The organism is Synechococcus sp. J7-Johnson, assembly GCF_024345795.1.
Lineage (GTDB): Bacteria > Cyanobacteriota > Cyanobacteriia > PCC-6307 > Cyanobiaceae > Regnicoccus_A.
Map to the genome: position 1 here is coordinate 1 of NZ_JAGQBU010000002.1, position 55,634 is coordinate 55,634.

The 55,634-nt window shown below is 65.2% G+C and carries 55 protein-coding genes, 1 tRNA gene and 1 pseudogene (1 of these 57 running past the window's edge); 31 read left to right on the forward strand and 26 right to left on the reverse strand.

The features are described 5' to 3' along the window. Positions 1-117: pseudogene (locus KBY93_RS01275) on the forward strand (photosystem II q(b) protein); the annotation flags it as partial. Positions 118-585: 468 nt separating this feature from the next. Here the strand turns inward: KBY93_RS01275 and KBY93_RS01280 are convergent. Further along, positions 586-657: transfer RNA gene (locus tag KBY93_RS01280), tRNA-Thr, on the reverse strand. Between the two features lie 45 nt (positions 658-702). Between KBY93_RS01280 and KBY93_RS16250 the strand changes: the two genes are divergently transcribed. Beyond that, complete coding sequence (locus tag KBY93_RS16250) at positions 703-951, forward strand: DUF3493 domain-containing protein (protein ID WP_399222304.1); 249 nt, start codon at positions 703-705, stop codon at positions 949-951. Here KBY93_RS16250 and KBY93_RS01285 read toward each other — a convergent pair. The 6 genes from KBY93_RS01285 to KBY93_RS01310 all read right to left on the reverse strand — a co-directional run bounded on the left by KBY93_RS01285 (position 883) and on the right by KBY93_RS01310 (position 7,697). Further along, positions 883-1,575, reverse strand: a complete 693-nt coding sequence (locus KBY93_RS01285; protein ID WP_255092429.1) for a low-complexity tail membrane protein — start codon at positions 1,573-1,575, stop codon at positions 883-885. The genes KBY93_RS16250 and KBY93_RS01285 overlap by 69 nt on opposite strands. Position 1,576: 1 nt before the next feature. Continuing rightward, positions 1,577-4,945, reverse strand: a complete 3,369-nt coding sequence (gene infB / locus KBY93_RS01290) for a translation initiation factor IF-2 (protein ID WP_255092430.1) — start codon at positions 4,943-4,945, stop codon at positions 1,577-1,579. 63 nt (positions 4,946-5,008) lie between these two features. Further along, a complete protein-coding gene (locus KBY93_RS01295) occupies positions 5,009-5,299 on the reverse strand; it encodes a YlxR family protein (RefSeq protein WP_255092431.1) in 291 nt (96 codons plus the stop codon). Next, positions 5,296-6,741: a transcription termination factor NusA gene (nusA, locus tag KBY93_RS01300; RefSeq protein WP_255092432.1), complete on the reverse strand. Its 1,446-nt coding sequence runs from the start codon at positions 6,739-6,741 to the stop codon at positions 5,296-5,298. Before nusA ends, KBY93_RS01295 begins: the two co-directional genes overlap by 4 nt. A 43-nt stretch (positions 6,742-6,784) precedes the next feature. Further along, positions 6,785-7,255 carry a ribosome assembly cofactor RimP gene (locus KBY93_RS01305; RefSeq protein WP_255092433.1) on the reverse strand — a complete coding sequence of 157 codons (471 nt, stop codon included), beginning with the start codon at positions 7,253-7,255 and terminating at the stop codon, positions 6,785-6,787. A 163-nt stretch (positions 7,256-7,418) separates the two neighbouring features. Beyond that, the gene (locus tag KBY93_RS01310) at positions 7,419-7,697 is read right to left on the reverse strand and encodes a hypothetical protein (RefSeq protein ID WP_094554800.1); all 279 of its coding nucleotides are present in this window, start codon (positions 7,695-7,697) and stop codon (positions 7,419-7,421) included. Between the two features lie 137 nt (positions 7,698-7,834). On the opposite strand from KBY93_RS01310, the gene KBY93_RS01315 reads away from it, so the two are divergent. The 3 genes from KBY93_RS01315 to rpiA all read left to right on the forward strand — a co-directional run bounded on the left by KBY93_RS01315 (position 7,835) and on the right by rpiA (position 10,631). Then, positions 7,835-8,617, forward strand: coding sequence for a metallophosphoesterase (locus KBY93_RS01315; protein ID WP_399222372.1), 783 nt, complete (start codon positions 7,835-7,837; stop codon positions 8,615-8,617). Between the two features lie 94 nt (positions 8,618-8,711). Further along, positions 8,712-9,839, forward strand: coding sequence for a trypsin-like peptidase domain-containing protein (locus KBY93_RS01320; protein ID WP_399222374.1), 1,128 nt, complete (start codon positions 8,712-8,714; stop codon positions 9,837-9,839). A 78-nt stretch (positions 9,840-9,917) separates the two neighbouring features. Then, positions 9,918-10,631, forward strand: a complete 714-nt coding sequence (gene rpiA, locus KBY93_RS01325) for a ribose-5-phosphate isomerase RpiA (protein WP_255092438.1) — start codon at positions 9,918-9,920, stop codon at positions 10,629-10,631. A 17-nt stretch (positions 10,632-10,648) separates the two neighbouring features. Here the strand turns inward: rpiA and hisD are convergent, their stop codons facing one another. Next, positions 10,649-11,971, reverse strand: a complete 1,323-nt coding sequence (gene hisD / locus KBY93_RS01330; RefSeq protein WP_255092439.1) for a histidinol dehydrogenase — start codon at positions 11,969-11,971, stop codon at positions 10,649-10,651. A gap of 122 nt (positions 11,972-12,093) precedes the next feature. On the opposite strand from hisD, the gene rpsT reads away from it, so the two are divergent. The 7 genes from rpsT (at position 12,094) to rlmN (ending at position 24,093) form a co-directional block, all read left to right on the forward strand. Then, positions 12,094-12,399: a 30S ribosomal protein S20 gene (rpsT, locus tag KBY93_RS01335; protein ID WP_255092440.1), complete on the forward strand. Its 306-nt coding sequence runs from the start codon at positions 12,094-12,096 to the stop codon at positions 12,397-12,399. Between the two features lie 16 nt (positions 12,400-12,415). Further along, positions 12,416-13,255: a TatD family hydrolase gene (locus KBY93_RS01340; protein ID WP_255092620.1), complete on the forward strand. Its 840-nt coding sequence runs from the start codon at positions 12,416-12,418 to the stop codon at positions 13,253-13,255. 210 nt (positions 13,256-13,465) lie between these two features. After that, the gene (gene rpoB / locus KBY93_RS01345) at positions 13,466-16,756 is read left to right on the forward strand and encodes a DNA-directed RNA polymerase subunit beta (RefSeq protein WP_255092441.1); all 3,291 of its coding nucleotides are present in this window, start codon (positions 13,466-13,468) and stop codon (positions 16,754-16,756) included. Positions 16,757-16,808: 52 nt separating this feature from the next. Beyond that, positions 16,809-18,713 (forward strand): DNA-directed RNA polymerase subunit gamma, encoded by a 1,905-nt coding sequence (locus KBY93_RS01350; RefSeq protein WP_255092442.1) that lies wholly within the window; start codon positions 16,809-16,811, stop codon positions 18,711-18,713. A 75-nt stretch (positions 18,714-18,788) separates the two neighbouring features. Beyond that, positions 18,789-22,850 (forward strand): DNA-directed RNA polymerase subunit beta', encoded by a 4,062-nt coding sequence (locus KBY93_RS01355; RefSeq protein ID WP_255092444.1) that lies wholly within the window; start codon positions 18,789-18,791, stop codon positions 22,848-22,850. Between the two features lie 5 nt (positions 22,851-22,855). Beyond that, positions 22,856-23,011: a high light inducible protein gene (locus KBY93_RS01360; protein WP_255092445.1), complete on the forward strand. Its 156-nt coding sequence runs from the start codon at positions 22,856-22,858 to the stop codon at positions 23,009-23,011. 41 nt (positions 23,012-23,052) lie between these two features. Further along, positions 23,053-24,093: a 23S rRNA (adenine(2503)-C(2))-methyltransferase RlmN gene (rlmN, locus tag KBY93_RS01365; protein ID WP_255092621.1), complete on the forward strand. Its 1,041-nt coding sequence runs from the start codon at positions 23,053-23,055 to the stop codon at positions 24,091-24,093. Positions 24,094-24,109: 16 nt separating this feature from the next. On the opposite strand, the gene KBY93_RS01370 is transcribed toward rlmN, so the two are convergent. Next, a complete protein-coding gene (locus KBY93_RS01370; protein ID WP_255092446.1) occupies positions 24,110-25,408 on the reverse strand; it encodes an AmpG family muropeptide MFS transporter in 1,299 nt (432 codons plus the stop codon). Between the two features lie 76 nt (positions 25,409-25,484). Here KBY93_RS01370 and KBY93_RS01375 point away from each other — a divergent pair, with 76 nt between their 5' ends. Genes KBY93_RS01375 through KBY93_RS01400 form a run of 6 tightly spaced genes read left to right on the forward strand, consistent with a single transcriptional unit; the run spans position 25,485 to position 28,789 of the window. After that, the gene (locus KBY93_RS01375) at positions 25,485-25,634 is read left to right on the forward strand and encodes a hypothetical protein (protein WP_255092639.1); all 150 of its coding nucleotides are present in this window, start codon (positions 25,485-25,487) and stop codon (positions 25,632-25,634) included. Between the two features lie 5 nt (positions 25,635-25,639). Then, on the forward strand, positions 25,640-26,464 hold the full coding sequence (locus KBY93_RS01380; protein ID WP_255092447.1) for a HEAT repeat domain-containing protein: 825 nt from the start codon (positions 25,640-25,642) through the stop codon (positions 26,462-26,464). A 60-nt stretch (positions 26,465-26,524) separates the two neighbouring features. Beyond that, entirely contained in the window at positions 26,525-26,737 is a 213-nt protein-coding gene (locus tag KBY93_RS01385) for a DUF2997 domain-containing protein (RefSeq protein WP_255092448.1), read from the forward strand. Positions 26,738-26,764: 27 nt separating this feature from the next. Continuing rightward, complete coding sequence (locus KBY93_RS01390) at positions 26,765-27,157, forward strand: DUF1257 domain-containing protein (RefSeq protein WP_255092449.1); 393 nt, start codon at positions 26,765-26,767, stop codon at positions 27,155-27,157. Between the two features lie 16 nt (positions 27,158-27,173). Then, positions 27,174-27,584 (forward strand): ferredoxin, encoded by a 411-nt coding sequence (locus tag KBY93_RS01395; protein ID WP_255092450.1) that lies wholly within the window; start codon positions 27,174-27,176, stop codon positions 27,582-27,584. After that, complete coding sequence (locus KBY93_RS01400; RefSeq protein ID WP_255092451.1) at positions 27,581-28,789, forward strand: aldo/keto reductase; 1,209 nt, start codon at positions 27,581-27,583, stop codon at positions 28,787-28,789. Before KBY93_RS01395 ends, KBY93_RS01400 begins: the two co-directional genes overlap by 4 nt. 14 nt (positions 28,790-28,803) lie before the next feature. Here the strand turns inward: KBY93_RS01400 and rsmG are convergent, their stop codons facing one another. After that, complete coding sequence (gene rsmG / locus KBY93_RS01405; protein ID WP_255092452.1) at positions 28,804-29,538, reverse strand: 16S rRNA (guanine(527)-N(7))-methyltransferase RsmG; 735 nt, start codon at positions 29,536-29,538, stop codon at positions 28,804-28,806. A gap of 56 nt (positions 29,539-29,594) precedes the next feature. Here rsmG and KBY93_RS01410 point away from each other — a divergent pair, with 56 nt between their 5' ends. Together KBY93_RS01410 and KBY93_RS01415 are read left to right on the forward strand one after the other, a co-directional pair. After that, positions 29,595-30,194 (forward strand): J domain-containing protein, encoded by a 600-nt coding sequence (locus tag KBY93_RS01410; protein WP_255092622.1) that lies wholly within the window; start codon positions 29,595-29,597, stop codon positions 30,192-30,194. Beyond that, positions 30,136-30,402, forward strand: a complete 267-nt coding sequence (locus tag KBY93_RS01415) for a DUF3143 domain-containing protein (RefSeq protein WP_255092453.1) — start codon at positions 30,136-30,138, stop codon at positions 30,400-30,402. Before KBY93_RS01410 ends, KBY93_RS01415 begins: the two co-directional genes overlap by 59 nt. 4 nt (positions 30,403-30,406) lie before the next feature. On the opposite strand, the gene bioA is transcribed toward KBY93_RS01415, so the two are convergent. Genes bioA through KBY93_RS01445 form a run of 6 tightly spaced genes read right to left on the reverse strand, consistent with a single transcriptional unit; the run spans position 30,407 to position 35,191 of the window. Next, a complete protein-coding gene (gene bioA, locus KBY93_RS01420) occupies positions 30,407-31,675 on the reverse strand; it encodes an adenosylmethionine--8-amino-7-oxononanoate transaminase (RefSeq protein WP_255092454.1) in 1,269 nt (422 codons plus the stop codon). Between the two features lie 19 nt (positions 31,676-31,694). Further along, complete coding sequence (locus tag KBY93_RS01425; RefSeq protein ID WP_255092456.1) at positions 31,695-31,850, reverse strand: hypothetical protein; 156 nt, start codon at positions 31,848-31,850, stop codon at positions 31,695-31,697. Then, positions 31,847-32,485, reverse strand: a complete 639-nt coding sequence (gene bioD, locus KBY93_RS01430) for a dethiobiotin synthase (protein WP_255092457.1) — start codon at positions 32,483-32,485, stop codon at positions 31,847-31,849. Before bioD ends, KBY93_RS01425 begins: the two co-directional genes overlap by 4 nt. Then, positions 32,482-33,306 (reverse strand): methyltransferase, encoded by an 825-nt coding sequence (locus tag KBY93_RS01435; RefSeq protein ID WP_255092458.1) that lies wholly within the window; start codon positions 33,304-33,306, stop codon positions 32,482-32,484. Before KBY93_RS01435 ends, bioD begins: the two co-directional genes overlap by 4 nt. Beyond that, positions 33,306-34,004 (reverse strand): alpha/beta hydrolase, encoded by a 699-nt coding sequence (locus KBY93_RS01440; protein ID WP_255092459.1) that lies wholly within the window; start codon positions 34,002-34,004, stop codon positions 33,306-33,308. Before KBY93_RS01440 ends, KBY93_RS01435 begins: the two co-directional genes overlap by 1 nt. Further along, positions 34,001-35,191, reverse strand: coding sequence for a pyridoxal phosphate-dependent aminotransferase family protein (locus KBY93_RS01445; RefSeq protein WP_255092461.1), 1,191 nt, complete (start codon positions 35,189-35,191; stop codon positions 34,001-34,003). The genes KBY93_RS01440 and KBY93_RS01445 overlap by 4 nt, the downstream gene beginning before the upstream one ends. Before the next feature lie 69 nt (positions 35,192-35,260). Here KBY93_RS01445 and KBY93_RS01450 point away from each other — a divergent pair, with 69 nt between their 5' ends. After that, a complete protein-coding gene (locus tag KBY93_RS01450; RefSeq protein WP_255092623.1) occupies positions 35,261-38,128 on the forward strand; it encodes an RNA helicase in 2,868 nt (955 codons plus the stop codon). Positions 38,129-38,174: 46 nt separating this feature from the next. On the opposite strand, the gene purB is transcribed toward KBY93_RS01450, so the two are convergent. Further along, positions 38,175-39,470 (reverse strand): adenylosuccinate lyase, encoded by a 1,296-nt coding sequence (gene purB, locus KBY93_RS01455; RefSeq protein ID WP_255092462.1) that lies wholly within the window; start codon positions 39,468-39,470, stop codon positions 38,175-38,177. A gap of 56 nt (positions 39,471-39,526) precedes the next feature. On the opposite strand from purB, the gene KBY93_RS01460 reads away from it, so the two are divergent. After that, positions 39,527-40,348 carry a TlyA family RNA methyltransferase gene (locus KBY93_RS01460; RefSeq protein WP_255092463.1) on the forward strand — a complete coding sequence of 274 codons (822 nt, stop codon included), beginning with the start codon at positions 39,527-39,529 and terminating at the stop codon, positions 40,346-40,348. Positions 40,349-40,415: 67 nt separating this feature from the next. Here KBY93_RS01460 and KBY93_RS01465 read toward each other — a convergent pair whose 3' ends face one another. Next, positions 40,416-40,754, reverse strand: a complete 339-nt coding sequence (locus tag KBY93_RS01465) for a P-II family nitrogen regulator (RefSeq protein WP_094554775.1) — start codon at positions 40,752-40,754, stop codon at positions 40,416-40,418. A 373-nt stretch (positions 40,755-41,127) separates the two neighbouring features. Next, positions 41,128-41,355, reverse strand: a complete 228-nt coding sequence (locus KBY93_RS01470) for a DUF4278 domain-containing protein (RefSeq protein ID WP_255092464.1) — start codon at positions 41,353-41,355, stop codon at positions 41,128-41,130. 264 nt (positions 41,356-41,619) lie between these two features. On the opposite strand from KBY93_RS01470, the gene queF reads away from it, so the two are divergent. Further along, positions 41,620-42,090 (forward strand): preQ(1) synthase, encoded by a 471-nt coding sequence (queF, locus tag KBY93_RS01475; RefSeq protein WP_255092465.1) that lies wholly within the window; start codon positions 41,620-41,622, stop codon positions 42,088-42,090. Here queF and KBY93_RS01480 read toward each other — a convergent pair. The 7 genes from KBY93_RS01480 to KBY93_RS01510 all read right to left on the reverse strand — a co-directional run bounded on the left by KBY93_RS01480 (position 42,062) and on the right by KBY93_RS01510 (position 50,272). Beyond that, positions 42,062-43,384 carry a cytochrome c biogenesis protein ResB gene (locus KBY93_RS01480; protein WP_255092466.1) on the reverse strand — a complete coding sequence of 441 codons (1,323 nt, stop codon included), beginning with the start codon at positions 43,382-43,384 and terminating at the stop codon, positions 42,062-42,064. The two genes, queF and KBY93_RS01480, sit on opposite strands and share 29 nt — an antisense overlap. Further along, positions 43,381-44,124 (reverse strand): cytochrome c biogenesis CcdA family protein, encoded by a 744-nt coding sequence (locus KBY93_RS01485; protein ID WP_255092468.1) that lies wholly within the window; start codon positions 44,122-44,124, stop codon positions 43,381-43,383. Before KBY93_RS01485 ends, KBY93_RS01480 begins: the two co-directional genes overlap by 4 nt. 37 nt (positions 44,125-44,161) lie before the next feature. Then, the gene (locus KBY93_RS01490; protein WP_255092624.1) at positions 44,162-45,406 is read right to left on the reverse strand and encodes an FtsW/RodA/SpoVE family cell cycle protein; all 1,245 of its coding nucleotides are present in this window, start codon (positions 45,404-45,406) and stop codon (positions 44,162-44,164) included. Positions 45,407-45,553: 147 nt separating this feature from the next. Then, positions 45,554-45,754 carry a phycobilisome linker polypeptide gene (locus KBY93_RS01495; RefSeq protein WP_255092469.1) on the reverse strand — a complete coding sequence of 67 codons (201 nt, stop codon included), beginning with the start codon at positions 45,752-45,754 and terminating at the stop codon, positions 45,554-45,556. Between the two features lie 35 nt (positions 45,755-45,789). Then, positions 45,790-46,278 (reverse strand): allophycocyanin subunit beta, encoded by a 489-nt coding sequence (gene apcB / locus KBY93_RS01500; protein ID WP_094554768.1) that lies wholly within the window; start codon positions 46,276-46,278, stop codon positions 45,790-45,792. 40 nt (positions 46,279-46,318) lie between these two features. Then, positions 46,319-46,804 carry an allophycocyanin gene (locus KBY93_RS01505; RefSeq protein WP_255092470.1) on the reverse strand — a complete coding sequence of 162 codons (486 nt, stop codon included), beginning with the start codon at positions 46,802-46,804 and terminating at the stop codon, positions 46,319-46,321. Positions 46,805-47,242: 438 nt separating this feature from the next. After that, positions 47,243-50,272: a phycobilisome rod-core linker polypeptide gene (locus KBY93_RS01510; protein ID WP_255092471.1), complete on the reverse strand. Its 3,030-nt coding sequence runs from the start codon at positions 50,270-50,272 to the stop codon at positions 47,243-47,245. A gap of 165 nt (positions 50,273-50,437) precedes the next feature. On the opposite strand from KBY93_RS01510, the gene KBY93_RS01515 reads away from it, so the two are divergent. The 8 genes from KBY93_RS01515 to atpA form a co-directional block, all read left to right on the forward strand. Then, positions 50,438-51,661 carry a trans-aconitate 2-methyltransferase gene (locus KBY93_RS01515; RefSeq protein WP_255092625.1) on the forward strand — a complete coding sequence of 408 codons (1,224 nt, stop codon included), beginning with the start codon at positions 50,438-50,440 and terminating at the stop codon, positions 51,659-51,661. Between the two features lie 134 nt (positions 51,662-51,795). Then, positions 51,796-52,233, forward strand: a complete 438-nt coding sequence (locus tag KBY93_RS01520; RefSeq protein WP_315856374.1) for an ATP synthase subunit I — start codon at positions 51,796-51,798, stop codon at positions 52,231-52,233. A gap of 64 nt (positions 52,234-52,297) precedes the next feature. After that, complete coding sequence (gene atpB, locus KBY93_RS01525; RefSeq protein ID WP_094554763.1) at positions 52,298-53,026, forward strand: F0F1 ATP synthase subunit A; 729 nt, start codon at positions 52,298-52,300, stop codon at positions 53,024-53,026. A gap of 162 nt (positions 53,027-53,188) precedes the next feature. Continuing rightward, a complete protein-coding gene (gene atpE, locus KBY93_RS01530; RefSeq protein ID WP_010315318.1) occupies positions 53,189-53,437 on the forward strand; it encodes an ATP synthase F0 subunit C in 249 nt (82 codons plus the stop codon). 129 nt (positions 53,438-53,566) lie between these two features. Then, on the forward strand, positions 53,567-54,037 hold the full coding sequence (locus KBY93_RS01535; protein WP_255092474.1) for a F0F1 ATP synthase subunit B': 471 nt from the start codon (positions 53,567-53,569) through the stop codon (positions 54,035-54,037). Further along, on the forward strand, positions 54,034-54,564 hold the full coding sequence (locus KBY93_RS01540; protein ID WP_255092475.1) for a F0F1 ATP synthase subunit B: 531 nt from the start codon (positions 54,034-54,036) through the stop codon (positions 54,562-54,564). The genes KBY93_RS01535 and KBY93_RS01540 overlap by 4 nt, the downstream gene beginning before the upstream one ends. Next, entirely contained in the window at positions 54,564-55,112 is a 549-nt protein-coding gene (gene atpH / locus KBY93_RS01545; RefSeq protein WP_255092476.1) for an ATP synthase F1 subunit delta, read from the forward strand. The genes KBY93_RS01540 and atpH overlap by 1 nt, the downstream gene beginning before the upstream one ends. 60 nt (positions 55,113-55,172) lie before the next feature. Continuing rightward, on the forward strand, positions 55,173-55,634 hold the 5' portion of the coding sequence (atpA, locus tag KBY93_RS01550; RefSeq protein WP_255092477.1) for a F0F1 ATP synthase subunit alpha. 1,056 nt of this gene lie beyond the right edge of the window; the window shows 462 of its 1,518 coding nt (coding positions 1-462); its start codon is at positions 55,173-55,175; its stop codon lies off the right edge, out of view.

Genomic DNA, 55,634 nt, shown 5'->3' on the forward strand with positions numbered 1-55,634 from the left:
AACCGCGCTGGTCTGGGCATGGAAGTGATGCACGAGCGCAATGCTCACAACTTCCCGCTTGACCTGGCATCTGCAGAAGCCACCCCAGTGGCACTGACCGCCCCTGCAATCGGCTGATGCAACCGGTGGGTCCCTGCGGCCCACCAGCTGCTTCAACTCAATAGCAAGTGAAGCCTCCGCCTTGGCGGGGGCTCTTTTATGGCGTCCACAAGGGATGAGGCCAATTACGATGACCCATCAGTACCAAGTGCTGTCAATGTGCTGAGGCAGGGATTGATCAAATCATGGTCCAGCAAGGTTGGCTTGGCCAGGATCTGAGAAGTCAATTTTTCCCCCAGTCTTCGCTGACCATTGTTTTGGCGACCTGAGAGAGGTAGTCGCACCAATCACTACTTTGCGATTTCGGTTTAATTCTCAGCCGGATCAGGTTGGAAATCCCCTTCACTGGTGAAGGCTGATCTCTGGCTTTGTCCTGAAGTGATCAACAGGGCGCATCCGCATCACTTGTCAAGTTGGCAAAGACCCCAATGTTATTACCCATCCATTCAGGACTGAGCCGAAAGATCCATTCGGCGTGGGGAGAAAAGCCGGTGATCGGACTTGAACCGACGACCTACTGATTACGAATCAGTTGCTCTACCACTGAGCTACACCGGCAGCTTGATTAAATTAGCATTGAGGGGTTCCGCGGGTTTCCGGACCATGCCCACGACACGGCCCAAACCCACGCCTCTGGATCCAGAGCTGCGAGAACGACTGCTGGCGGAAGCCAAGGCCCCTTGGAAAGGGCTGCGACGTACCCTGTGGTTTGCTCTAACCGCTTCCGGAGCGATAGGCCTGGCAGTCATGGTGATGCGCTCATCCGCCGGCTCGGAGGTTGCTTCAGGGGACCTGCTCATCCAGCTCGCTGCCTTTGTCGGCTTTGGGCTGCTGCTTTGGCGCGACCGCTGAGGCGCTGGAGTAGTCCGCCTGGCTTTGGCTGTTCTGCAGCAGGCTGAGAGGATCGGGGAGCAGAAGAGGCAAGCCAAGGCTCAACCGTTCCCGCCCCAGTGCTTCAGGAGTCATGGCAGGGGTACCTGCTACTTGCTCAGGGCTGCGGGTGAGCAGCCAGAGGGCCTGGATCAGCTGCTGCCCTTGCCAGACCAGGATCGCCAGCAAGGGCACGGTCAGCAAGATCGTGACCAGCCGGGACGCTTCTGGCAGGGGAGCGATCGCCACCATTTGGGCGGAGAGTAGATCAAGTCGCCAGATTGCCGGAAGCAACAGCACTGACCAGGCCGTCGCCAGCAGGCGAATGGGGAGCGGCGATTGAAGGGCACTCAGCCTTCGCTGACTCTCGCGGCGGCCCCGTGCCGGAGTCTGAAGCAGCAGCATCGACCAGCAATCCGCCGGCCGCTGCCAGAGCAGCACTGTCGGCAACAAGGCTCCAAGGGACCAGAGCAACAGCCGCTCGATCGCTGGAACCGGACCGGGATCGGCGCCCGAGAGGACCAGCGCCACGGCCAGCAGCTCCGCTGGGATGGCTGCCAATCCGAGCAGTTGCAGCCAGAGCAGGGGTTCGCTGCGCGGATTCACATCAGGTGCTGAGGGTGCGGCGTTGGGTGACCAGCTTGTAAGCCATCACCCGATCACCGTCCTGCCAGTTGGCGAAGCGATCGCAGCCGATGCCGCACTCGAAGCCCGTGGCTACCTCCTTTACGTCGTCCTTGTTGCGACGCAGAGAATCGAGATCGCCCTCGAACACCACCTGCTTGTTGCGCTGGATTCGCACCTTGCAGTTGCGCTGCAATTTGCCGCTGGTGACGTAGCAACCAGCCACGGCGCTCTTGCCGATGGTGAACACCGCGCGCACCTCCGCTTCGCCGAGTGGCTCCTCCACCAGCTCCGGCTCAAGCAGGCCCTCCATGGCCAGCTGGATGTCCTCCAGGAGCTTGTAGATCACGTCGTAGTCGCGCACGTCGACGCCATTGGCATCGGCGGCCCGCTTGGCACCCGAGGCCATCGAGGTGTTGAAACCGACGATCACGGCACCCGAAGCGGCCGCCAGATCCACGTCGGTTTCGGTGATCTCTCCAGGGGCGGAGAGCAGCACGCGCACCTGTACCTCGCCCTGGGGAAGTTGCTCGAGCGAGCCGAGAATCGCCTCGACACTGCCCTGGACATCGGCCTTGAGGATGAGGTTGAGCTCCTTGAGCTCCCCTTCGCTGGCCTGCCCCGACATCGATGCCAAGGAGACTCGCCGGGAGGCCATCTGCTGGGCCAGGCGAGTGGCACGGGCTTCGTTGGCCCGATCCCCCACCACCGAGCGTGCGGTCTTCTCGTCGGGGTAGACCTCGAATTCATCTCCGGCGGTGGGCACTTCGCTGAAGCCGAGGGCTTCCACTGCCGAGGAAGGACCTGCGGTCTTGACCCGCTTGCCGGAGTCGTCGACCATGGCGCGCACCTTGCCCAGCACGGGCCCTGCTGCCAGCACATCGCCGGCTTTGAGGGTGCCGTTCTGGATCAGGAGGGTGGCCACGGGACCCTTGGCCTTGTCGAGGTGAGCCTCGATCACGGTGCCCTTCGCCATCCGGTCCGGGTTGGCCTGGAGGTCTTCGACCTCCGTCACCAGCAGGATCATCTCCAGCAATTTGTCGATGTTCTCACCCTTGGTGGCACTCACCGGCACCATCACGGTGTTGCCGCCCCAGTCTTCGGATACGAGATCCAGAGCCGAAAGCTCCTGCTTGACCCGCTCGGGCTGGGCGCCCTCCTTGTCGATCTTGTTGATCGCCACGATGATTGGCACTTCTGCCGCCCTGGCGTGGCTGATGGCCTCCAGGGTCTGGGGCCTGACGCCGTCATCGGCGGCCACTACCAGCACGGCCACGTCGGTGACTTTGGTGCCCCTGGCACGCATGGCGGTGAAAGCTTCGTGGCCCGGGGTGTCGAGGAAGGTGATGCGACGGCTTTCACCGGAGTTGGAAATGGTGACCTGGTAAGCGCCGATGTGCTGGGTGATGCCGCCGGCTTCCCCTGCCGCCACACGTGTCTTGCGAATGGCATCGAGCAGGCTGGTCTTGCCGTGGTCGACGTGGCCCATCACCGTGACCACCGGTGGACGCCGGATCAGGTGAGCGAGATCGCTGTCTTCGATCATTTCCACCGTCTTCTTGGCGGCCTCCTCCACGTCGTCCTGGAGGACGGGTACGCCGAATTCGTCGGAGACCGTTTCGATAGTGGAGAGATCGAGGGTCTGGGTGACCGTGGCGATGATCCCCTTGAAGAAGAGGGATTTGATGATCTCGGAGCTCTCCACGCCCAGGCGGTCTGCCAGCTCCTGCACCGTGAGGTTGCCCTCGGGCACGATCAGCATCTCGGGCCGGGTGGCCTTGGCTTCACGGGCGGCGCGCAGTTCCATCGCGCGGCGCCTCTGCCGCTGGCGGGTGGTTTCCTTCTTGCGCTTGCGCATCGCCACAACGGGCTTGGCGCCCGGTGTGGTTGGACGGGTGCGCGGCTTGGCCGGCCGGGCCAGGCTGGCCTGGAGCACCATCGCCTCGTGTTCGCCGGCGAAGCCGCCAGTTTCAGCGGTGAGCGCATCATCGTTGTCGCCGATGATGTGAACCTTCTGGCGCTGCTTCTGCGGCGACTTGCTGCGCAGGGCCTCCAGCTTGGCGCTGTCGTCCCATTCGGGCCGTCGTGCCCGGCCAGGCCCTGCGGCCTGGGGTGTACGGAAAGCCGGTTTCCGAGGAGCTGCCGGCGGGGTAGCCGTGGGGCGGGGGGCTTCGGGACTGCTTTCGCTGCGCTCCGGCCGCCTGGGGGGTGCGGCGGCTGGGCGGCTGCCGGGCTTCTGGAGCTGCATCAGCTCGCCGGGGGCCACCGGCTTCCGCATGCCCTGAGGCATGCCGGGCCGCACAGGCGCGCCTGGGCGGCTGGTGCCTGCTGGGCCGGCTGCGTCACGGCGGATCGGTTTGCCCACCAGTTCCAGAGGGCTGCGGGCCTGAGTGGGCCGTCCCACCTGCGGAGTTGGTCGCTGGGGGGCCTCAGCCGGCCGTTGACTCAGGGCTGGGCGGCCCGAAGGAGGTGCCGGACGGTTACTCGTGCCGGGCTGGCCTGGCTGGGGTCGACCCACCAGTTGCGGGCGGACGACGCCGGAGCCGCTGGTCGAGCGCACCGGAGCCGGGGCTCCGGGCCTTTGGGGAGAGGCCGGCCGGGAAGGGGCAGGCGCACTGCCCCTGGGTACGGGACGGGGGCTGGTGGCGGGACGGGGACTGGGGCTGGCCGCTGCGGCCGCATCGGGCTTGCGCACCTGGGGCGGCTCGGGCTTGCTCACCGGAGGAGCAGGCGGGCGGCTCGGGGCACTCGCCGGTTTGGCTGGACTGGCAGAGACCGGTGTGGGCTTCAGCGGCGAAACCGGCCGGGCTGGTGCGGCCGCGGAGGGGCTCTGAAGATTGGCCTGGGGCACCACTTTTCTGACGACCGGCAGCTGGGTGGCCGGTGGGGTGGGAGCTGCCGGTTTCGGTGCGGCGGCGGCGGGGGCCTGGGCCACGATCTCCGGCCTGGGGGCCGGCTTGACGATGGTGGGCTTGGCGGCTTGGGCAGGCGCAGGGGCAGCAGGCTTCTGGGGGCTGCTCGCCGGTCTGACGGCCGGCTTCGGCTTGGCGGCACCTGCAGGACTGGCCGGAGTGGCCGCCTGTGCCGGGGCGGCCTTTTTGAGGGAAAGGATGGCCTTGGCCGGTTCGCTGGCTGGTGCCGTTGGCCGGACGGGCTGGCTCGCTGGGGCCCCGCCGCCGTTGGCGGGGGTGCTGATCAGGCTGCGGATGCGCTCGGCCTCCCCATCGCTGATGGAGCTGCTGTGGCTCTTGACCGCAATGGACAGCTTCTCGGCGGCATCGAGCACGTCCTTGTTCTCCAGGCCCAAGTCCCGGGACAGCTCATAAATTCTGACTTTGCCGCTGCTGGTCATTCAGGTCTCCGATCGGTCGGGGCACCGTGTGCCGCCGAGCCCCACGCGCGGTGCGGCCACTGTTCATCTTGCCTCAGAGGCTGCATGGAGTGGCTCGCTCAGCCGTTCCTCCAGTGCCGTGTAGATGGAATCCGACACCTGACAGCGCAGGGAGCGCTGCAGGCGTTTGCGGCGCCTGGCGTCCTCGATGCAGCTGCTGGAGGGACAGACATAGGCCGAACGGCCCATGGCCCTGGTCTCGGCCCCCTCGAGCACGACCCCATCACCGTATTGGCGGATGATCCGCCAGAGCAGGCTGCGATCGCGCCGTTCCCGGCAGGACACGCAGCGCCGCAGGACGACGCCTCCGCTCACCGCAGTTCAACAGCTGCTTCGTCATCCGGCTCTGCTGCGGCTGAATCGGTTGTATCAGCCGTCAGGGCCTCGCTCTGTGCTGCGGGCTCCTCCGACTCGTAGTCCGATTCGGCCTCCTCAACCTCGGCGTCGCCCTCGTAGCCCTCCTCGTCTTCGGGCAGTGGGTAGAGCTCACGCAGGCGAGCATCCTCCTCGGCTCGTGCGGCCTGCTCCACAGCCAGTCGGGCTTCGGCCTCGGCCTGCTGCCGTTCGTCCTCCTCGCGCAGGGCGATCAGCTCTGCTGCCCGAGCGTCCTCACTGGCCTGGTCGTAGTCGGCGGCATTCTTGATGTCGATCTTCCAGCCAGTGAGACGTGCCGCCAGGCGCACGTTCTGGCCCTCGCGGCCGATCGCCAGGCTGAGCTGGTCGGGTGGTACGAGCACGTGGGCGTGCTGCCCCACAGGGTCCACCAGCCGAACCATCTCGACGCGGGCGGGGCTGAGAGAATTGGCCAGGTACTGACCGGGATCGGGCGACCAGCGGATCACGTCGATCTTCTCGCCGCGCAGTTCGTTGACCACCTGCTGGATGCGGGAGCCACGGGCGCCGATGCAGGCCCCAACGGGATCCACTTCCCGCTCGACGCTGTCGACAGCCACCTTGGTGCGCGGGCCTACTGCCCGCGAGGGAGGATTGGCTTCACGTGCGACCGCCACGATCCGCACCGAACCTTCCTGAATCTCCGGCACTTCGTTCTCGAACAGATACACCACCAGACCGGCATTCGCCCGGGAAACGAACAGCTGCGGTCCGCGGCGGGCCACCTCACTCACTTCCTTGAGAAAGACCTTGAAGGTGGCGTTCGCCCGGTAGTTGTCGTTGGGGAGCTGATCCCGCCGCGGCAGTTCCGCTTCCACCTCAGGCCGGCCCAGGCCCGAACTCACGCCCATAATCACCGACTGGCGTTCGAACCGGATCACCCGGGCGGTGAGCACGGGGTCTTCGAGATCGGCGAACTCCTCCTGGATCATGCGGCGCTGCTGGTCACGCAGCTTCTGGGCCAGCACCTGCTTGGTGGTCGAGGCGGCCATGCGGCCGAAGTCGTCCTTCTCGGGGGTGACATCCAGCACCACGGTGTCTCCGATCTGGGCGTCCTCGGCCACCTGCTGCACCTCGGCCAGGGCGATCTGGTGGTCCTCGCTCTCCACCTCTTCCACGATGATCTTGCTGGCCAGCACGCGGTAGCCCTCCTCGTCGAGGTCGAGGGCCACATCGAAGTTGCTGAAGTAGTCCTCCTCGAAGGGGTCTTCGCTGATGCCCAGATAAAGAGTGCGGCGGTAGCGCTCGTAGCCCTTGAGCAGGGCCTCGCGCAGGGCCGCCTCCACCACCTGGGTGGGAAGCTTCTTCTCCTCACTGATGTCCTCGATCAGGTTCTGCAGACCGGGGAGGAGAACGAGTGCCATCGGATCAAAAGGGGGGTTGAGGGGTGTAGGGAGCAGAAGCTGGTCAATCTGTGGCTGGAGTGACCAGGCGGACGGAGATCACATCAAGGCGGGGGATCCGACTGATGCGGCCGCGCACATTGAGCTGGAGGTTCTCCTCATCCCTCTCCAGCAGCAGGCCTTCGCGAGTGGTCTCCAGGCCCTGGCCATCTCGGAAAAGCACCGATACAGGGAACCCGCGAAAACTGCGGAAATCGCGGTCCTCGGAGAGCTCCTCGCCGATCCCAGGGCTGCTGACCTCCAGAACATATGCCTGGGGCATCAGCTCACTGGCTTCAACTACCTCGCTGAGCACACCGCTGAAGGCAACGCAATCGTCGAGGTTGACGTCCCGTCCGTCGGCGTGACGGATCTGGATAACCAAAGTGAGCGGCAGCCGGTGGGCCTGAATCTCCACACCCTCAACTGCCAGCCCCGAAGCCTCGGCGAGAGGGGTGACCAGAAGCTCCAGATCGGGGATGAGTGGATGGGACACCGGCGGGGCTGGAGAGCGGGTCGGACGCCCGACCGGCCACTGCAGAGAACTGCTCCTGGCTTCGAGGTAGGCCTGAGGCCAGCACTCCAAAGATCAGGGTGATGCCCGCCGGGCATGAAATCGAGCTTACAAGCCGGAACGTCAGACCCTGGAACCAACCGGCTCAGGCCTGAGGGGTGGCCCCGCCCGGGGCGTCAAACAGACCCAGGCTGGGTGCCTCCCCGTAGAAGTCGTCGGCGCCGACCTCACCACGGAGCGCCTGGTCCTGGTTGAGACAGCGTTGGGGTTCTCTGACGTACTGGCAGACCCTGGCCCAGAGCTTGGCGCGGGTTCCAGGGGCCCCTTGGCTGAAGATCACCTGGTCCTGGCCGCCCACCATGCCTTGGATCTCCACTTGGCAGAGGGCACATCGCACACGGGTGCCTGGGGGGATCGAGGCCATGGGCTGGCAGCGCTGTTGCGGCAACTTAGGCTGAAGTCCCCGATCCGTGGCTCCTTCTGTTGCGACCCCTTCAAGAGCGGGGCCACACCAGCCAGCTGGATCCAGAGGCTTCGGCCTCAGGCACCAATCCGCTCAGGGTGCTGCAGCTCAGTGATCCCCATCTGCTGCGCCAGGGGCATGGTCGCTACAGGGGTCGCACCCCCCTCGCTCAGTTGCGCCATGGCCTGGAGCAGGCCCTCGCAGCCCTTGAAGTCTCTCCGGATCTGCTGCTGATCAGCGGTGATCTTTGCCAGGACGAGAGCTGGGGAGGCTATGTCCAGCTTCGGAACCTGCTCACCGACTCGGGCCTGACCCTGGCCCTGCTGCCGGGAAACCACGATCACCCGCTTCTGCTGCAGGCGGTCATGGGGCGCCATGCCGTGCTGGCGCCCGCGGAGCTGTGGCTGGGCACCTGGCGGTTGCTGATGCTCTCCAGCCACCGCAGTGGTGACTGCGGTGGCTGGCTGGGCACCGGCCAACGGGCCTGGCTGCGGCAGCGCCTGCTGCAGGAGAGCTCCCCCACCCTGGTGGCTGTTCATCATCCGCCTCTGCCGATCGGCGACCCCGGCTTTGATGCCATCGGGCTACGTGATGGGGCCGAGCTGGCCAGGATCCTCTCGGAGGCTTCCTCACCAGCCCTCCTGCTCTGCGGCCATGTCCACCAGCACTGGCAGGGCTGGCTTGGCGGAGAGCCGGGTAGTCCCGTACTGGCCTGTCCCTCGACGCTATGTGCCTTTGGAGCGGTGCAACCCTGCCCGCTCGGGCGTTCTGAGGATCCCGGCGGCCGCCTGCTGGAGCTGCATCACGACGGCCGCTGGAGTCAGCGGCTGCTGCGCTGGTCGCCCTGGCCTGAGACAGCGGCGGCCGATCCAGCGGCCTAGCCTCAGCTCCATGCTCAGACCCGCTCACTCCCGCCTCCTCGGTACAGCTCAGGCCCCGCGCAGATCCTGGAACAGCTGTGGCCGCTTGCTGGCGCTGCTGCTGGTGATCTGCCTGACCCTGGGGCTGCCCGCCCGCACCAAGGCGCTCACCCCCGAGCTGCCCCAAGCTGCTGATCTGGCCAGTGTTTCGCCGCCGACGTCTGCGCCGGCCCACAATTTCGTCGCCGAGGCGTCCCGGCGGGCAAGTCCGTCCGTGGTGCGGATTGACACCGAGCGGGAAGTGCCCCGCCAGGCCTTCGATCCGGCCATGCTTGATCCGCTGCTGCGTGATCTTTTTGGTGATCCGGCCGGCAGCAGCCGTGAGCGAGGTCAGGGCTCCGGTGTGGTGATCGACGCCGATGGGTTGGTGCTCACCAATGCCCACGTGGTCGATCGGGTCGATCAGGTGGAAGTCACTCTCGCCGATGGCCGCCAGCTAGACGGCACTGTGGTGGGGGCGGACCCGGTGACCGATCTGGCGGTGGTGCGAATCGACGCCCCGCGAGGCATCCAGGCCGCACCCCTGGGCAATTCCGAAGCCCTCGAGGTGGGCGACTGGGCGATTGCCCTGGGCAGCCCCTATGGCCTGGAGCGCACGGTCACGCTTGGCATCGTCAGCAGCTTGCACCGCAATATCAACAGCCTTGGTTTCGCCGACAAGCGGCTCGACCTGATTCAGACCGATGCCGCCATCAACCCGGGCAATTCCGGTGGGCCGCTGATCAATGCTGCCGGTGAAGTGATCGGCATCAACACCCTGGTGCGCTCCGGCCCCGGTGCCGGCCTCGGCTTTGCCATTCCAATCAACCTTGCCCGGGGTGTGGCCGATCAGCTACGCACCGGCGCTGATGTGATCCACCCGTATCTGGGCCTGCAGCTGGTGCCGCTCACCGCCCGCCGCGCCCGCGAGAACAACCGCGACCCGGAAGCGGTGCTGCAGCTACCTGAGCGCGACGGTGCCCTTGTGCAGCGGGTGCTCCAGGGCAGTCCGGCTGAATCCGCCGGACTCCGGCGTGGTGATCTGGTGGTGGCGGCCGCCGATCAGCCTGTGGCCGATCCCGCAGCCCTTCTGCAGCGAGTCGAGGCCTCCAGGGTCGGCGAGGCTCTGCCCCTCAAGGTGGTGCGGGGTAACCGGGAACTTCAGCTCTCGATAAAGCCCGCTGCGCTGCCGCGAGCGTCCTGAGCTGCCAAGCGCCACCTGGGTTCTCCAGGAGTTCGGGCTTCAGCTTGCTACGGTCGCTCACCCTCTTTTCCACCTCCCATGGCCGAGCTGCAGGATCGGATGAAGCTGGCCGTGGCTACAGCTGCTGTTGATCAGGTCCGCGATGGCATGGTGCTCGGTCTTGGCTCTGGCTCCACCGCCGCCCTGATGATCCAGGAACTCGGCGCCCGCCTGCAACGGGGTGAACTCTCAGGCATCACTGGCGTGACCACCTCATTTCAGGGCGAGGTGCTCGCCGCTGAGCTGGGCATTCCTCTGCAGAGCCTCAATGCCGTTTCCCGCATCGACCTGGCGATCGACGGCGCCGATGAGGTGGACCCCTCCTTTCAGTTGATCAAGGGTGGTGGGGCCTGCCATGTGCAGGAGAAGTTGGTGGCCCGCCGGGCCGACCGCTTCGTGGTGGTGGTGGATTCCAGCAAGTTGGTGGAGCGTCTCAATCTGGAGTTCCTTCTGCCGGTGGAGGTGCTCCCTTGTGCCTGGCGCCAGGTGAAGGCGGAACTGGAGGCGATGGGCGGCAAAGGCGAGCTGCGGATGGCTGTGCGCAAGGCAGGCCCGGTGGTCACCGATCAGGGAAATCTGGTGCTTGATCTGAAGTGGACCGGCGGCATCGCCGATCCAGTGGCCCTTGAGCAGGCCATCAACAACCTGCCTGGGGTACTGGAGAATGGGCTGTTCGTTGGCCTCGCCGACCAGGTGCTTGTGGGCGAGATTGTCGACGGGGAGCCCAGGGTGCGGGATCTGGAGCGGGCCTGACAAGCAGGCTGAGTCGCTCAGTCGAGCCGGCGGCGCACCGAGTCGGCGTGGCTGTGCAGACCCTCGCTCTTGGCCAGGGTGATCACGGCCGGTCCTGTCGCTTCGAGGGCCTTGCGGTTGAAGGCGATCAGGCTGGTGTGACGCATGAACGTTTCCACACTCAGGGCGCCGGAAAAACGGGCGGTGCCCGAGGTCGGCAGGGTGTGGTTGGGACCGGCCAGGTAGTCGCCCACGGCCTCGGGGCTCCAAGGGCCGATGAAGATGGCACCCGCGTTCTCGATCCGCCCTGCCAGGGGCTCGGGCCGCTCCACCAGCAGTTCGAGATGTTCGGGTGCGAAGTGGTCGCTCAGCCGAGCAGCGTCCTCAAGGGAGGGGCAGAGCACGATCAGCCCCCAGTCTTCCAGAGCGGCCCGGCAGAGATCCGCACGGGGGTGATGGCGCAGCTGCTGCTCCAGAGCCTTGGGCACAGCCTCTGCCAGGGCAGGGCTGGTTGTGAGCAGGATCGCCGCCGCCAATGGGTCGTGCTCGGCCTGGGCCAGCAGGTCTGCGGCCACGTGATCCGGATTGGCGCTGTGGTCGGCAATCACCAGCACCTCGCTGGGGCCAGCCAGGGAGTCGATGGCCACCTGGCCGTACACGGCTTTTTTGGCCAGGGTCACGTAAAGGTTGCCCGGACCGCTGATCACATCCACCCGCGGGATGGATTCGGTGCCGTAGGCCAGGGCTGCGATGGCCTGGGCCCCGCCGACCCGATACACCTCCTCGACCCCGGCCAGGTGGGCGGCAGCCAGCACCGTTGGGTCGGGGTGCCCCTGGGGACCCGGGGGAGTCACCATCACCACCCGCTTGACCCCTGCCACCCGGGCGGGAACGGCATTCATCAGCACGGTACTGGGGTAGGAGGCCCGTCCTCCGGGCACGTAAAGACCGGCTCTGGCCACCGGACGCCAGCGGCGTCCGAGGCGTTCGCCGTGCACGCCAGTCACCTCCAGATCGCTGGGCTTCTGACGTTGATGGAAATCGAGGATGCGCCGGTGGGCCAGCTCCAGAGCGCTGCGCAGGTCAGAGGGACAGGCCTTCCAGGCGCGGGCCAGATCCTCCCGCGGCAGGCGCAGGGGATCGGGGCGGAAGCCGTCGAACCGTTCGCTCAGCTCGAGAAGGGCGTGATCGCCCTGTTGCTTCACCTGCTCGATGATGGCCTCCACCCTGGCGGCGGCCTCCTGGCTGGCGGTGCCGCTGGTGCGGCCGGCGATGCGCCCGAGCCTGGCCTCAGCCGCATCGAGATCCTTCAGGAAGTCGATGGCCAGGGCTGGTGGAGTGTCGCTCAGGGTGTTCGGCACGGGGAAAGGCGGTGGCGGAAGACGGCGCCGCCTAGTCATTTTCCCAGGCTAGGGCTGGTCGTCAGGGTGGCGAGCTTGTGAGGGTAAGATCGACAACTGCTGAATCAGCGCTGAACCCGCCTGTGGCCAATAACAAGTCTTCGAAGAAGCGCATCCTGATTGCCGAGCGCAACTGGCTGCAGAACCGCACCTACAAGTCGGCGGTGCGCACCTTGATGAAGCGCTGCTTCACGGCCGTGACCGCCTACAGCCAGGAGCCAGGCGAGGACAACAAGACTGCTGTTCAGACCAGCCTCAACGCGGCCTTCAGCAAGATCGACAAGGCCGTCAAGCGAGGCGTGATCCACGCCAACACCGGGGCCAATCAGAAGTCGCGGCTCAGCACCGCCGTCAAGCAGGCCATTGAGCCCGTTGCCGGCAACGCCTGAGCGGCTCGCCGCCGCCATGACCGTCAACACCATCCCCGCCGTGGCCACCGCGCTTCCGGCGCTCGTTGACTCCCACTGCCACGTTGTGTTCAGCGCCTTTGAGCCAGACCTCGACGCGGTGGCACAGCGCTGGCGTGACGCCGGGGTTGTGTCCCTGTTGCATGCGTGCGTTGAGCCGTCCCAGATTGCTCCGATCCGGGCCCTGGCTGATCGCTTCCCCGAGCTGCGCTATTCGGTGGGAGTTCATCCTCTCGACAGCCAGTGCTGGGGCGCAGGCACCCAGGCGCTGTTGCGCCAGGCAGCTCTCGACGACGAGCGGGTGGTTGCCATCGGTGAGCTGGGCCTGGATCTCTTTCGTGACTCCAACCTCCAGAGCCAGCTGTTGGTCCTTGGCCCCCAGCTCGATCTGGCGGTGGAGCTTGATCTGCCGGTGATCATCCATTGCCGCGATGCCGCCGCGCCAATGCTGCAGGAGTTACGCCAGCGTCAGGCCAAGGGTCGTTGCCCGCGGGGCGTGATGCACTGCTGGGGCGGCACCCCGCAGGAGATGGAGGCATTCCTGGAGCTGGGGCTGTACATCAGCTTCAGTGGAACGGTCACCTTTGCCAAGGCATTCGACACCCATCTCTGTGCCCAACAGGTTCCAGCCGATCGTTACCTGGTGGAAACCGACTGCCCATTCCTGGCACCGGTTCCTCGCCGCGGTAAACGCAACGAGCCCGCCTTTGTGGCCTCTGTGGCCAGCCGGGTGGCTGAGCTCAGGGGCGAGCCCCTTGAGCAGGTGGCCGCCGACTCAACTGCAAATGCGGTACGCATGTTCGGGCTTCCCGGACCATCCGCACTCAATAGTGTATGATGTTTTATTGGACCGGTAGCGTAAGCGCTCCTTTGTCGAGTTCGGCAATTCTGATTCGAGATTCATCAGCGTGAACACGGCAGGGATTCCCCCCTTCCCCTGGGGAAGCCCTGTCGTGACTTTGGCTGTCCTTGAGGCAGTCCGCAGTGTCAGGCGTGTTCCCGCCTGCCCAGCATATCCACTTTTTCACCCGTTCCTGCAGGTCCCCGCATGAGCAGCGCGATTCAGGTTGCCAAGACCGTCACTTACCTGCCCGATCTGGTCGAGGTGCAGCGGGCGAGTTTCAAGTGGTTCCTGGAGAAGGGCCTGATCGAGGAGCTCGACAGTTTCTCCCCGATCACCGACTACACCGGCAAGCTTGAGCTCCATTTCGTCGGCACGGAGTACCGCCTCAAGCGTCCTCGTCACGATGTGGAAGAAGCGAAGCGACGCGATGCCACCTTCGCCTCGCAGATGTATGTCACCTGCCGGTTGGTCAACAAGGAGACCGGTGAGATCAAAGAGCAGGAAGTCTTCATCGGTGAATTGCCGCTGATGACTGAGCGCGGCACTTTCATCATCAATGGTGCCGAGCGGGTGATCGTCAATCAGATCGTGCGCAGTCCAGGTGTCTACTTCAAAGACGAACAGGATAAGAACGGCCGCAAAACCTTCAATGCCAGCCTTATCCCCAACCGCGGTGCCTGGCTGAAGTTCGAAACGGATAAAAACGATCTGCTGCACGTTCGCGTCGACAAGACGCGCAAGATCAATGCCCACGTGTTGATGAGGGCGATCGGGCTCTCAGACAACGATGTGCTCGACAAATTGCGGCATCCGGAGTACTACCGCAAGTCGATCGAAGCGGCTAACGACGAAGGCATCTCTTCGGAAGATCAGGCCCTGCTTGAGCTTTACAAAAAGCTGCGCCCAGGTGAGCCGCCTTCGGTGAGTGGTGGCCAGCAGCTTCTGCACAGTCGATTTTTTGATCCCAAGCGCTACGACCTGGGCCGCGTGGGCCGCTACAAGATCAACAAAAAACTTCGACTCACCATCCCCGACGCCGTGCGAACCCTCACGGCTGAGGATGTGCTTTCCACGATTGATTACCTGATCAATCTAGAGCTCGATGTGGGTGGGGCCTCCCTCGACGATATCGATCACCTCGGCAATCGTCGGGTGCGCTCCGTCGGAGAATTGCTGCAGAACCAGGTGCGGGTAGGCCTCAACCGGCTTGAGCGGATCATCAAGGAGCGCATGACGGTCGGTGAAACCGAGTCGCTCACCCCCGCACAGCTGGTCAACCCCAAGCCATTGGTGGCGGCGATCAAGGAGTTTTTCGGCTCCAGCCAGCTCAGCCAGTTCATGGACCAGACCAACCCCTTGGCAGAGCTGACCCACAAGCGGCGGATAAGTGCCCTCGGTCCCGGCGGTCTCACCCGAGAGCGGGCCGGCTTTGCTGTGCGCGACATCCACCCGTCCCACTACGGCCGCATCTGCCCGATCGAGACTCCTGAGGGGCCCAACGCCGGTCTGATCGGCTCGCTGGCCACCCACGCCCGCGTCAACGAATATGGCTTTATCGAAACTCCTTTCTGGAAGGTGGAGAACGGTTTCGTCCACAAGCAGGGCAATCCGATCTATCTTTCTGCCGACCTCGAAGATGAATGCCGCGTCGCTCCCGGTGATGTGGCCACCGATGCTGATGGTCGCATCCTTGCTGAACTGATCCCTGTCCGCTATCGCCAGGACTTCGAGAAAGTGCCGCCCGAGCAGGTGGATTATGTGCAGCTGTCACCGGTACAGGTGATCTCGGTGGCCACGTCGCTGATTCCCTTCCTCGAGCACGACGACGCCAACCGGGCCCTGATGGGCTCGAACATGCAGCGTCAGGCTGTTCCTCTGCTGCGGCCCGAGCGCCCCTTGGTGGGCACTGGTCTGGAAACCCAGGTGGCCCGCGACTCGGGCATGGTGCCGATCACCCGGGTGAATGGCACTGTCACCTTCGTGGATGCCACGGCGATTGTGATCCGCGATGAGCAGGGCACCGATCACATTCACCATCTGCAGAAGTACCAACGTTCCAATCAGGACACTTGCCTCAACCAGCGGCCGATCGTCAGCCAGGGTGACTCTGTCATCGCCGGCCAGGTGTTGGCCAACGGTTCCGCCTGTGAGGGCGGTGAGATCGCTCTGGGTCAGAACGTCCTGATTGCCTATATGCCCTGGGAGGGTTACAACTACGAAGATGCGATCCTCGTTAGCGAACGGCTCGTTCAGGACGACCTTTACACCTCGGTACACATCGAGAAGTACGAGATCGAAGCCCGCCAGACCAAGCTTGGCCCAGAGGAGATCACCCGAGAGATCCCCAACGTGGCTGAGGAGAGCCTGGGCAACCTTGATGAGATGGGCATCATCAGGATCGGCGCCTACGTTGAATCCGGTGACATCCTGGTCGGTAAGGTCACTCCCAAGGGTGAATCGGATCAACCACCGGAAGAGAAGCTGCTGCGGGCAATCTTCGGTGAGAAGGCTCGTGATGTACGCGATAACTCCCTGAGGGTTCCCAGCACCGAGCGCGGCCGGGTTGTGGATGTACGCATCTACACCCGTGAGCAGGGTGATGAGCTTCCGCCCGGGGCCAACATGGTGGTGCGTGTTTACGTTGCTCAGCGCCGCAAGATCCAGGTGGGTGACAAGATGGCCGGCCGCCACGGCAACAAGGGCATCATCAGCCGCATCCTCCCTCGTGAGGACATGCCTTATCTGCCGGATGGCTCCCCTATCGACATCGTTCTCAATCCCCTGGGTGTTCCCTCCAGGATGAACGTGGGTCAGGTGTTCGAGTGCTTGATGGGCTGGGCCGCATCCCACCTGAACTGCCGCGTCAAGGTGGTGCCGTTCGATGAGATGCACGGCAACGAAACCTCCAAGAACACTGTGCAGAAGTACCTGGAGGAAGCCGCTAGCGAGCCCGGCAAGGAATGGGTCTATGACCCGGAGAATCCTGGCAAGATTCAGTTGATCGACGGCCGCACCGGCGAGCCCTTCGACCAGCCGGTCACCGTGGGGTATGCCCACATTCTCAAGCTCGTTCACCTGGTCGACGACAAGATCCACGCTCGCTCCACCGGCCCTTATTCCCTGGTCACCCAGCAGCCTCTCGGCGGTAAGGCGCAGCAGGGTGGCCAGCGGCTCGGGGAGATGGAGGTTTGGGCACTGGAGGCCTATGGGGCCGCTTACACCCTGCAGGAGCTACTCACTGTTAAGTCCGATGACATGCAGGGTCGCAACGAGGCCCTCAACGCCATCGTCAAGGGCAAACCGATTCCCCGGCCAGGCACACCGGAATCCTTCAAGGTGCTGATGCGCGAATTGCAGTCGCTGGGTCTGGATATCGCCGTCTACACCGATGAAGGCATCGAGGTTGATCTGATGCAGGACGTCAATCCTCGTCGCAGCACTCCCAACCGGCCCACCTATGAATCCCTCGGCGTCGCGGATTACGACGACGATTGAATCCACGCTCTGAGCCTCACCGTTTCATTCGACGTCCGCGTGCCCTTCGGCCATGACCAACAGCAACTCCCGCACCGAGAACCACTTCGACTACGTCAAGATCACTCTGGCTTCGCCCGAGCGGATCATGCAGTGGGGGCAGCGCACCCTGCCCAATGGTCAGGTGGTCGGTGAGGTCACCAAGCCCGAAACCATTAACTACCGCACCCTCAAGCCCGAGATGGACGGGCTCTTCTGCGAGAAGATCTTCGGCCCTTCCAAGGATTGGGAATGTCACTGCGGCAAGTACAAACGGGTGCGTCACCGTGGCATCGTCTGTGAGCGTTGTGGTGTTGAGGTCACCGAAAGCCGGGTCCGTCGTCACCGCATGGGCTTCATCAAGCTGGCGGCTCCTGTTTCCCACGTCTGGTACCTGAAGGGGATTCCCAGCTACGTGGCGATTCTGCTTGACATGCCCCTTCGGGATGTGGAGCAGATTGTTTACTTCAACTGTTATGTGGTGCTCGAACCGGGCGACCACAAGGATCTCACCTATAAGCAACTTCTTACTGAAGACGAGTGGCTTGAGATTGAAGATCAGATCTACGCTGAAGATTCAGAGATTGAGAATGAGCCTGAGGTGGGGATCGGTGCAGAGGCTCTCAAGCGTCTGCTTGAAGATCTCAACCTCACCGAAATTGCTGAACAACTGCGCGAGGATATTGCCGGCAGTAAGGGGCAGAAGCGAGCGAAGCTGATCAAGCGCCTGCGCGTGATCGATAACTTCATTGCCACAGATGCCCGCCCGGATTGGATGGTCCTCGATGCCATTCCGGTTATCCCTCCCGATCTGCGCCCGATGGTGCAGCTCGATGGCGGCCGGTTCGCCACCAGTGACCTCAACGATCTCTATCGACGGGTGATAAACCGCAACAACCGCCTGGCTCGGTTGCAGGAGATTCTTGCTCCGGAGATCATTGTCCGCAACGAGAAGCGGATGCTGCAGGAGGCGGTGGATGCACTTATCGACAACGGCCGACGCGGCCGCACCGTGGTCGGTGCGAACAATCGTCCGCTCAAGTCACTCAGCGACATCATCGAAGGAAAGCAGGGCCGCTTCCGCCAGAACCTGCTTGGCAAACGGGTCGACTACTCCGGTCGATCTGTGATCGTGGTGGGTCCAAAGCTCAAGATGCACCAGTGCGGCCTGCCCAAGGAAATGGCGATCGAGCTGTTCCAGCCGTTTGTGATTCACCGCCTGATCCGCCAGAACATTGTCAACAACATCAAGGCCGCCAAGAAGCTGATTCAGCGTGCCGACGATGAGGTGATGCAGGTCTTGCAGGAGGTGATCGAAGGCCATCCGATCATGCTCAACCGAGCGCCCACCCTGCACCGGCTCGGTATCCAGGCCTTTGAGCCGAAGTTGGTGGACGGCCGCGCCATTCAGCTCCACCCCTTGGTCTGCCCGGCCTTCAACGCCGACTTTGACGGCGACCAGATGGCTGTGCACGTGCCCCTGGCCATCGAGGCACAGACCGAGGCACGAATGTTGATGCTCGCGAGCAACAACATCCTCTCGCCTGCCACCGGAGAGCCGATCATCACCCCGTCCCAGGACATGGTGCTCGGTATCTACTACCTCACAGCGGTGGATCGCAAGGAGAGCAAGCCCAACTTCGGCGACCGCAGTCGTACCTTCGCCGGTCTCAACGACGTGATCAACGCCTTTGACGAAAGGCATCTTGATCTGCATCAGTGGGTCTGGGTTCGCTTCAGTGGTGATGTCGACGATGATGATGAGGGCGAAGCCCCGGTACACGAGGAGACCCTCAGCGATGGCACTCGTATCGAGCAGTGGAAGTACCGCCGCGATCGATTCGATGAGGAAAGTGCCCTTATCACCCGTTATCTGCTCACCACTGTCGGTCGGGTTGTGATGAATCGAACGATTATTGACGCGGTGGCCGTCACCTGAACTGACCTGCTTCAGCACGTCTTCGACTTCACCTGGTGATCCAGGTCTTTTCTCCGGTCTTTCTTGCTCGCTTCCATGACCATCACTCCTTCCAAGCCCAATGTCCAGGATCGCCGCGCTCCTCTGAGCAAGGAACCGCCGCGCTTCCGAAACCGGGAGATTGACAAGAAGGCCCTGCGCAACCTCGTGGCCTGGGCGTACAAGCACCACGGCACGGCCGCGACGGCCTCCATGGCCGACGATCTCAAGGACCTTGGCTTCCACTACGCCACCCAGGCAGCGGTTTCGATCTCTGTTGAAGACCTGCGTATTCCCTTTGAGAAAGCCCGCCTGCTCGAGGAAGCGGAGCAGCAGATCACCGATACCGAGGAGCGCTACCGACTGGGAGAAATCACCGAGGTTGAGCGGCACACCAAGGTGATCGACACCTGGACAGAAACCAACGAGCGGTTGGTGGAGGAAGTCAAGAAGAACTTCAACGAGAACGATCCGCTCAATTCGGTCTGGATGATGGCCAACTCTGGCGCCAGGGGCAATATGTCCCAGGTGCGTCAGTTGGTGGGCATGCGCGGTCTGATGGCCAACCCCCAGGGGGAGATCATCGACTTGCCGATCCGCACCAACTTTCGTGAGGGGCTCACGGTCACGGAGTACGTGATCTCCTCCTACGGCGCCCGTAAGGGTCTGGTGGACACGGCCCTGCGTACCGCCGACTCGGGCTACCTCACCCGCCGCCTGGTCGATGTGGCCCAGGATGTGATCGTGCGGGAGGACGACTGCGGCACGACCCGCGGAATTCCAATTCACGCCGATGAGAAGGGGCGATTCTTCGCAAAACTCGTGGGCCGTCTTGCCGGTGAGCCCGTCCTCGGCTCAGATGGCACCGTGCTGGTTGATCGCGACGGACAGATCGACCACGAGCTTTCCCGGCTGATCGAAGCCGCTGGCGTCAAGACCGTTGTCGTGCGCTCGCCCCTCACCTGCGAGGCAGCTCGATCGGTCTGCCGTAAGTGCTACGGCTGGGCCCTGGCCCACAACGAGCTGGTGGATCTGGGCGAAGCGGTGGGCATCATCGCCGCCCAGTCGATCGGTGAGCCCGGCACCCAGCTGACGATGCGTACCTTCCACACCGGTGGTGTGTCCACGGCCGAAACCGGCGTGGTGCGCTCCTTGGTGGCCGGAACAGTCGAATTCGGTCCCAAGGCCCGGGTGCGCGACCACCGCACCTCCCATGGTGTTGAGGCCCATCTCTCCGAAACCGATTTCACCCTTTCGGTGAAACCGAGCGGCAAGGGCAGGATCCAGCGCCTTGACATCACCGCCGGTTCTGTTCTCTTCGTCGCCGATGGTGATGAGGTTCCCTCCGACATGGTGCTGGCACAGATCTCGGCTGGCGTCGCGGTGCACAAGAGCGTCGAGAAGGCCACCAAAGATGTGATCTGCGATCTGGCAGGCCAGGTGCGCTACGAAGACGTGATTCAGCCCCGCGAGTCGACCGACCGCCAGGGCAACATCACCCTCAAGGCCCAGCGCCTCGGGCGGCTCTGGGTGCTGGCGGGTGATGTCTATAACCTTCCTCCCAATGCCCAGCCGGTGGTCAAGGGCAACACCGCCGTCACCACTGGTGAGGTGCTGGCGGAAAGCCGCCTGGTGAGTGAGCACGGAGGATCGGTGCGCCTGCGCGATTCCACCGGCGATTCCCGTGAAGTGCAGATCGTCACCGCCAGCCTCACCCTCAAGGACTGCAAGCTGGTGGGTGAATCGACCCATTCCGGTGAGATCTGGCACCTGGAGGGCAAGGACAACATCCGTTACCTGCTCAAGACCCAACCGGGTAGCAAGATTGGCAGTGGTGAGGTGATCGCCGAGCTGGCCGATGACCGCTTCCGCACCCAGACCGGTGGACTGATCAAGTACGCCCCCGGCCTCTCGATCAAGAAAGCTCGCTCTGCCAAGAATGGTTACGAGGTGTCCAAGGGGGGCACTGTTCTCTGGATTCCCCAGGAAACCCATGAAATCAACAAAGACATCTCCTTGTTGATGATCGAAGACGGCCAGTGGATCGAGGCTGGCACCGAAGTGGTCAAGGACATCTTCAGCCAGACGGCCGGAATCGTGACCGTGACCCAGAAGAACGACATCCTGCGCGAAATCATCGTGCGATCTGGAACGCTGCATCTGGTCAGCGATGCCAAGATCCATGCCCGCTACAGCGACGAAGGTCGTCTGCACAATCCTGGCGAAGAGATCGCCCCCGGCCTTGTCCCTGAGTCGATGGTCTTCATCGAGTCCGTCGACACTCCCGAGGGCGGCGCCCTCCTGCTGCGGCCGGTTGAGGAATACCCCATTCCCGACCAGGCTCACCTGCCCGAGCTGGGCAGCGTCAAGCAGAACGGCGGTCCCTTCCTGGGGCTCAAGGCCACCCAGCGCCTCACCTTCAAGGACGGTGAACTGATCAAGTCGGTGGATGGAGTCGAGCTGCTGCGCACCCAGCTGATCCTCGACACTTTCGACACCACTCCACAGATGACGGTGGATGTGGAGGCTGTCCCCGATAAACGGGCCAAGACGATCGAGCGGCTCCAACTGGTGATCCTCGAAACCTTGCTGGTCCGCCGCGACACCCTCTCCGATGCCAGCCATGGTTCCACCCACACCGAGCTGCAGGTGGAGGACGGCAGCAGCGTCAAGAGCGGCGATGTGGTTGCCACCACCCAGATCCTCTGCAAGGAAGACGGTGTGGTGCAACTGCCTGATCCGGTGGAAGGGGAGCCGGTACGACGTCTGATCGTCGAACGTGAGGGCGACACCCGCGACCTCGATATCGGCAGCGCTGAGTTGGCCGTGACTGTGGGCCAGCGTCTGGTTGATGGCGAACCTCTCGCCAGCGGTATCGAGGCTCCCTGCTGCGGTCAGGTGGAAGCTATCGCCGGCAGCCTTATCACCATCCGTCTGGGCCGTCCTTACATGGTCTCGCCGGATTCGGTGCTGCATGTCCGCGACGGTGAGCTTGTTCAGCGGGGGGATGCCCTGGCCCTGCTGGTGTTCGAGCGCCAGAAGACCGGAGACATCGTCCAGGGTCTGCCCAGGATCGAAGAGCTGTTGGAAGCCCGGCGACCGCGGGAATCCGCGGTGCTCTGCCGCAAACCCGGCACCGTCACCATCAAGCAGGGCGAAGACGACGACTCAATCACTGTCTCCGTGATCGAGCATGACGATGTCAGCACCGACTATCCGATCCTGCTCGGGCGCAATGTGATGGTGAACGACGGCCAGCAGGTGACGGCCGGTGAAATGCTCACCGATGGTCCGATCAATCCCCACGAACTGCTGGAGTGCTACTTCGAGGACCTCAGAAGCCGCAAGCCCTCGATGGAGGCGGCCCAGGAGGCCATCTCCAAGCTGCAGTTCCGGATGGTGCAGGAAGTGCAGAACGTCTACAAATCCCAGGGGGTCACCATCGATGACAAGCACATCGAAGTGATCGTGCGCCAGATGACCAGCAAGGTACGAATCGAGGATGCCGGTGACACCACCCTGCTCCCCGGTGAGCTGATCGAGCTGCGCCAGGTGGAGCAGGTGAACCAGGCGATGGCCATCACCGGCGGCGCTCCCGCCGAGTTCACACCGGTTCTGCTGGGCATCACCAAGGCCTCGCTCAACACCGACAGCTTCATCTCCGCCGCCAGCTTCCAGGAGACCACCCGGGTGCTCACGGAAGCGGCGATCGAAGGTAAGAGCGACTGGTTGCGCGGTCTCAAGGAGAACGTGATCATCGGCCGCCTCATCCCTGCCGGCACCGGATTCGGTGGCTTCGAGGAGGAACTGCGAGCTGAAGCCGGCCCCCACCCCGACATCCTCGACGAGGAGGCCGGCAGTTACCGCCGTGTGGCCAACCTCCGTCCGGACTACACCGTGGAGATGCCTGCTGCGGCCCCTGTCACCAAGGCGGTGCTGGAGGACCCTTCCGAGGACGAGCTCGATGCGGTCCGCAGCAAGCGGGGCATCGAAGCTGCTGCCAGCTCTTTTGCGGCCTTTGCCCGGCCGGCCCAGGAGGAAGGACTGGAGGAAGAGCTCATCCCTGATCCCGCGGCCCTTGAGGGTCTGCAGGAAGAGGGTCTACTCACGGAGGACTGAACCCCTTGCTGAACCCCACCCTTGTTCCGAAGCGGCGACTGCCCCGCTTCGGCTTCCACACCCACACGGAGCGGCTGAATGGCCGGCTGGCCATGCTCGGCTTCATCGCCTTGGTGGCGGTGGAGCGGTGGCTTGGCCATGGTCTGCTGATCTGGTCGTGATCGCCTGGGCCCCCTCGCCCCAGCCCGTGCCCCTGCTGGGAATGGGCCTGGGCGAACTGGAGGCCTGGGCCATCAGTCAGGGGCAGCCCGCCTTTCGTGGACGCCAGTTGCATGACTGGATCTACGCCAAGGGTGTCCGGCACCTGTCCGAGATCAGTGCGCTGCCCAAGGCCTGGCGCGAGAGTCTGGCGGCGGGCCCCGACCCTGCTGGCCCCGATCTGATCGGCCGCTCCAGGGAACTCCAGCGCCGCGTGGCCCAGGACGGCACCACCAAGCTGCTGCTGGGGACTGCCGATGGTCTCAGCCTCGAAACCGTGGGCATTCCCTCGCGCGATCGCCTCACGGTATGTGTCTCGAGTCAGGTGGGCTGTCCGATGGCCTGTCGCTTCTGTGCCACCGGCAAGGGCGGCCTGCAACGCTCCCTGGCGGTTCATGAGATCGTTGATCAGGTGCTGTGCGTGCGCGAGGTGATGGAGCGCCGCCCCAGCCACGTGGTGTTCATGGGCATGGGCGAACCTCTGCTCACGATTGATTCGGTGTTGGGGGCCATTCACTGCCTCTGCACCGACCTTGGTATGGCTCAGCGCCAGATCACGGTGAGCACAGTGGGGGTGCCCAGCACTTTGCCCACCCTGGCCGAGCTGGCCCTGGAGCGGCTCGGCCGGGCCCAGTTCACCCTGGCGGTGAGCCTGCATGCCCCGGATCAGGATCTTCGGGAGCAGCTGATTCCCACGGCCCATGCCTACCCCCTGGAGGATCTGCTTGACGACTGCCGCCGCTACGTGGAGATCACGGGCCGGCGAGTGAGCTTCGAGTACATCCTGCTGGGGGGGCTCAACGACCATCCCCGCCAGGCGGCGGCACTGGCGTCGCTGTTGCGTGGGTTCCAGAGCCACGTGAACCTGATCGCCTACAACCCGATCGAGGAGGAAGACTTTCAACGTCCCAGCCCCGAACGGGTGGAGGCCTTCCGGCGGGTGCTGCTGGACCGACATGTGGCAGTGAGCGTGCGCGCCAGCCGCGGCCTCGACGAGGATGCCGCCTGCGGTCAACTGCGCCGCCGAAGCGTCGCCGCGGTTTGATCGGTGGGGAGCTTGCTCATGTGGGATCGCGCTGCGGGTCGAAGGCGCCCTTGGCGCCGCTGCCGTTCCAGGGCGTGAGCCGCGTCATCAACAGAAACGCCGGCAGGGAAGCAGCGGCGGTGAAAAGGAAGAAGCTCGGCCAGCCCACCCGCTCGGCTGCCACCCCGGCGGGCGCTGCCAGCACCGAGCGGCTCATTGCGTAGACGCCTGAGAGCAGGGCGTATTGAGTGGCGGAGAAGCGGGGATTGCAGAGGCTCATCAGCAGAGCCACGAAAACCGCGCCCACCATGCCGCCGGAGAGGTTCTCGAGGCTCACGGCCGTGATCAGACCCGCCAGCCCGCTGCCGAAGCTGGCCAGAGCCCAGTAGCTGAGGTTGCCGATTGCTCCTGCGGCGGCGAACAACCAGAGCGAGCGGTTCATCCCCAGGCGACTGAACAGCCATCCGCCCAGCACCGTGCCGGCGATGGTGGCGCCGATCGCCCAGCCTCCCTGCACCAGGCCGATGTCGGCCGCGCTGAACCCCTTGGCGGTGAGGAAGGGGATGGCCATGGCACTGAGCAGTCCGTCGGGCCAGCGGTAGAGCAGCACCAGCAGCAGCAGCTGCCAGGCCCGGTTCGGGCCGCTGCGGCGCAGAAATTCCCGTGCTGGGCCCAGGACCGCCTGCCGCAGGCTGGTGACCGGGTGCTGGATCGGGGTCAGCCGTGGCGCCGCGAGCGTGAACGGCACCACCGCCGCCATCAGTGCGGCCGCGCCGAGAAAGGCCACCGGCCAACCGAACCGCCCCGCCAGGAGGAAGCCTCCTGCTCCGATCGCGAGCATGGCGCTGCGGTAGCCAAGCGAGGCCGCCGCCGCCCCCGGACCGCGCTCCAGTTCTGGCAGCAGGTCGGTGCGGTAGGCGTCCACGGCGATGTCCTGGGTGGCGCTGCAGACCGCCAGCACCAGGGCCATCAGCCCGATCGCGGCAAGACTGACCGGATCAAGGCTTGGGCGCAGCAGGGCCATGCTGCCGATTACGATCACCAGGGTGAGCTGCAGCAGCAGCAGCCAGCCGCGGCGGCGATCCGGCCAGGGGATCGGCCAGCGGTCGAGCAGCGGCGCCCAGAACAGCTTCAAGGTGTAAGGCAGCTCCGCCAGCGGGATCAGCCCGATCAGAGCCAGCGGCACCTGGCTGGCGCTCAGCCAGCCCTGGAGCAGCCGGCTGCCAACCATGTAAGGGGTGCCGCTGGCCACGCCCTGGGCAGCGACGGCCATCAGCCGCTGCCAGGTGGGACCTGCGGCCTCTGGGAAGGATCCAGGACTGGAATCAGACGGCACGGCAGCGGCACGGTTGGCCGAACCCTACGGAGCGACCCGCCGGGGTCAAGCCGGCAGGCCGCGGCCTGCCATCAGAATGACCTGGAAATGTGGTTTAGCTGTGTCGTTCTTCCGCTCCGTCCTCCTGCCGTTGGTGATCGTGGCCCTGTTTGCCCTGGCGCTGTTCGCGGTGAGTGCCAGGATCTGGTTGCCGGGTGACATGGCCGCCCCCGCTCCGATCGGCTGAGGGCCATGACCGACCAAGCCAATCCTGATCCCGGCGTTTCCCCGCCCCCCTACTCCTACGGTCCAGCTGAGCTGGCCTTCGACCCGGAATTGCTGGCCGGCGAACTCGCCCAGGAGCTGCTGGGTGATCCGCTCGAAGACCTTGATGCGCTCGAGCCCGCCGAGTCGGATATCGCCGCGGAATGTGACCTGGGACTGGAGTGGCTCAAGGGCGGCCATGACCAGCGCATGCAGGGGATGCGCATCTTCTGTGAACACCGCGATCCCCGGGCGATTCCGCTGTTGCTCCCCCTGCTGGAGGCCACCTGTCCAATCCTGCGCATGAGCGCGGTCTATGCCCTGGGCCGCAATCCCGATCCCCGTGCCGTGGCGCCGCTGCTGGCCTTGCTGCAGGACGACAGCAACGGCTATGTGCGCAAGGCGGTGGCCTGGAGCCTGGGCAACTACCCCGAGTCGCCCGTGCTCAACCCCCTGATCCGCTCCCTCCAGACCGACATCGCCGCGGTGAGACTGTGGGCGGCGGGGTCGCTTGCGGATGTAGGAGGCACAGGGGCGGCCAAGGCCGATCAGGCCGCCGCCCAGTTGCTGGTGAGCCTGCGCATCGATTCCGAGCCCGTGGTGCGCAGCAACAGCGCCTGGTCGCTCGGACGTCTCTTCGATCATCTGGTGGATCCACGCCAGGCGGAACTGGTGGAAACGCTGGTGGCGGTGATGCTTCAGGACGGTGATTCCACGGTGCGGGATGAGGCGCGGGTTGCGCTGGAGCAGTTGGAGCGTCCGGCGGTGCTGGAGCGGCTGCAGATCCTCGTGGAGGACGGCTTGATCAACTGATTCAGCCCCCTGCAGCGACAGGGGAACCTGGTTAAAGTTTTCCCACTTGAGTGAGCCTGGATGGCCCAGACCACCATTCGCTTCCGTATTCGCCCCGACGGGCGGGTTGAAGAGCTTGTGGAAGGTATCCAGGGCGCAGCCTGCCAACAGCTCACCGAGCGGATCGAGCATCAACTCGGTTCGTTGCAGCAGCGCCGCTCCACCTCCGAGGCCTATCAGGCCGCAGCGGAGGCCGTGACCACCTCCTTGAGCGTGCACCAGCGCTCCACCTGAGTTTCACCCGTTTCTTTGGTCGCTCCGATGTCCCACTTCAGCATCGTCAAAACAGAACTTCGCGATCGTGCTGCCCTGCTTGAGGCTCTGCGTGATCTCGGCCATGAACCTGAGCTGGGGGAGCGTCCAGTGCGCGGATATCGGGGCCAGACCGTGCTCGCAGATCTTGCGCTCACCCGTGACGATGGCTGCGATATCGGCTTCCGCTGGAACGCAGATTCCGGCAGCTATGAGCTCGTAACGGATCTGGAAATCTGGAAGCAGCCGATCCCGGTGGAGCGGTTCCTCTCCCAGATCACCCAGCGTTATGCCCTGCGCAAGGTACTGGCGGCCTCGGTTCAGGAGGGCTTCCAGGTGAGCGAGCAGACCTCCAGCCTCGACGGTTCGATTGAACTGGTGGTGACCCGCTGGGATGGCTGAGGCCAGCTGCCCTGCCATGTCCGCCCACACTCAGACCCAGCGCGAGGTGGATCCATCTCTGGCTTTTGCGGCACCAGCCCGCTCCCGGGATCAACCCAGTGGCCATGAGCCACTGCTAGGTGGGAGTCTGCGACAGCAGGCTGTCTGGGTTGATGAGGCTGTCTGCATCGGATGTCGTTACTGCGCCCACGTGGCCGGCAACACTTTTCTGGTGGAGCCGTTGTGGGGGCGCTCCCGGGCTATCCGCCAGGACGGAGACAGCACCGAAACCATCCAGGAGGCGATCGACACCTGTCCTGTCGATTGCATCCACTGGGTTTCCTACGAAGATGTTCCACAGTTGGAAGATCGGTTGCGCTCGCAGGAGCTGCTGCCGTTGGGTTACCCCAGCCAATCCCGTGTCCAGCGCACCTTGCCGCGCCCATGACGGTGGCGGTGCCGACCCGGCGCTTCGGGCGGACGGAACTGGCCATGCCGGTTCTGTCACTTGGGGGGATGCGCTACCAGCAGAGCTGGAACGACCTACCGGCCAGTGAAATCACTGCCGAGAGCCAGGCCAACCTGCGCGCCACTCTCGAGAAGGCCGTGGCAGGTGGGTTTCATCACATCGAAACCGCCCGCCATTACGGAACCTCTGAGCGGCAACTGGGTGATCTGCTGCGGGAGGTGCCCGATCCCCAGCGCATCCTGCAGACCAAGGTGCCGCCCCACGAGGATCCCAGCCAGTTCGAAGCGGAGTTGGGGCTGAGCTTCGAGCGGCTGCGCATCGAGCGGCTTGATCTGCTCGGCATCCATGGCCTCAACCTGCCCGAGCATCTGGAGCAGACCCTGAGACCGGGCGGCTGCCTGGACGTGGTGCGGCGCTGGCGGGAGCAGGGTCGCATCGGCCATGTGGGCTTCTCCACCCACGCGCCACTGCCGCTGATCCTGGAAGCGATTGCCAGCGATGCCTTCGATTACATCAATCTGCATTGGTACTACATCCGCCAGGACAACCGCCCGGCCCTTGAGGCTGCCCGCCACCACGACATGGGTGTCTTCGTGATCAGCCCCACCGACAAGGGTGGCCACCTGCACAGCCCCTCCGCCCGGATCCGCGGGCTGTGCGCGCCACTGCACCCGATCGAATTCAACGACCTGTTCTGCCTGCGGGAGGAGGCGATCCACACGCTCAGCGTGGGCGCCGCTGGTCCGGCTGATCTCGACCTGCACCTGCAGGCCGTGGCGCGGTTGCCCGAGGCCGAGCGCTGGCTGGCCCCGGTGCAGGAGCGGCTGGAGCGCGCCCGGCTCGAGGCCCTCGGCGCCGATTGGCTCGAGAGTTGGAGCGATGGTCTGCCCAGCTGGGAGGCCACCCCCGGAGGGCTCAACCTGCCGGTACTGCTCTGGCTGCACAACCTGCTGGCGGCCTGGGAGCTGGAGGGATTTGCCCGCGCCCGCTACGGCCTCCTGGGCCAGGGGGGGCACTGGTTTCCCGGCGCCAATGCCGATGCCCTTGACCAGGAGGTGAGCGAAGCTGATCTCCTCGCGGTGCTGGGGGCCAGCCCCTGGGCCCAGCGCATTCCGTCCCTGCTTCGCGGCCTGCGCGAGCGCCTGGGGGGTACCAGCGTCCGCCGGCTGATGGCCGACGACTGATCAGCTGATCCGGTTCAGGCCAGGGGTTGCTTCGCGGGCAGACCCACGGCCCTGGGGTAGTTGACCGGGCAGGGGGCGATTGGTCTCAGCACAACCGCATGGCGCACGCCCCGCCCGCCTGGCAGGTCGATCCGCTCCACCCTCTCCACTTCGGCGCGCAGGCTGGAGGCGGCCCGCTCCAGGCTGGCCAGATCCTCTGGGCTCCACTGGCCGCGGTAGAGCAGGGCCCTGCCGCTGGCATTCAGCAAGGGGACCAGATACTCCGCCACCACCGGGGCGGAGGCCACGGCCCGCGCCATGGCCCAGTCCTGGCGGCCGCGGCAGGCTCGGCTGTGGCCGGTGGTCTCCGCCCGCTCCCAGCGCACCTCCACCCGTTCGCCCATGCCCAGGCTGGCGGCCATGGCCTTCACCGCTTCAGCCTTGCGCCCGACGGAATCCACCAGAGTGAGGCGGGCGGCCGGGAGGGCGATCGCCAACGCCAGGCCGGGGAAGCCGCCACCGGTGCCCACATCGATGCAGCGCAGGGGCTGCGATGGGGTTCGAAGCTGGTCGCGCCAGGGCCAGAGGCTGTCGTACACCTGGGCGACCCAGTAGTCGTCGCCATCGACCAGTCGGGTGAGGTTGAGGCGAGTGTTCCAGTGGCGCAGGTGCTGCTGCAACGCCATCAACAGCTGCAGCTGCTCTGGGGTCGGCTCCCAGCCCAGGCTGTCCCAGAGGCCAGCTGGAACCGGATCGGCAGGAGCCGTCATCACTGCAGCAGAGATGGAGAAGCTCTCTAGGATCTCGCAACCATGGCGCGTGGTTGGTGGCAGGCGGCGAGCACCCGGTCACGGGCCTATCCCTTTATGCTCTGCTTGGTCTGCCGAGCACGGCCACGGCCCAGGACCTGAGGCAGGCTTTTCGCTCCCTCAGCAAGCTCTACCACCCCGACACCACCACCCTGCCGCTGGCCGAGGCCCGGGACCAGTTCCGCCTGCTGCAGGAGGCCTACCTGGTGCTGGGGGACCCTCAGCGTCGATCCGCCTATGACAGCCAGCTGCGTCTGGCCCTGCTGCAGCGCGTTCAGGCCCTCAGTCCACCGACCGCCATTCCTGCTCCGGGGCCGGGGCCGATGCTGCCAGGACCAGTCTCGCCGCGTCGCCCCCTCTCGGTAAGGCGGGCCTTCTCGGGGGGGGAATGGTTCGCCCTGTTGCTGCTGACCCTGGCCCTGCTCTTCAGTCTGGTGCTCGGTCTGGGCCTGGCCTGGTGGCGCGGGGTGGAACTGGTCACCCAGCCCCCGGGCAGCGCCCCGGCCGTTGATCCGATTGAGCGGCAGACTGAAGCCTCGATTGCACGCTTGCCTGGGGATGATCTCCTTACCCCCCCTGCAGACTCCGCTGTACAACCACCCGCTGCCGGCGCTTGAGCAGTGGCTGACTGATCTGGGCGCCTGCCGGGACCAGGCAGAGCCCTGCCTCTGGGATCTGAGACAGCCGCTGTGGAGTGCCCGCATCGAGCTGGAAGTCGAGGAGCTCAAAGTGAGCTGGGAGCACGGGGGCAGCGTCACGGTGCGCCTGTTCCCCTATGGCCTCAGCCGCGCCGACGTGGAATCGGCGATCCTTGCTGGCCCCTGATGTCTCAGTTCAGCTGGTCGAGACCTGAGCGGATCACGGTGTAGCAGTCCTGCAGCTGCTGGTCGCTGAGGCAAAGCGGCGGCAGCAGGTAGACCACATGGCCCAGGGGCCGCAGAAACACTCCGGCCTCGAGGGCATGGCGCTGCAGCTGGCGGCCGGCGGGGTGGAGATAGCCCGGCCGCTCCACCGCCAGATCGAAGGCGGCGATGGTGCCGCACAGCCGTGGCCGCTGCACCAGGGGATGGCCAGCCAGGGACTGGAGATGGGGCCTGTGACGGGCCTCGAAGCCTTCGTGGAGTGCGGGCTGGTCAAGCAGCAGATCCAGGCTGGCGTTGGCGGCGGCGCAGCCGAGCGGATTGGCTGTGAAGCTATGGCCGTGGTACAGGGTGTGGCTTGGGTCGTCGCTGATGAAGCCTCGGTAGATCCGCTCGCTCGCCAGGGTGACGCCCATCGGCAGGAAGCCGCCGGTGAGGCCCTTGGAGAGGGCCACCAGGTCGGGACGGATCCCCGCCCGATCGCATGCGAAGAGGGCACCGGTGCGTCCGAACCCTGTCATCACCTCATCGGCGATCAGCAGGGCGCCGGCCTGACGCACCCGTTGCTCCAGCTTCCGCAGGAAGCTCTCCCGCACCATCGCCATTCCGCTGGCGCCCTGCACCAGGGGCTCGAGGATCACCGCGGCGGTGGGTACCTCCAGCAGACGCTCCAGCGTCGCCAGGGCCTCAGCTTCCTTGCACTCCACATCTTGATCGTCCCACCAGGTGGCGGGCCAGGGGGCCCGGGCAACCGGGGAGAGCAGGGGCTCAAACGGAGCAGAGAACAGGGAGCGCTCCCCCAGGGCCATGGCCCCGAAGGTGTCGCCGTGGTACGCCCCCTCGAAGGCGATCAGCTGACTCCGTTCCGAGCCCTGGTTGCGCCACCACTGCCAGGCCATCTTCAGGGCCACCTCCACCGCGGTGGATCCGTCGTCGGAGAAGAACAGCCGCTCCAGACCGGCGGCGGCGCTGAGCCGCTCGGCCAGGCGCTCAGCGGGGGGATGGCGGAAGTTGGCGAAGATCACCTGCTCCAGCCGCAGGGCCTGCTCCGCCACCGCCGCGGCGATGCTGGGTTCGCCATGGCCGTGCAGGGTCACCCACCAGCTGCTGATGGCGTCGATCAGCTCACGGCCATCGTCGAGTTCGAGCAGGGCGCCGCGGCCTGCCACTGCCAGGAGGGGGGGATCGGCCCGGGCCACCTGGGTGGTGGGGTGCCAGAGATGGGGATGCCAGCTCAAGGGTTGGGCTGCAGCGGCTTCAGCGGCACCGCTTCTCCATGCGGGCTGATTCAGAGGCCCAGGGTCCGCAGTTGAACCAACGCACCATCCCGACTTCCACATCGGTGAACAGCACCAGGATGCCTGCGCAGAGCAGGGCTACTGACGCGCTGACCAGCAGATTGCCTCGTGTCATCGGGCCAGGTTACGGGCCAGACCACTGGCCTGCCATTGCTCGGCCAGGGCTTTGCGATCAAGCCGGGGCAGGGGGGGTAGACAGGCCAGTACAGGCGCTCCGCTCAGGGCCTCCAGGGTGCGGGGGTTGTTGGGGTGGGGGGGGCCGTTGAGCACCAGGCCCAGCAGGGGAATCGCTCTGTTGCGCAGGGCTTCCACCGAGAGCAGGGTGTGGTTGAGGGTGCCCAGGCCGCTGCGGGCAACCAGCAGCACCGGCAGGCCCCAGCGCTGGATCTGATCGATCTGGAGGCTGTCGATGCGCAGGGGCACCAGCAGGCCGCCGGCGGTCTCCACCACCAGAGGACCCTTCATAGGGGGCAGCGCCAGCCGCTCCAGCTCGATCGGCTGCTGCTCCAGCTCCCCGGCCCAGTGGGGTGAAACCGGATGGTCGTAGCGGTACGCCTCAGGGAGGAGACGCTGGGCGGCTTCGCTGGGAGTGAGGCCGAGCATGGCCGCGACCCTGGCGGTGTCGCCCCCCTCCTCCAGGCCGCATTGCACCGGCTTCCAGTAGTGGGCTCCGAGTCCCTCCACCAGCAGAGCACTCACCACGGTCTTGCCCACATCGGTGTCGGTGCCGCAGACCACCAGGCTCGTCATCGCTTCGGCTCCTTCGGGGGTCGGCGGCCGATCAGCAGCAGCACCTCCCAGCTCAGGTGCTTGTGGCCGCAACGGTCCTGGGGCCAGTGGGCCTCGAGTTTCCGCCACTCCCCGACCCCCAGAGGTGCTGCGTCGGTGGTGCCGGCCCCCACAGTACCCATGGGCCGCAGCAGGGCCCCGCCGCTGGTGCCGCTGCGGCTGTAGCGCAGGGGCGAGCACAGCCGCAGTTCCAGGCGCGGTGCGGCCACGGCCAGCAGGCGGGGCAGCTCGGGCAGGGCCAGGGCGGTGCAGGGCACGCCGGCTGCGGCTGCCGCCTGGCGCCATTGGGGGAAACTGCCGGCGGTGGGGACGGCCAGTCCCAGCCAGCCGCCAGGTGCCAGGGCATCGCACCACTGGCGCAGGCTGGCGGCGGGATCCTCCAGCCAATGCAGCGCGAAGCTCGAAACCAGCAGTGCAGCCCCGCCAAGATCCTCGGGCAAGCCGTTGTTTAGGTCCCAGAGACGCTGGGGCGCTGAATCCAGCGGCTCGGCAACCCCGGCGCGCTCTTGGCGGGCTCCCTGCTTCAGCAGGGCTTCGCAGGCATCGAGCCGCAGCAGGGTGCAGCCGGGACGCTGTTGCTCCAGGGCCTTGCTGAGCAGCCCGGTGCCGGCCCCCAGATCCGCCCTCGGCCCCGGCGGGAGAGCCAGGTCGCGGCAGTGACGGGCCAGCCGCCAGGCCACTGCCCTTTGCAGGCTGGCGGCTGCGTCGTATTGGCGGGCACGGCGACTGAAGGCCAGCCGCACTCGCTGGGCCATCGAGGGGGCTGACTGGATCAGGACCATCAGCGGCAGGCCTCCAGCCAGTTCAGGACGGGACCTACCAGATCGCTGCCCAGCAGGCTGTGGCCAACGCCTTCCAGGGACCAGCACTCTGCGGCCGGCAGGGCATGGGCCAGGGCTGCGCGGCTCTCGGGGGCCACGATGCGATCGGCACCGGCCTCGACGATCAGGCTGCGGGCGCCGGCGGGGAAAGCGGGGGGCAAGGTGGTGCACTGCTCCAGCAGGAGCAGATCCTGGCGCAGCCGCTCCACTCCCTCGGGCGGTATGGCCCCGGAGGAGGGCCCAGCCGGCAGCAGCTCCACCGGCGCGGGAGCGGCGGCTTCGCGCAGGAAGTCGTTGAGCATCGCGGCGCTGTCGCCGGCCTCCAGGCGCTGGCCCATGCCGTGAAGGGCCTGGCGCCAGCGTCGGCCATTGGGCCCGGCCGGCACGAAACTGCTGAAGCTGGCCAGCAACACCACCAGCTCCGCTGCCGCCAGTACCGGTGCCGGCAGCAGATGCAGTCCGAGGGAGTGCACGATCACGGCCCTTGGGCCGGTCTGCTCCGGCCAGTGGGGGGTGCTGGGGATCAGCTGGCCGTAGCCGCGCTCACCGCTCTGCCAGCTCCAGCCCCGGCTGGCCGCGGCCTTCTGCCAGGGACGCCAGGCACGGCTGTCGCCGGCCCAGCCGTGCATGGCGATCAACGCCAGGGGAGGGTGGCTCATCGGGAAGGGGCGTGGGGCCAGGTGGCCAGGGCGTGGAGCAGGCGATCAAGGCTCCCGTGGGGGAGGTCGCGGCGCAGCACCAGCCGCAGGCGAGCCGTTCCAGCCGGCACCGTGGGCGGGCGGATCGCCACCGCCAGCAGCCCGGCCTGCTCCAGGTGGCGCTGGAGGTCGAGGGCGAGGGCGTCATCGCCCACGTGCAGTGGCAGGACCGGACCCTCGCCGGGGGGGCGCCGCCAGTGGGCGGCTTCGAGGCCATCCCGCCAACGCTGCGCTCGCCGCAGCAGGGCGATGCCCTGGTCAGCATCGGCCTGGAGCTGCTCCAGGGCCGCCAGGGCCGCGGCCGCCAGTGGCGGAGCCAGGGCGGTGGTGTAGCGGAAGGCGCCGGAGTCCTGCAGCAGCCATTGGCCCACGACTCCATCGGACGCGAGGAAGGCACCGCCAGCGCCGAAGGCTTTGCCGAAGGTGCCGCTCACCAGGCTCACTCCTGCCAGGCCCCAGGCCAACCCGCGGCCGCCGGGGCCAAGCAGTCCCAGGGCATGGGCTTCGTCCACCAGCAACAGGGCGCCGAACTCCTGGCAGGCCGCGGCGATGCCAGCCAGATCGGGGGAGGTTCCTTCCATGCTGAACAGGCTTTCGCTCACCACCAGCCGGCGCCGGCCCGGCTCGTTCTGGGCCCCGCGCTCCAGCAGGCGGCGCAGGTCACTCAGATCGTTGTGGCGAAAGCGCCGCAGCCGGGCGCCGCTGGCCTGGATCCCCACCAGCAGGGAGTGGTGGATCAGCCGGTCGGCGATCACCTCGCTGTGGCGGTCGGCCAGGGCCAGCACCGCGGCCAGGTTGGCCTGAAAGCCGCTGGGGAAGAGCAGTACCCGCTCGCACCCCAGCCACTCGGCCAGGGCCGTCTCGAGGTTGTTATGGCAGGGTCGCGTGCCGCTCACCAGCCGTGATCCGCCGCAGCCCACCCCGTCGCTCTGGATCGCGGCCATTGCCGCCGCCTTCAGGCTGGGGTGGGCGCTGAGTCCGAGATAGTCGTTGCTGGCCAGATCGAGCAGGGGCCACTGGGACGAGCCGGCTTCGCCCGGCAGGAGGGTGGCGTCAGGGCCGGGGCGGAATGTGCGCAGCCGCCGCTGCCGCTCCGTGGGAACCCGGCTGAGGGCCTGCTGGATGGAATCGAGCGGATCATGGGCCACGCGGAAGTCAACGCCAGGGCAGTTGCACTGACCCCACTCTGCTTGCTGGACAGCCCATAAGATTGGATGATGCAAACCGCCGGTTACGACGCTCCACCTGATCCGGCGGCGGCCCGAGAACGTTCAGCCGATAACAGCACTCCGGAGGCGGTGAAGGGACTGCCCGCAGATCCAACTGAGATTCCGCCCCTCGATCAGCTCTTCCCCTTCCCCCTAGATCCCTTCCAGCTGGAGGCGATCGACGCTCTCAACCTGGGACATTCGGTGGTGGTGAGTGCACCCACCGGCTCCGGCAAGACGCTGGTGGGGGAATACGCCATCCACCGTGCCCTGGCCCATGGGCAGAAAGTCTTTTACACCACGCCCCTCAAGGCCCTCTCGAACCAGAAGCTGCGCGATTTCCGGGAGCAGTTCGGGGCGGATCGGGTGGGGCTCATGACCGGCGATCTGAGCGTGAACCGCGAGGCACCGATCGTGGTGATGACCACCGAGATCTTCCGCAACATGCTCTACGCGGAGGTGGACCGGGGTGACGATCCCCTCGCCGATGTGGAGGCGGTGGTGCTCGATGAGTGCCACTACATGAACGACTCCCAGCGCGGCACGGTCTGGGAGGAATCGATCATCCATTGCCCGCCGCCGGTGCAACTGGTGGCCCTCTCGGCCACGGTGGCCAATGCCGGGCAGCTCACCGATTGGATCGAGCGGGTGCATGGCCCCACCACCCTGGTGATGAGCGACCACCGGCCAGTGCCGCTGGCCTTCAGTTTCTGCAGTGCCAAAGGACTGCACCCCCTGCTCAACGAACAGGGCACGGGACTGCATCCCAACTGCAAGGTGTGGCGGGCCCCCAAGGGGGATCGGCGCAAAGGAAAGAGCCCGAAGCCGCCCCAGCCGGAGGCGGCGCCGCTGCCCTTCGTGGTGGCCCAGATGGCCGAGCGCGACATGCTCCCGGCCATTTATTTCATCTTCAGCCGCCGCGCCTGCGACAAAGCGGTGCGCGACCTGGGCCGTGTCTGTCTGGTGAGCGAGCCGGAGCAGGCCCGGATCGTGGCCCGGCTCGACGCTTTCGTGGCCGCCACACCCGAAGCGGTGCGGGATGGGGGCCACGCCGAAGCTCTCACCCGAGGCATCGCCGCCCACCATGCCGGCGTGTTGCCGGCATGGAAGGAACTGATCGAGGAGCTGTTCCAGCAGGGCCTGATCAAGGTGGTTTTCGCCACCGAGACCCTGGCGGCAGGCATCAACATGCCGGCGCGTACCACGGTGATCTCGGCCCTCTCCAAACGCACCGAGCGGGGCCATCGCCCGCTGATGGGCAGCGAGTTCCTGCAGATGGCTGGCCGGGCTGGGCGGCGCGGGCTGGATGTGCAGGGCTATGTGGTCACGGTGCAGAGCCGTTTCGAGGGGGTGCGCGAGGCGGGGCAACTGGCCACCAGCCCCGCCGATCCGCTGGTGAGCCAGTTCACCCCCAGCTACGGCATGGTGCTGAATCTGCTGCAGCGATACGACCTGGCCAAGGCCCAGCAGCTCGTGGAGCGCAGTTTCGGGCGGTACCTGGCCACTCTCGATCTGGCGGAGGATGAATCCAGGATCGCCTCTCTGCGCGCCCAGCTGGCGCAGCTGGCGGGGCCCACCGCCGACATCCCCTGGGAGGAATTCGAGGCCTCCGAGAAGGAGCGGGAACGCCTGCGGGAAGAGCGGCGGATCCAGCGCATCCTGCAGCAGCAGGCGGAAGAAACCCTGGCTCACGAGCTCACCCTCGCGCTTCAGTTCGCCAGTGAAGGCACCCTGGTGAGCCTGAAAGCGCCCCAGCTGCGGGCTCGGGTGACCCCCGCAGTGATCGTGGCCAAGCAGCAGGGCTCCGGCCAGTTCCCGCTGCTTCTCTGCCTCACCGATGAGAATGTCTGGATCCTGGTTCCTTGCCATGGGGTGGTGAGCCTCCATGCCGAGCTGAGTTGCCTCCAGGTTGATTCGATCCCGGCACCTCGCCTCGACCATGCCGGCGAGCTGCGCCACGGCGATAACGTCAGTGGTGGACTGGCTTTGGCGGTTGCCTCGATGGCCCGCCGCCACGACATGCAAACCCCCCAGTACGACCTGGCGGGAGAGGTGCGCAGCCAGGCGCAGCTGGTTCAGCAGCTTGAGCAGGAGCTGGAGCAGCATCCCGCCCACCACTGGGGCGACCGCCGCCAGCTCAAGAAGCAGCGGCGCCGGATGGAGGAACTGGGCGAGGAGATTGAGGAGCGCCAGAGGTTGCTGCACCACCGCGCCAACCGTCACTGGGACACTTTCCTGTCCCTGATCGAGATCCTGCGTGCCTTCGGGGCGCTGGCCGGGGCCGAGGGTCTGGAGCCCACCGAGGTGGGCCGCACCGTGGCGGTCCTGCGCGGCGACAACGAGCTGTGGCTGGGCCTGGCCCTGATGAGCGGCCGCCTCGACGAGCTCAACCCTGCGGAGCTGGCCGCCGTTCTCGAGGCGATCAGCACCGAGGTGAACCGTCCGGATCTCTGGAGCGGCTTTCCGCCGCCGCCACGGTCAGAGGAGGCCCTCCACGATCTCAGTGGGCTGCGCCGCGAACTGCTTCGTCACCAGGAGCGGGCCCAGGTGGTGGTGCCGGCCTGGTGGGAACCTGAGCTGATGGGGTTGGTCCATGCCTGGGCCCGTGGCAGCAGCTGGAACGACGTGATCGCCAACACCTCCCTCGATGAAGGTGACATCGTGCGCATCCTACGCCGCACCGTCGATCTGCTGGCCCAGGTCCCCTACGCCGAAGCGATCAGCGAGCAGCTGCGCACCACCTCCCGCAAAGCGCTCCAGGCGATCAACCGTTTTCCGGTGTGTGAATTCATCGACCTGGGTACCCAGGTCGTACCTGTCCCGGCCCTTGTTCCGGCAACCCCTGCCACAGAACGCCCAGCCCCTCAAACGGCCTGATCGCAGAACCCTCAGCGGAACGGGGGGGAGTGCCAACCCAGCAGGCTCAGATTCCCAGCCGCTCCCAGATCACATCCAGCTGGGCCCGGTGCAGCTCGGTGGAGAAACAGGCGTCGAGCTGAGCGGCGTTGAGCCGTGCGCTCACCTCGGGGTCAGCGGACAGATTGGCGCGGAAGTCGCCGCCTTCGCGGTTCCATGCTTCGTGGGCATGGCGCTGCACGATCCGGTAGGCATCCTCCCGGCTGATACCGCACTCCACCAAGGCCAGCAGCACCCGCTGGCTGAACACCACCCCGCCATACAAATTGAGGTTGCGGCTCATGTTCTCGGGGTAGACCCCGAGGCCCTTCACCACATCCGTCATCTCCCGCAGCATGAAGTGCAGTGTGCAGGAGCAATCAGGCAGCATCATCCGCTCTACCGAGCTATGGCTGATATCGCGCTCGTGCCAGAGGGCCACGTTCTCCAGGGCCGCGATCGTATAGCTGCGCAGCACTCGTGCCAGGCCGCTGATTCGCTCGCTGCGGATCGGATTGCGCTTGTGGGGCATGGCCGAGCTGCCTTTCTGTCCCTTGGCGAAGTTCTCCTCCACTTCCAGAACATCCGTGCGTTGCAGGTTGCGAATCTCGGTGGAGAACCGTTCAAGGGAGGTGCCCACCAGTGCCAGGGTCTGCACGTATTCCGCATGGCGATCGCGGCCGATCACCTGGGTGCTGGCAGTGTCGGGCTCCAGGCCGAGGCTAGCGCAGGTGAGGGCCTCCACCTGGGGGTCGGTGTTGGCGTAGGTGCCCATGGCCCCGCTCACCTGACCCACCGCCACCACCTGGGCCAGTCGTTCCAGTCGCTCCCGGTTTCGCTCCGTCTCCGCCAGCCAGCCAGCCACCTTGAAGCCGAAGGTGATCGGCTCGCCATGGATCGCATGGGAGCGGCCGATCATCACCGTGTCCTTATGCGCCGCCGCCAGGGTCCGCAGTGCGGCGGCCAGCTGATCGAGCTCTTGGCGCAACAACGCCACCGACGCCTTCAGCTGCAGGGCCAAGCCCGTGTCGAGCACATCGGAGCTGGTCATACCCACGTGGATGTAGCGGCCCGCATCGCCCACGTGCTCATTGACGTTGGTCAGGAAAGCGATCACGTCGTGGCGCACCTCCGCCTCGATCTCCAGAATGCGGGGCACCTCGAAGCGGGCCCGCTCGCGGATCGCGGCCATGGCCTCCTTTGGCACCCGGCCCAGCTGGCAGTTTGCGTCGGTGGCGGCGATCTCCACATCCAGCCAGCTCTGGAATTTGGCCTCTTCGCTCCAGAGGTTGCCCATCTCGGGCAGGGTGTAACGCTCGATCAAGGCCAGCGCGTGGCAACGTCCTGGTCAATCTATGGGTCGACCCCAACGGGATCCCGATGGCAGGCAAGCAGCGACTCGATCAGCACCTGGTGGCGCTTGGGCTGGCCGCGAGCCGCCAGCAGGCGCAGCAGTTGATCCGTGCCGGGCGGGTGCGCAGTGGTGATCGGGTGCTCGACAAGCCCGGACAGGAGGTGCCGGCTGAGCTGAGACCCGAGGTGAGCCACCCACCCCGCTTTGTCTCCCGAGGCGGTGAGAAGCTGGTGGCGGCCCTGGAGGCCTTTCCCCTGCAGCTGCCGGGACGCATCTGCCTCGATGGTGGCATCTCCACCGGCGGCTTCAGCGACTGCCTGCTTCAGCATGGGGCCGCGCGGGTGTACGGCATTGATGTGGGCTACGGCCAGACCGCCTGGAGCCTGCGCACCGACCCCAGGTTGGTGCTGCGCGAGCGCACCAACCTGCGCTGCCTCACACCCGAAGAGCTCTATGGCCCTGATGACCCCTGGCCCGACCTGGCTGTGGCCGATGTGTCGTTCATCTCCCTGGCCCTGGTGCTTCCGGCCCTGCGGGCTCTGCTCAAGCCAGCCGCCGCCGAGGCCGTGCTGCTGGTGAAACCCCAGTTCGAGGTGGGTCGCGAGCGGGTGGGCAAAGGCGGTGTGGTACGTGAGCCTGGCGCCCATGCCGATGCCATCACGGCCGTGATCCGAGCGGCTGCAACGCATGGCTTGTGGCCCTGGGGCCTGATCGCTTCACCGCTCACCGGCCCCGCCGGCAACCACGAATACCTGCTCTGGCTGCGGTCCAAGCACGAGCCCGCAGGTGAGCCGGTGACGTCCGACTCGATCCGCGCCCTGGTGAACCGCACTCTCTCCGCTGGCTGACCAAAAAAAACCGGAGATCTGGTCGATCCCCGGCTGAAGGCCCTGAGCCTGTCTCTGAGCGCTGGCGTCAGATCGCTGTGCTGTCGCGGTCGCCGGTGCGGATGCGGATGACAGTCCCTATGGAGCTGATGAAGATCTTGCCGTCGCCGATCTCGCCAGTGCGGGCTGCGTCCTGGATGGCGGTGACCACCGTGTCCACCCGGTCGTCGTCGACCACTACTTCCAGCTTGAGTTTCTGCAGGAATTCCACAGTGAATTCAGAACCCCGGTAGCGCTCCACCTGGCCCTTCTGCCTGCCGAAGCCGCGCACTTCACTCACCGTCATGCCAACGATGCCGGCGTTAACCAGGGCCACCTTGACATCTTCCAGCTTGAAAGGGCGAATGATGGCCTCAACTTTTTTCATGGAGTCTCCAATGATTCGGATTAAGTGTCTCAGGAGGGATCGCTGAGAGGAAGGGAAAGGTTTGGGATGCGGTTGACTCGGAGCCCTGCGGACAGGGCATCCTGACAAAGCCGATCGGCGGAGCTTGGACTGACCTGAACCCTGCCGGTGGCCAGATGGGACCAAACGGCATCGTCGAAATGGGTCTGAAGCCAGACCATCCCCAGGGCCGACTGGGGCTTGAGGCGAAAGCCGCCGTGACTGCTGGCGAGGAGGAGGTCCATAAGGAAGACCCTGCGCACTTGGGCCATTAGGCCTGAGTGCGCAGGGCTTCGGCGTAGCTGTTGCTACGGGGCGTCAGGCTGACGCAACTCAGCTGTGAGGCTGACGGAACTCAGCCCGCCTCAAGGTGGGGTTGGTTCTGCTGATGCTGGAGGTGGTGATAGATGTGCCCGCGGTAGTGAAGATCAAGGCTTTCATCCACCAGCCGGGGCTCATGCTTCAGCGGCATGCGGTAGTGAACGCCTCTGTACACATGCTCCACTGGTTCAAGGCCGGGGAGGGGCTGGTGATGGTGGGTGCTGTATGGGACACCCCGGTAGACGAGTTGACCTGCGGTCATGACTGGAGCCCGAAGGGATTGAGATCACTGACCCCTTGGGGTCGGTGCCGCTTCGTGGGAAGGAGCGTTGCTTCGCCTCGCGGGGGGCTACTTCCGACAGGAGTGCTCAGAGGCTCTCCGTAACGTCCAACGTTTTGTCCTTCGGATCATTTCTAGCGAAAACGGCTGTTCACGGCGAACAAAGGTTGAATCTGCTTCAGTAATCTTTACTGATTTGCCGTTCCTACGATCGGCAGAGCGTCTTTTCTCCTCTTGCGACCGCTGATGCCGTCCCCATCCACCAGCTCCACTCCAGCTGCCACCACAGCAGCCACTCCAGCCGCCACCGAGGAACTCCAGGAGGGCACCGTCAGCCCGCACTACGGCGAGCGGCAGATCAGCGAGGAAGCTCCGCTGATCTGCTTCGACAACCCCCGCCGTGGCCGCGCCTACGAGGTGGCGATTGAGCTACCGGAGTTCACCTGCAAGTGCCCCTTCTCCGGCTATCCCGACTTCGCCGTGCTGCGCCTGATCTATCAACCCGGCCCCAGCGTGCTTGAACTCAAGGCCCTCAAGCTCTATGTGAATGGCTGGCGCGATCGCAGCATTTCGCACGAGGAGGTGGCGAACCGCATTCTCGATGATCTGGTGGCCGCTGCGGAGCCTGTCTGGATGCAGCTGGAAGCCGATTTCAATCCCCGCGGCAATGTGCACACGGTGATCCGTGTCAGCCACGGCCAGCGACAGGACTGCTGAGCTCGGATGCAGCTTTCAGTTGCTTCAGCAGCAGCGGCAATTCGTTGGCCAGGGCCGTGAGGTTGCGGTTGCAGAGCCCGCCGACGTGCAGCTGGCCCTGATCGTCATCGGCGATGGCCCAGAGCTGGCGCGTAGCGATCAGGCTCAGGCCACCTCCCAGCAGGGCAATGGCGAAACCGCCGTACACCAGGGGGACCCCCGGATCACGCTTCAGCAGCAGTCCGCTGGCGGGCATCACCTCAATCACCTTCAGGGGCAGGCCACCGATCTCCAAGGGCTCTCCACCAGGGGTGATCTGGCCGATCAGCTGGGCCTGGGCCGAGTACACATCGATGGGTCCCATCTCGCTGCTGAGGGCCAGCAGCACCGGTTCCGATCCGTCAGGCCGTGTGGGCAGGGCCAGTCCCCATACCTGCTCTCCCAGCTCAGGGAGGCTGCGCAGAGGCAGCTGCAGCAGGGGGCTTCGCCCCAGTTGCACAGTGATCGCCGCCAGCGACCAGTCGGCCTGATAGACGGTCATCCCCCGGAAGCGCAGGGGATGGTTGACGCTGATCTGGCTGCGCTGCAGCGGTTTACCCTCGGCATCGAGCAGGCGCAGCTCGGAGCGGAACTGCTCGGGCCGTCCGGCTGGATCGCGCTCGATCCGGAACGAGTCGACCGCCAGGGTCATCTGGTTCACACCGCGCTGATTCAGGAGTTGCAGGTCATGTCCCGGGGCCAGGAAGCGTTCGAGCCGCTGCCCCGCCAGGGCCCCCCACGAGGCCCCCACCATCAGCACCACCAGGCCGGCATGAACCAGCAGGGGTCCCACCCGACCGAGAATGCCGCGCCGGGCCGCCAGCCGATCACCCTGGATCTTCAGCTGCCAGTGCTGGTTCTGCAACAGCTGGGCCAGGGCGTCGAGGTCGGTCCTGGGCTGGGCTGTGGGCAGGGATTCGGCCAGGCTCAATTTGCTGAGCTGGCGGGAGGAGCGGTAGTCGATCCACCGCAGGGAAGCCTGCAGAGCGGGCCACTGGCGCCGCCAGCTGCAGAGCACCAGCGAGAGCCCCAGCCAGGCGAGCAGGGCCAGGAACCAGTTGCTTGCGTAGACGTGGTCGAGTTCGAGCTTCAGGATCCAGTCGCCATCAAGCAGCCCCAGCCAGGGCTTGGCGTCGTAGGCCTGGTGGTAGGCATCCGCCGTCTCCTGCTGGGGAATGATTGTGCCCAGGCCGCTTGCCAGGGCGATCACAAAGAGCAGACCAATGGCGAGTCGCAGATCCGAGATCCAGGCGGCGAGGCGGCTGAGGGCCCTCATGGCAGCTGGGCCAGCAGGGTCAGGCCGCCGCTGGCGAGCAGCACCACGCCACTGATCGGCGGGATCCATCGGCTGCGTTCGCGCAGGGCCAGAATCCTGGGCATCGCCGCGGCCGCCGTGCCCGCCAGCATCAGGGGAATCACCTGGCCGGCTCCGAAGCAGGTGAGCAGCAGCATGCCCACCACAGGGTGTCCCTGCTGGGCGATCCAGGCCAGTAATACCGCCAGTACCGGCGTGGTACAGGGACTGGCCGCAAGACCGAAGGCGGCGCCGGCCGCCAGGGGCGCCAGGGGGGCGGGCACCCGCTGGCGCCATAACTCGGGATCGGGGCCGGCCGGCAGTGGCAAACGCACCAGCCCCAGCAGGTTTAGGCCCATCACCACAGCCAGCAGAGCAACCACGGTGGGAACTACCCCGGGCACCTGGCCATAGAGCTTCCCGAGCAGGGAGGTGGTGCCCCCCAGAAGTACCAGGGCCGCCACGATTCCCGCCGCAAAACTGAGGCTGCGCTGCCAGGGCCGCCCAGGCGCTTCCGGTCCGGAGAACCCGGCCATGTAGGCCACGGTGATCGGCAGTAGCGAGAGTGAGCAGGGGCCCAGGCTGGTGACCAGGCCGGCGCTGAACACCACCGTGAAGGTGAGCGGCCCTGGCGTGGAGAGTGAGCGCTGAAGCAGCTGCTCACTCCAGAGGGCGAGATCCGAGAGAGGCAGGCCGAAGCCGTTCATCCGTGTCCTGGTCATCCGGGACGGCGGCAGGCCTGTCAATCCGGAGGGGAACTCAGCCTATCGGGGCGGGGTTGGGGCTGGCCCCTCCGCCGCGGTCACGGCTTCCGCGAAGCGGGCGTCTCTCCCAGCCGCGGGATTCCAGGGAACAGCGGATCAGCAGGCCCGCGGTGAGCAGGCTGGCCAGCAGGGAGTTGCCTCCATAGCTGATCATCGGCAGCGGCAGGCCCGTGGTGGGCATCGAGCCACTGGCCACGGCGATGTTCAGGATTGATTGGCCCACCAGCAGGGTTGTGGCACCGATGGCCACCAGTCGCTGCTGATTGCTGCGGCAGCCAAGGGCCACCCTCAGTCCCACGAAACCGAACAGCACCAGGAACAGCAGCAGCACCAGTGAACCCACATAGCCGAACTCTTCGGCGAAGACCGCGAAAATGAAATCGGTCGACTGGATCGGCAGGTATTGCAGTTTCTGGGTCGAGAGGCCAAATCCCTCACCGAGCACCCCACCCGAACCGATCGCCAGCAGGCTCTGCACCAGTTGATAGCCGTCACCCTGGGCGTCGCGCCAGGGGTTGAGGAAGGAGATCACCCTGAGGCGCTGGTATTCGTTCACCATGATGCTGGCGGCCCCCAGGGCCCCTCCGGCGGCGGCAGTACCGAGCAGCGAAAGCAACGGCAAGCCGGCTGCCAGGGCCATGAACCAGAGCAGCAGGCCCGTCAGGGCGGCGGTGCTGAGGTTGGGCTGCTTGAGAATCAGCAGCAGCAGGGCCGCGAAAGTGCCCAGCCAGAGCATTTTCTGATCCAGGCCGATGCGTTTCCAGTGGGCGAAAAGGGAGGCCCCCTGAAGCACCACGAAGGGTTTCACCAGCTCCGAGGGTTGGATCTGGATCGGTCCGAGCACCAGCCAGCGGCTGGCGCCGTTGACTGTGCTGCCCGCCACCAGGGTGGCAGCGATCAGCACGCCACCGATCAGCACGGCCGGGCCTGCCATCCGCAGCCAACGCCGCAGGGAGGTGCGCATTCCCAGCCAGAGCAGTCCCCAGCTGGCTATCAGCCAGATCGCCTGCCGCTTGAGGTAGAAGGCGGGATCCCCGTTCTCCCTTGCTGCCACCCACCAGCTTGCCGAGCCCAGGATCAGCAGTCCGGCCAGGCACCAGATTCCGACCATCACCAGCAGCAGTCTGGCTTCTGCTGGCCAATCGGCCCAGGCCAGAGGCGGCGGAGCTGGATTTGCCTCCGCCACGGTCAACTGGTCGCTCGATCTTGAGTTGGCAGAGCTCCTGGGGCGTCGGGTCATGGTGGCCGGCAAGGACTGGCGCAAGGAGTACGTTCCCCATTCAGCCGTGGCCGCAGCTTCGGGGGAAGGGGGTTGGGACAAAAAAAGCCCGGTCAAGGCCGGGCTTTGCAGGTTTGATCAGTCGGGAGCCAGAGCTCAGAGCAGCTGTCAGTTGCCGACGTTGACCTGACGGCGACCCGTGACGAGCTCAACCTTGAGAATCCTCCCCCCCTGCTTCATGATCCGCTGTTGTTCAGCGAACCAGCTCTCGTAGGGCACCCACTTGGTGAAGAAGGTGTTCTGCAGTTCCCGCTGGCTCCTGACTTTTTCAGGGCAGGGAATACAGGCCGTGATCTTGAACAGGCGCATGTGGTGATCCTCGCGGGTTGGGCGTTGGGTCGGGATCAGTTGCCCAGGCCGGAGCTGATGTAATCAAGGTAGGTGCCGAGTTCACGGCCAGCCTCGGGGCCCACCAGCGAAGCAGCCGCTTGTTTCATGGCCTGGATCGACTGGACGGTGGCGCCGATGGGCACACCCAGGGAGTTGTAGGTCTCCTTGAGTCCGTTCAGGACACGCTCGTCGAGTATTGAGGTGTCACCCGCAAGCATGGCGTAGGTGGCGTAGCGCAGGTAGTAGTCCAGGTCGCGGATGCAGGCCGCATAGCGACGGGTGGTGTACATGTTGCCGCCCGGACGGGTGATGTCCGAATACAGCAGAGTCTGGGCGACAGCTTCTTTGATGATCGATGCCGAGTTGGCACCGACGGTGGCCGCTGCGCGTACACGGAGCTCGCCGCTGGAGAAATACTGCTCCAGCCGTCCGATTGAGGAGTCGTCCAGGTAGAGACCCTGAACGTCGGACTGGTTGATGACGTTGGTGATCGCGTCTTGCATGTGTCCTGGGAAGAGGCGGTGGGCAAGGAGAGGCGAAGCCTCAGGAGAGGGCGCCGATGACGTAGTCGAAGTAGAAGCCTGCCTCTTCGGCGTCGGCTCCCGTGAGCAGCCCCAGGGAGGCGTTCTTGAGCTCACGGACGACCTCGGCCATGGCCTCCAGAGGAGTGCCGAGCGCGCGATACATCTCGCGAGCGCCGATGATGCCGATTTCTTCGATCGGGGTAACGTCACCCGCTACAACGCCATAGGTCACCAGGCGCAGGTAGTAGTCGACGTCGCGGAGACAGGTGGCCGTCATTTCCTCGCCGTAGGCGTTGCCGCCGGGTGAGATCAGGTCGGGTCGCCTTTGAAAGAGGGCGCCGCCGGCCTGCTTCACAATGCGCTCGCGGCTTTCGCCCAAGACCTGAGCCACCCGCAGACGGCGTTGACCGCCGGCGACGAAGGACTTGATCTGGTCGAGTTCGCCAGGGCTGAGGTAGCGGGCTTCGGCGTCCGCGTTGATGATCGAGTTGGAGACGATGCTCATGCAGTTCTGCCTCGAAACAAGCGGTCGCCGTAATGGAGACCGATATCCGGTGGGTAAGGGATGCCCCTCGCTCCTTCGCTTCGTTGACGTGAACGCCAACGGTTTGGTCGGGAGAGTGAGCTGTCGATCAGGCTTGCTGACCGCGGAGTCATTCTGCGGCAGAGGTGGCCACCCCTCCCGGCGCCGGTAACAGTTCTTCACGGCGGTGTGCTTGGGTCAAACCCCTTGTCTGGCAGCGACTCTGACCTTTTCTGCGCCTAAGGGAAGACCTCTTAGTTTGTTAACACTTTGCAGGCCTTCTGGCGCTTCCCGTTTTCATTCCACATCAATGATCGTGGTGATCACATCATTTTTCCATGAAGAAATCCCCCGAACTTCCGTCCGGGGGCTCATGGGGAGACCAAGGGATTGATCCCTGGTCGAGCGTTCAGTAGAAGCTCAAATCGCCCCGCGAGGTGGAGGAGTCAGTCCGGCATTCCCGGAGTAGAGCAGAGCTGTGCGGTTCACAGTGGCCAGGGGGATCCCATCGGCGGTGGCCATGCCCTTGATGTAGGGAACGGTATCGCGGCCGAAGCTGTTGGCGTACTCCTTGCCGGTGAGCATGTCGTCCAGGGCGGCCACCTGACCCTTCTTGCCTCGAGTGGCCAGGTACTGGCTCACCTCTCGGGGCTGGGCAGCTCTGCCCAGCAGGGCGAGGTATGCCGCCGAGGCAGCCCGCAGCGGCGCCATGCGGTTGAGCCGTTGCTGGAAAAGATCAGACCCGGCGATAACCGCCACGAATTCCGAGACTGACAGTCGCCTGTCACGAAGCTGCGATTCGGCATCGCCCAGTCGCTCAGCTGCCAGCGGGACCCGGTTCAGCAGTTGCCGGTAGGTGGCTTCAATCACCTGCTGGAGCATGGCCTCATCGGCCTCCGGCAGCAGCATCACGGGCTGGCCGAGGCTGCGGCGGCGGCTGAAGCCCTGGGGGCGAGCTCCGTCGAGGGCCTTAGCCATGGCTGCTCCAGGCTGGGGTGCCACCACTGCACGGAATCCATTGGAGGCGACCTGGGCGCTCCAGCCTCCTGGAATCTGGTTGCGGTCCACAGGTTTGGCCACCCGTGCCGAGCTGCCGGCATTGGCGCTCCAGCCACTGGACGTGGCGCCGGGCCGGCTCGGGGCCTGGCTCCAGCGGCGGCTGGGCTCGGGTGGTTGCCGCAGGCTCTGGGGAGAGCTGCTTGCAGGCCTTGACGGAGTCTCTTCGCCTTGGGCGAAACGAGCACTCCAGCCACCCACCACCTGGTTCAGGCGGCGGTCGGGCAGGTTGCGAGGCGTGATGTCGCCACTGCTGCGGAAGGTGCTGACCGGGGCCACCTGCGGCCGGCTCACCGGGGTGAGGTCTGGGATGGTTGAGGGATCGAGGACACGGCGCAGGGCGGGAATCCTGCGGGCATTGAGGTCGGATGGGGTGATGAAGCGCTCGTAGGGGACCGTGTCTTCCCCGAAGGCTGCAAGGTATTCAGTGCTGTTCAGCATGGCGTAGACGACGCCGTAGAAGCCCTGGCGCGCCGCCGTGTCGAAGTAGCTGTTGATCTCACGCCTCCCGAAAGTGGGGCGCCCGATCAGACGACGGTGCATCACCTCGATGGCCTTGGTGATGTAAAGGTTGGCCCAGTAACGGCGACGGAAGGCGGTTGAGCGCGCCACCTGGCGAATGAACTCGCGCAGACTGATGTCACCGTTCTCAAGCTTTATCTCCTCCACCTTCAGCGCCTCGCCGTCGTAGCCGGTGGTGCCGAGCACCTGCACGTACACGGCCCTGATAACTGCCTGAGTGCTGGATTCTGTGCCGCGGATGCTGGGCTGACCGCCGCGCCGAGGCACTGAAGCCCCACCGGTGGCGATCTGCTGCAACCTCACCACTTTTGGACCGACGCGCCGGGGGGTGGAGGCCCGGAACTGGGGGCTGTCCATCTGACCGGGCTGGGCCATGCCGTTACCCACCAGGATGCGCCGGGTGTCGTCGTTGAAAGGGGCGGACCTGGTGGCCACTGAAGCCGTCCCCGAGGGGAAGATCGCCCCGTAGTTCAGACCCAGGGGATCGTTGCCACCGCCGTAGGGGTGCTGATCGGGCAGAGGTTGGCGATATGACGCGTAGAGAGTGATGTACTGCGGCGCCCCTTCAAAGGGCGCACTGAAGCGGAACAACTTGCTGTTTGATCCCCAGCCGGCGCTTTCCTGGGCCTCTTCACCCAGACCGCGCAGGTAAGGGACCGTTTCCTCCCCGAAGGTCTGGGCGTACTCCTGCGTGTTGATCAGGGAATCCACCAGGCCGGGCAGTCCCTGCTGGCTGACGATGGCGAAGTAGCGACGGAATTCTTCGATCGTGCTCACGCCACGCCCGAGGAAATGACGGAAGGCAAGTTCCACGACCCGGCTGTTGGAGAAGCGTCCGTAGAACTGACGCCTGTATTCCTTGCTGCGCCCAAGAGCGCGAATGAACTCCCGCATCGAGAGTTGACCCTGCGCCACCTGGGTGGCTTCCACAGGAGCTACAACCTGGGAGTATCCCTTGACTATGTCTCGCTGGAACACCTGCCGGTAGGCGGCGCGGATCACCTCAGCCTTTTCTCGGCCTGAGAGGCCTTTCTTCATGACGAAGCGCTGGCGGGATTCGGCGGCCAGGGCGTAGATGGCCGGAAGCTGCAGGCCCTGGTTTTCGGGGCTGCCCAGGCGTTGGCGAGCGGAGGGGGTGGGAACTTCCAGCTCCTTGAGCAGCACGTTGAAGCAATCGATCACCAGTCGCCTTGACTCCGAGTCCTTGCGGAAGAGATTGGCGGCGGCTGCGCGCATCTCCTGGAGGGCCACGTTGGTGGCGGTCAGGGAGCAGGCCTTCTCGAGCACATCGCGCAGGCCGCGGGTGTTCACGGCCAGGATGCTGGGATCACCGGCCACCAGGGCGTATCCCACGTAGCGGAGGAACCAGCCCATGTCGCGCAGCGACTTGCGCATGCGCTCGGTGCCGTAGCGCGCCACGCTGATCGGGCTGAAGCCGGGGGGAAGCACCACCCGCACGTCGGCATCGGCCTGGACCCCTTCGAGGATCCGGCCGAGAAGGCCGGTGCCACCGCTGCCCTGGGCGAACGTACGCACTGAGATAGCGGCTGCCACCTGGTCGCTGGCCAGTGTCTCGCTCTCGAGAGAACCCACGTTGAAGGGGGTCAGGGGCGCATCGAGATAGGACAGCGGCGTGCCCCCGGCGAAGATCCGGTTGGCGGCCTTGGCGACGATGGCGTCGGCATTGGCGGAGATGAGTCGAGCCGCCTCAACTCGGGCCGAACCGCTTCGGTAGAAGTTGAGAAGAGTTTCCAGCTCCACCTTCTCGGGGAAGCGATCCTGTTGCTCCGCCTGACGGACGCTGGAGAGCGGCAGGGTGTCGTAGAGCTGGGGGCTGACCCTGGTGCTGCCGCTGCTGGCGGTCACGGTCATGAACGGGCGTGTACCGGGCAAAGCCACGTTACGGCTGGGGTCCTGCCCTCCCGGCCGGCATGAACAAATGTTTGCAGCTGACCTTCAGCGACGCCCATCGTCCAGCGGCCTCCATTGCTGGGCCCAGCCCATGAAAAGCTCCCCATGGATTCCATCCCTTCGACGATGAACCCTGGCTCCGCCGATGCCGCCACACCGGTGGTCAGCGCCTTCTACGACCGCTTCCCCTACCCGGGGGATCCACTTCAGGACGGACCTCCACCCGGCTACAACTGGCGCTGGAGCTATCCCTGCGTCAGCAGTGCCTGCACGGGCCGCCTGCCTGAGTCGGGCCCGCCAGCCAGGCTGCTGGATGCTGGCTGCGGCACCGGCGTCAGTACCGATTACCTGGCTCACCTCAACCCAGGAGCGGAGATCCTGGCTGTCGACATCAGCTCGGGCGCCCTGGAGGTTGCCCGCGAGCGGCTGCGTCGCTCTGGCGGCGCCCGGCACTGCTCTTCCCTGCGCCTCGAGCAGCGCAGCCTGCTGGACCTCAAAGGGGAAGGCCCGTTCGAGCTGATCAATTCGGTCGGGGTGCTGCACCACCTGAATCAGCCCGAAGCGGGACTGCAGGCCCTGGCTGAACTTCTAAGCCCCGGCGGCCTGCTGCACCTGTTTCTTTATGCCGATGGCGGTCGTTGGGAGATCCACCGTGTGCAGCGGGCGCTCACAGCTCTGGACGTGATCGGCGACGGCGATGGCCTTCGCCTGGTCCGTGCTCTCTTCGAGCAGTTGCCGGAAACGAACCGCCTGCGCCGCCACCACGAGCAGCGCTGGGCTCTCGACACCGCGGCGGACGCCAATTTCGCCGACATGTATCTCCATCCTCAGGAAACCAGCTACGACCTGGAAGGCCTGTTTCGCTTCGTGGCCAGCGCAGGGCTTGAGTTTGCCGGCTTCTCCAATCCCGAGGTCTGGGATCCGGCCCGCCTGTTGGAGGGAGAGCTGTTGGAGCGTGCCCGGGCCCTGCCCGATCACCAGCGCTGGGCGCTGGTGGAAAGCCTCGACCCCGACATCAGCCACTTCGAGTTCTTTCTCAGCCGAGGCCCCCTGCGCATCAGCTCCTGGGACAACGACGAAGAGTTGCTGGCGGCCAGCGGCCGCCGCAACCCCTGCCTTTGGGGCTGGCCGGGAACCACGCTGCTCGATCCTGACCTCAGGCCGATCGATCTCGATGATCAGGAACTGGCCCTGCTGATGGCCATTGAGGCGGCGCCGGAGTCGACTCCGATCGGCCGGTTGTCCCTGGGCTGGTCGCCTGAGCTGCAGGCTGCGGTGGCGCGCACTCTCTGGCGCCGCCGCCTGCTGCTGCTGGCTCCTGCCGGCAAGGGCTCCACAACTGGGTTGTAACAGCTTCGTGATAGATTCCGCGCGCCTTTTCCGATTTGCTGACGCGCTTGCAGGCCACCCCCGCATCCGGTACAACAACCGGCCCTGATTCCCCTGAGGTCTTCCCTCAGGAGGCTTCTGATCTGCGGGCGTCCTTGCTGCGTGGTCTGGCCGGGAGAGAACTGGCGGTTCCCACTCTTGTTCCGCCTGCTCCATCCCCCGAGTCCACTCCAGAGGTGGACATTCCAGATAACGGTATGGACGAGTACGTGCGTCTGCAAAGGCGTCTGTTGTTGTCCACTCTGCTGGTTTCAGCTCTGGCTGTCCCTGCGGCTGCCTTCCTGTTCGATTGGACCACTGCCCTGAGCCTCTCGCTTGGAGCGGTCTCCGGCATGCTCTACCTGCGGCTTCTTGCACGCAGCGTGGGTCGTATCGGTCCCGAGTCCAAGGGGGTTGGAAAGGGTCAGTTGCTGGTTCCGGTGGTGCTCGTTCTGGGTTGCTCACGGATTCCGCAGCTGGAAATCCTTCCGGCCCTGATCGGGTTCCTGCTCTACAAGCCGGCCCTTCTCCTTCAGGCCTTCGTCCGTCCCTGATCAGCGATACCTCGATTTCCTGATCACCCAATCCGTCGCTTCAGCGGCACCTCTGTACCCCTCGATGGTTCCGTTGTCTCTTTCCCTTCCATTCGCCGAGCTGGAGGTGGGTCAGCACCTCTACTGGAAGATCGGTGGTTTTCAGATTCATGGCCAGGTATTCCTGAGCTCCTGGCTCGTCATCGGCGCGCTGCTGGCTCTGGTTGTAGCTGGTACCAGAAACCTTGAGCGCGATCCCCGTGGTGTCCAGAACCTGCTGGAATTCATCTGGGGTTATCTGCGTGATCTGGCCCGTGATCAGATCGGCGAAAAGGCTTACCGAGACTGGCTTCCTTTCATCGGCACCCTTTTCCTGTTCATTTTCGTGAGCAACTGGGGCGGAGCCCTGGTTCCATGGAAACTGATTCATCTGCCCAGTGGTGAGCTCGGGGCACCTACTGCTGATATCAACACCACCATCGCCCTGGCTTTGCTGGTGTCTCTGGCCTACTTCTATGCAGGTCTGAGCCGCAAGGGCTTTCGGTACTTCGAGTATTACGTGGAGCCCACGCCGATCATGCTTCCATTCAAGATCGTCGAGGATTTCACCAAGCCTCTGTCCCTCTCCTTCCGTCTTTTCGGCAACATTCTTGCCGACGAGCTGGTGGTGGCGGTGCTGGCGTTCCTGGTACCCCTGGTTGTGCCACTCCCTGCCATGTTCCTGGGTCTCTTCACCAGCGCCATCCAGGCCCTGATTTTTGCAACCCTCGCCGCCTATTACATCGGTGAAGCGGTGCACGAAGAGCATCACTGATCCATCCAGGCTGATCGGCCTTCCCAGGCCCGGTCGGTCGTTCTGCTAAATCTTCTGCGCGTAGGTCCGGTCAGAACCGGGCCCGTCTCCCAAGCGGAGATGTCCCAGGCGCCAGCTTCATCCCGCGCTCTTCCGGCGCCCCCACATCCCCAACGTTCCACCATGGATTCCATCACTTCTGCAGCGTCTGTTGTGGCTGCCGGTCTGGCCGTCGGCCTAGGCGCCATCGGCCCCGGCATCGGTCAGGGCACCGCTGCAGGCGGAGCTGTCGAGGGCATCGCCCGCCAGCCCGAAGCCGAAGGCAAGATCCGCGGCACCCTGCTGCTCTCCCTGGCGTTCATGGAAGCCCTCACCATTTACGGCCTGGTTGTAGCCCTCGTGCTGCTGTTCGCGAACCCCTTCGCCGGCTGAGCGCTCCAGGCAGGAACGGGGTACTGGGGCTGAGACCTCGGTCCCCGTTCCGTTATTCCAAAGCTTCTATCCGTCCCCTCCGGCCCCAGGTCGGGGCGGCCAACCCGATCCCTCCAGCGTCCCCGCCCCATGACCAGCTGGCTACTGCTTGCCGCAGCAGGTGCTCCAGAGGGAGGTCTGTTCGACCTCGATGCAACCCTGCCGCTGATGGCGGTTCAGGTCGTCCTCCTCACCTTCATCCTCAACGCTCTTTTTTTCCGCCCTGTCGGCAAGACCGTCGAGGAGCGTGAGAGCTACATCTCCACCAGTCGCGCCGAGGCCAAGCAGCAGCTGGCCCAGACTGAGCGGCTGGAGGCGGATCTGCGCCAGCAGCTGCGCGAAGCCCGCCAGCAGGCCCAGTCATTGATTGTGGAGGCCGAACAGGAAATGGATCGTCTTTACCGCAGTGCACTCGCCGCGGCCCAAGCGGAAGCCAATGGCAGCCGTGAGTCGGCCCGGCGGGAAATCGACAGCCAGAGGAAGAAGGCTGAAGAAACCCTTAATGGTGAAGCCGACCGGCTCGGCGATCTGATCGTCACCCGTTTGCTGGCAGCACAATGAGCATCCTCACTTCAGTCCCCAGCCTTCTTGCGAGTGAGGGAGGATTCGGCCTCAACCTGAATCTTTTCGAAACCAACATCATCAATCTGGCGATCGTGATCGCCGCGTTGGTCTGGTTCTTGCCCAAGGTGCTCGGAGGGATTCTTGCAACCAGACGAGCGACCATCCTTGCTGATCTACAGGATGCCGAGCAGCGACTTCTCGAGACCACCACGGCCCTGGCGGCAGCCAAGCAGGACCTGGCCGATGCTCGGATTAAGGCCGAAAAGATCCGGAGTGATGCCAGGGCCCGTGCTGATGCCCTGCGCCTAGATAGTGAGCGCCGAACCGTCGATGAGATGGCTCGTCTCAAGCAGGGTGCAGTGGCCGACCTCCAGTCGGAAGCATCCAGAGTCAGCGAACAGCTGCGACGCGAGGCCGCCCGACGCGCTGTCGATAGGGCCCTTGCCTCCTTGCCCGGCAAGCTCGACGCCGAGGCTCAGGCCCGCTTCATCGACCAATCCATCAACAGCCTTGGGCAAGCCTGATGCCTCTCCTCAACTCCATCTCCACCCCTTACGCCGAAGCCCTGCTTCAGGTGGTCGACCAGCGACAGGAAACCGAACTTGTGGCCGAGCAGGCCAAGGAGCTCCTTGAGCTCTGGCATGCCTCACCAGAGTTGCGGGCAGCTTTCGCTTCGCCGGTGCTCGAGCCCGACGCCAAGAAGAAGGCCCTGATCACGCTGTTCGAGAAGGACATCACTCCAGCGTTCCTGACACTGCTCAAGGTGCTCGCGGATCGCCAACGCATCTCCATGCTCGATGCAGTTCTGGATCGCTTCCTGGTGCTCTACCGGGAGCAACGGGGCATTGCCCTGGCCCGGGTCACTTCCGCTTCACCTCTGAGTGAGCAGCAGCAGCAGGCCCTGCATACCAAGGTTCAGGCCGTTGCCGGTACCGACAAGGTCGAATTCGACCTGCACATCGACCCTGCCCTCATCGGTGGCTTCGTCGTCAGCGTCGGTTCCCAGGTGATCGACGCGAGCCTCGCTGGCCAGGTGCGCCGTCTCGGCCTGGCTCTGGCCAAAGCTGGCTAGCCCTTCCCCCAACCGCCTCCAACTCCCTTCCATCGTCTCCCCACCCGGGGATCTCCATCCATGGTTTCCATCCGCCCCGACGAGATCAGCGCCATTCTCAAGCAGCAGATCGAGGACTACGACAAGTCCGTTTCGGTCAGCAACGTCGGAACAGTGCTTTCGGTGGGTGATGGCATCGCCCGGATCTACGGCCTGCAGCAGGTCATGTCCGGCGAACTGGTGCAGTTCGACGATGGCAGCGAGGGCATCGCTCTGAACCTCGAAGACGACAACGTCGGTGCTGTGCTTCTGGCGGAGGGTGTGGGAATCCAGGAAGGCAGCACCGTCAAGGCCACCGGCCGCATCGCGGAGGTGCCTGTGGGCGAGGCGATGCTCGGCCGGGTGATCAACCCCCTCGGTGTGCCGATCGACGGCAAGGGTGAGATCGCCACCACATCGACCCGCCTGATCGAGTCGATGGCCCCCGGCATCATCCAGCGCAAGTCGGTGCATGAGCCGATGCAGACCGGCATCACGGCAATC

Bases quoted from the DNA above. Each gene is read 5' to 3' on its own strand.
- apcB (WP_094554768.1), bottom strand. From the start codon at position 46,278: ATGCAAGACGCGATCACCAACGTCATCAACCAGTCCGACGTTCAGGGT.
- KBY93_RS01415 (WP_255092453.1), top strand. From the start codon at position 30,136: ATGATCTCCTTACCCCCCCTGCAGACTCCGCTGTACAACCACCCGCTG.
- KBY93_RS01440 (WP_255092459.1), bottom strand. From the start codon at position 34,004: ATGAGCCACCCTCCCCTGGCGTTGATCGCCATGCACGGCTGGGCCGGC.
- KBY93_RS01395 (WP_255092450.1), top strand. From the start codon at position 27,174: ATGTCCGCCCACACTCAGACCCAGCGCGAGGTGGATCCATCTCTGGCT.
- atpE (WP_010315318.1), top strand. From the start codon at position 53,189: ATGGATTCCATCACTTCTGCAGCGTCTGTTGTGGCTGCCGGTCTGGCC.
- KBY93_RS01375 (WP_255092639.1), top strand. From the start codon at position 25,485: ATGACCTGGAAATGTGGTTTAGCTGTGTCGTTCTTCCGCTCCGTCCTC.
- KBY93_RS01460 (WP_255092463.1), top strand. From the start codon at position 39,527: ATGGCAGGCAAGCAGCGACTCGATCAGCACCTGGTGGCGCTTGGGCTG.
- KBY93_RS01435 (WP_255092458.1), bottom strand. From the start codon at position 33,306: ATGGTCCTGATCCAGTCAGCCCCCTCGATGGCCCAGCGAGTGCGGCTG.
- KBY93_RS01450 (WP_255092623.1), top strand. From the start codon at position 35,261: ATGCAAACCGCCGGTTACGACGCTCCACCTGATCCGGCGGCGGCCCGA.
- KBY93_RS01385 (WP_255092448.1), top strand. From the start codon at position 26,525: ATGGCCCAGACCACCATTCGCTTCCGTATTCGCCCCGACGGGCGGGTT.
- rpiA (WP_255092438.1), top strand. From the start codon at position 9,918: ATGGCCGAGCTGCAGGATCGGATGAAGCTGGCCGTGGCTACAGCTGCT.
- KBY93_RS01340 (WP_255092620.1), top strand. From the start codon at position 12,416: ATGACCGTCAACACCATCCCCGCCGTGGCCACCGCGCTTCCGGCGCTC.
- KBY93_RS01310 (WP_094554800.1), bottom strand. From the start codon at position 7,697: ATGGCCTCGATCCCCCCAGGCACCCGTGTGCGATGTGCCCTCTGCCAA.
- KBY93_RS01490 (WP_255092624.1), bottom strand. From the start codon at position 45,406: ATGACCCGACGCCCCAGGAGCTCTGCCAACTCAAGATCGAGCGACCAG.
- KBY93_RS01465 (WP_094554775.1), bottom strand. From the start codon at position 40,754: ATGAAAAAAGTTGAGGCCATCATTCGCCCTTTCAAGCTGGAAGATGTC.
- KBY93_RS01425 (WP_255092456.1), bottom strand. From the start codon at position 31,850: ATGACACGAGGCAATCTGCTGGTCAGCGCGTCAGTAGCCCTGCTCTGC.
- queF (WP_255092465.1), top strand. From the start codon at position 41,620: ATGCCGTCCCCATCCACCAGCTCCACTCCAGCTGCCACCACAGCAGCC.
- atpH (WP_255092476.1), top strand. From the start codon at position 54,564: ATGCCTCTCCTCAACTCCATCTCCACCCCTTACGCCGAAGCCCTGCTT.
- nusA (WP_255092432.1), bottom strand. From the start codon at position 6,741: ATGGCACTCGTTCTCCTCCCCGGTCTGCAGAACCTGATCGAGGACATC.
- rsmG (WP_255092452.1), bottom strand. From the start codon at position 29,538: ATGACGGCTCCTGCCGATCCGGTTCCAGCTGGCCTCTGGGACAGCCTG.
- KBY93_RS01510 (WP_255092471.1), bottom strand. From the start codon at position 50,272: ATGACCGTGACCGCCAGCAGCGGCAGCACCAGGGTCAGCCCCCAGCTC.
- bioD (WP_255092457.1), bottom strand. From the start codon at position 32,485: ATGACGAGCCTGGTGGTCTGCGGCACCGACACCGATGTGGGCAAGACC.
- KBY93_RS01495 (WP_255092469.1), bottom strand. From the start codon at position 45,754: ATGCGCCTGTTCAAGATCACGGCCTGTATTCCCTGCCCTGAAAAAGTC.
- infB (WP_255092430.1), bottom strand. From the start codon at position 4,945: ATGACCAGCAGCGGCAAAGTCAGAATTTATGAGCTGTCCCGGGACTTG.
- KBY93_RS01505 (WP_255092470.1), bottom strand. From the start codon at position 46,804: ATGAGCATCGTCTCCAACTCGATCATCAACGCGGACGCCGAAGCCCGC.
- atpB (WP_094554763.1), top strand. From the start codon at position 52,298: ATGGTTCCGTTGTCTCTTTCCCTTCCATTCGCCGAGCTGGAGGTGGGT.
- KBY93_RS01470 (WP_255092464.1), bottom strand. From the start codon at position 41,355: ATGACCGCAGGTCAACTCGTCTACCGGGGTGTCCCATACAGCACCCAC.
- KBY93_RS01350 (WP_255092442.1), top strand. From the start codon at position 16,809: ATGACCAACAGCAACTCCCGCACCGAGAACCACTTCGACTACGTCAAG.
- KBY93_RS01480 (WP_255092466.1), bottom strand. From the start codon at position 43,384: ATGAGGGCCCTCAGCCGCCTCGCCGCCTGGATCTCGGATCTGCGACTC.
- KBY93_RS16250 (WP_399222304.1), top strand. From the start codon at position 703: ATGCCCACGACACGGCCCAAACCCACGCCTCTGGATCCAGAGCTGCGA.
- rpoB (WP_255092441.1), top strand. From the start codon at position 13,466: ATGAGCAGCGCGATTCAGGTTGCCAAGACCGTCACTTACCTGCCCGAT.
- KBY93_RS01515 (WP_255092625.1), top strand. From the start codon at position 50,438: ATGAACCCTGGCTCCGCCGATGCCGCCACACCGGTGGTCAGCGCCTTC.
- KBY93_RS01540 (WP_255092475.1), top strand. From the start codon at position 54,034: ATGAGCATCCTCACTTCAGTCCCCAGCCTTCTTGCGAGTGAGGGAGGA.
- KBY93_RS01355 (WP_255092444.1), top strand. From the start codon at position 18,789: ATGACCATCACTCCTTCCAAGCCCAATGTCCAGGATCGCCGCGCTCCT.
- KBY93_RS01535 (WP_255092474.1), top strand. From the start codon at position 53,567: ATGACCAGCTGGCTACTGCTTGCCGCAGCAGGTGCTCCAGAGGGAGGT.
- rlmN (WP_255092621.1), top strand. From the start codon at position 23,053: ATGGGCCTGGGCGAACTGGAGGCCTGGGCCATCAGTCAGGGGCAGCCC.
- KBY93_RS01380 (WP_255092447.1), top strand. From the start codon at position 25,640: ATGACCGACCAAGCCAATCCTGATCCCGGCGTTTCCCCGCCCCCCTAC.
- KBY93_RS01390 (WP_255092449.1), top strand. From the start codon at position 26,765: ATGTCCCACTTCAGCATCGTCAAAACAGAACTTCGCGATCGTGCTGCC.
- KBY93_RS01400 (WP_255092451.1), top strand. From the start codon at position 27,581: ATGACGGTGGCGGTGCCGACCCGGCGCTTCGGGCGGACGGAACTGGCC.
- KBY93_RS01485 (WP_255092468.1), bottom strand. From the start codon at position 44,124: ATGACCAGGACACGGATGAACGGCTTCGGCCTGCCTCTCTCGGATCTC.